Origin of the sequence: Kitasatospora sp. NPDC002227 (assembly GCF_040296285.1) — a bacterium.
Lineage (GTDB): Bacteria > Actinomycetota > Actinomycetes > Streptomycetales > Streptomycetaceae > Kitasatospora.
This window is the reverse complement of sequence record NZ_JBEOWY010000005.1, coordinates 1-54,956: the sequence shown is the minus strand read 5'-3', so window position 1 is coordinate 54,956 and position 54,956 is coordinate 1. Positions and strand designations below refer to the sequence as shown.

Below are 54,956 nucleotides of genomic sequence, written 5' to 3'. Positions count from 1 at the left end.
CGCAGCTGCCCGAGCTGCTGCGCCGCGCCGAACTGCGCGGCGTACGCGGCCGGCTGCTCTGCACCGGGGAGCGCGAGGACGTCCCCGAACTGCTCAGCGCGATGGACGTGCTGGCCGCCCCCTCCACCGAGGAGACCTTCGGCCTGACCGTCCTGGAGGCCCTGGCCGCCGGGCTCCCCGTACGGCACAGCGCCTGCCCGGCGCTGGACGAACTGCCGCCCGAGGCCGCCCCCGGCGCCCAGCGGGTCGACTCCGAGACGGCCGCCTACACGGCCGCCCTCTGCGAACTCTGGAGCCGCCGCAGCGTCCCCCTGCCCCAGCCCCCCGCCGTGGCCCACTACGACATCGCCCGGATCGCCGAGGGCCTCGCCGAGCTGTACGACCGTCTCGGCCCGGCCCTGCCCGCCGCGCGGCGCCGCGCCGTCCGGGTCTGAACCCATCTCATGTCCGCCCGCCGAATAGCCCGCAGCGAGCAGCACCGCGTCGGCTGCGGCCGAGTCTAGGAGTACCTGATGTCCGATCCGCGCCGCACCGTGCGCACCCTGACCCGACGCTGGTGGCCGGTGGCGCTCGCCGTGCCGCTCGGCGCCGTGGCCGGGGCGGGGTACGCCGCCGTGGCCCACCCGAGCTTCGCCGCCAACTCCTACGTGGTGGTCGTCCCGCAGAACCCGGGCGAGGCCTCCACCGCCGTCAACTTCGCCCAGGCGTACGGGCGGCTCGCCGGGCAGCCGCAGGTGCTCACGGCTGCCGCCGCCGAGACCGGGCACACGGTGGCCACCCTCGCCGGGCTGGTCAGCGGCACCACCTCGCCGGACGCCCCGGTGATCGACATCACCGGCACCGGCCGCCGCCCGGAGGACGCCGTCCGCAACGCCGACGCCGTCGCCCGCTCGCTGGTCGCCTTCGCCAACACCAGCAGCAAGGAGACGGGCGTGCGGCTCGTCCCGCTCGCCCCCGCCGCCGAGCCGGACGCTCCCACCACCCCCTCGGCCACCCTCGACACGGCGGTCGGGGCCGCCGCGGGTGTGCTGGTCGGCGCCCTGGTGATGATGACCCGCCGCCGCTCCGACACCCCCGCCGCCGAGTCGGACGCCCCCGCCCCGCCCCGCCCCCGTACCGAGGAGCCCACCCCCGAAGCGGCCCCGGTCGCCGAGGAGCCCAAGAAGCCCGAAGAAGCCGGGAGCCGACGATGACCACGGAAGAACACCGGCCCCAGCCCCCGGCGGAGCCCCGCAGCTCCGCCGCCGCTGTCGCCACCTCCCCGGCGGGGGTCCCGGCCCCGAGCCGGACGGGCCAGCCCGGCGGCTCCGCCGACGCTCCGCGCGGCGCCGGGGCCGTCTCCCCGGCCGGCACCAAGGCCGGCGTACCGGCCCCGGGCCGGGCCGCGGGTGCGGTCACGGACCCGGCTGGCACGGCCACCGGGGCCGTCGGCCCGGCGGCAGCCTCCGGCGACTCCGCCGCCGTACCTCCGGCCGGGTCCACCGTCGCCGCCCCCGGCTCAGCCGCCGGCTCGCCGGAAGGCACCGAGCGGTGGGCGGCCGAGGTGCTCCGGGCGGACGACGCGCTCGACACCCTCGCCCAGGAGTGGGACGGGCTGGCCGCGCGCTGTGCGACGGCCACCTCCTTCCAGGCCGCTGCCTGGCTGCGGTCCTGGTGGCGGCAGTACGGGCGGCCCGGCGGCCTGGTGGTGGTGACGGTGCGCCGGGACGGTCGGCTGGTCGGGGCGGCGGCGCTGCGGCGGCGTGGGCCGTTCGGCGGCCTGACCAACCTCGGGGCGGGGCTGGTGGACTTCACCGACGTGCTGCTGGACGACGGCTGCGCCGACCGCGCCGCCGCCGAGCTGGCCGCGGCGCTACCGCTGCACCGGCCCTGGCAGCACCTGGAGCTGCGCGAGGTCCACCCCGAGGCGGCCGTGCAGCGGGTGTTCGAGGCCTGGGGCGGCCACCGCCGCCGCTACGCCGACTCGCTCTGCCAGTACCTGCCGGCCGTCCCGATGGACGAGCTGCTCAAGCGGCTGCCCGGCAAGACCGCCCAGCGCAGCCGGGTCAAGCAGCGCAAGATCGCCGAGGCGGGGGTGCAGGTCGGCTCCGCCACCGCCGAGCAGGTGCCGGCGGCGGTCCGCGAGCTGCTCGACCTGCACTTCCTGCAGTGGCAGGAGCGCGGCGTCACACCCGAGCACCGCACCGAGCGCTTCGCCCAGCACCTGATCGAGTCCACCACCGGCCTGGTCGCCACCGGCCGCGCCGCCGTGCACCGCTACTACCTCGACGGCGAGCCGGTGGCCGTCAACCTGCTGCTGCTCTGCCCGTCCTTCGGCGGCCTGTACATGTACGGCGCGCACCCGAGACTGCGCGAGCGCCTGGACATCGCGGGCCTGCTGTTCGGCGTCGCGCTGGACGAAGTCCGCAGCCGCGACATCCCGGTGCTGAGCCTGCTGCGCGGCCAGGAGCCGTACAAGCAGCGCTGGCGCCCGGACCAGCTGCCCAACCAGCGCCTGGTGCTCGGCCCGGGCCGCTTCGCCCCGGCGGCGCTGCTGCGCGGCGGCCGGATCAAGGCCCGGCAGGCCGCGGCGCACGTGCTCCGCACCCGCCTGCCGCGCCTGAAGGAGGCGCTACTGGCCCGGCGCCGCAATTGACGGCAGAACGCCGACGGCGTTGGCCCCTGGCACGGCGGCTCCGGCCGCCCAGGGGCTCGCCGCGCCCTTCGAACCGGACATCAGCTGCTTGTAGACGGAGCTGGAGCGCGGATTGCGGTTGCACTGCCAGAAGCCGTGCGGGCAGTAGTCGGTGAGGGTCTGGTAGCTGGTGTCGTGGGTGCGCATCCACTCGACCATCCGCCGGACGAACTCCGGGTTGTCCCCGTTCCGGAACAGGCCCCATTCGGGGTACGAGACCGGCTTGCCGCGCTTGGCCGCGAACTCGACCTGGTCCTGCAGCCCGTACGGCTCGGAGACGTATTGGTCGAAGGTGCCGCCGGCCGGCTGGTCGTAGGTGTCCATCCCGATGATGTCGACCACGTCGTCCCCGGGGTAGCAGCGTGTCCAGGGGATGGCGTCCAGGCCCCGGTTGGGGTCGAAGTCGAAGCGGAAGTGCTGGCCGGGCACCGAGCGCATCACGCCGACGATCCGGCGCCAGTACGCCTTCCAGCCCGCCGGGTCGGGCTTGCAGCGGCTGGTGTAGGTGATGCCGTTCATCTCCCAGCCGAGGGTGAGGACGGTGTCCCCGCCGCCGAGGGCGACCAGCTTGCGGGCCAGCTTGAGGAAGTGCCGGTCGAACTCGCCCTGGTTGCCCCGGGCCAGCAGCCGGGCCACCTCGGCGTCCGGCACGTTCCCTTCGTTGGGCACCAGCATCGGCACCCCGAGCACGAGCTTGCGGTTCGGGTCGGCGAGGCGCCACTGCGACCACAGGCCGAGCACCACCGGGTCACCCTCGATGTCGTTCCAGCCGTTCCCGGCCAGGTAGGTGTGGCCGACCTGCATGTTGGCGCCGTTCAGCCACTGGGACATCCGCCGGATCTGGGGGATGTAGTTGTCCCAGCTGCCGACGAAGGCCCCGAACGGCGCCTCGTGCCGGGCCCGCTGCACGGACGGCCGGGGCGCGGCGCCTCGTGGCTGGACCGAATCCGCGGAGAGGGCGGCCCGCCGCTCGCCCTGGTCCACCGGCGTGCCGCCGGGCACGCTCGCGGTGGTGACCAGCAGCAGCAACGCGGCGGCGGCCAGGGTGAGCCGGGCCATGCGCATGGGACTTCTCCTCGGATATGGGACGTCACCATGAAGGTAACCCCACACACCGTCAGAAAAGCTGCATGTCACTCTAAAGAGGACACGTCGGACATATCTGCCACCGGATCAGCGGAAGGTGTCACACTGCGCCATGTCCCCCGAGCGGTACCCGGTGGTGAACCACTGCTGCCGCTGCGCCGCCGAGCCGTGCGTCCAGCTCTCCGGGTTCACCCGCCCGGTCGCCGCCTGCTGGATCCGGTCGTCGCCGACCGCGGCGGCCGCGTCCAGCCCCTCGGCGATGTCCGCGTCCGTCAACTTGGCGATCAGCGGCCGCCCGGTGGAGGGCTGCGGCGTCTTGACGGCGTTGTTGGCCCAGACGCCCGCGTAGCAGTCGGCCTGCAGCTCGAGCTTCACCGAGCCGCTGTTGGCCCCGGTACGGTCGTTGCCGACCTTCGCGGTCTGCCCGGTGAGCGCCTGGATGTGGTGGCCGTACTCGTGCGCGATCACGTACGCCTCGGCGAACGGCCCGCCCTTGGCCCCGAAGCGGCTGCTCAGCTCGGAGAAGAACCCGAGGTCCACGTACGCCTTGTGGTCGCCGGGGCAGTAGAACGGACCGACGGCCGAGCTGGCCGCACCGCAGGCGGTGGAGACCCGGCCGGTGAACAGCACGGTGTCGGCGGGGGAGTAGCGGACGCCGCGCCGGGGCAGCTCGCCGCTCCAGAAGGCCTGCACGCTGTTGACGTCGGCGACGATCCGGCAGTCCTGCCGCTTGTTGGCGTCCGCCCCGGTCTTGCAGGTCTGCTGCACCTGCCCGGCCGTGCTCGGCCCGGCCGAGGCGCCCCCGCCGCCGGAGAGCCCGAGCAGCTGCGGGTCGACCCCGAGCACCAGGGCGATCAGCAGACCGATCACTCCCACCCCGCCGCCGATGGCGATCTTCCCGCCCGGCAGGCCCCGCCGGTCCTCCACCTGGGACGTGTCCAGGTCCGCCTGGTCGTCGAACTGCATCGTGTTCCGCCTCTGTAACAGTCCAGCCCCCGTCGCAGTCGCAAGATAGCGGCCCGGGCGCGTCGGCCACCACCGGAACCCGCAGGTGGGCGTGGTCGGCCCGCCGCGGGGTGCCGCCCCACCCGTCCGGGTGGCGGGCCGTGTCCACCAGACGGACAGCTCGTTCGGGCGGTACGCTCCGGCCGTGTCCCGGAAGTCGCTGCGTGCCCTCACCCGTCGCTCCCTGCTGCCCGCGCTCGCCGTCGTGCTGGTGCTCGGAGCAGGCGCCGCCGCGCACGCGAACCGCCCGGTGCCGTTCGGCGACCGGGTCGCCGAGCCCGGGGCGGCGGGCGTCAGCCCGGTCGGCGCGCACTCGCTGGACACCGGCTCGCTCGAGCTCAAGGTGGGCCCCGGCCTGGAGGCGTACGACCGCAGCGGCACCCACCTGTGGTCCTACCGCCGGGAGGGCGCGACGGCCCTGCACCTGGCGATGGCCGGCGAGTCCGCGCTGGTGATCTGGGACGACGGCATGGTCACCTCGGTGCGGCCCAGCGACCACACCGTCCGCTGGCACCGGGCCGTGCCCGGGCTGAGCGAGTGGCTGCACGCCGAGGGCGAGACCGAGGCCGCCACCTGGTCGGACGAGCAGAAGCAGGAGGTCGCCGTCGAGCGGGCCGCCGCCGCACTGCAGACCGCGACCGAGGACGAGCCGTGGGTGGCCGTGGTCACCCCCGGGCTGACCATGGGCTTCCGCGACCGCGACGGTGACCTGCGGTTCAACTTCCGCCCGCTGAGCGGCTGCGTGTACGACCCGCTGCGGGCCGTGCACACCGAGAACGCCGTCCTGGTCCCGCGGAGCTGCACCGGCAGCACCGGCTCCGGCCGCCCGCTGCCCGGCCTCATCACCGCCTTCCGCCTCAGCCAGGCCACCCTCCAGGTCCCGGCCGGCCCCGAGGTCCGCCTCCAGCGCCTTGACACCCACCGCGTCACCATCGACGACGGCCCCGTCGTCGGCCGCCGCACCTTCGACACCCGCCAGGGCGCCAACCTCACCCCGTGCGGCGCCCCGGCCCAGCCCTTCGCAGCAGCCACCCCCGCCACCTGCTGAGCTCCGGAGCCTTCCCCCGGGCGGCACACCCAGGGGCGCGGGGAACTGCGCGACCGGCCACGAACCGACCTGTCGCCTACCGCCTCGCGCAGTTCCCCGCGCCCCTGTTCCGGTTGCTGTCACCTCGTACCGGTAAGGCCCGTCGGGCCTCCCGGTAGACTGGGCCGTATGGCTGTTCTCTCCGGGCATTAGCGCCGAGCGCCGCGCCCCTCACGACCCGCCGCCCGCTGACGTCCCAGGAGTTACCTCAGCCATGATTTCCGTCAATGCCCTCGAGCTGCGCGCCGGTGCCCGCGTCCTCATCGAGTCCGCCAGCTTCCGCGTCACCCCGGGCGACCGCATCGGCCTGGTCGGCCGCAACGGCGCGGGCAAGACCACCCTCACCAAGGTGCTCGCGGGTGAGGGCCTGCCCGCCGGCGGCACGGTGACCCGCTCCGGCGAGGTCGGCTACCTCCCGCAGGACCCGCGCACCGGTGACCTCGACGTGCTCGCGCGCGACCGCATCCTCTCCGCCCGCGGCCTGGACACCGTGCTGAAGAAGATGCGCGAGAACGAGCAGCGCATCGCCACCGGCACCGGGGCCACCCGTGACAAGGCGATGAAGAAGTACGCCAACCTGGAGACGGAGTTCCTCACCAAGGGCGGCTACGCGGCCGAGGCCGAGGCCGCCACCATCGCGGCCGCCCTCGGCCTGCCGGACCGCATCCTCGGCCAGGAGCTGCACACCCTCTCCGGTGGTCAGCGCCGCCGCGTCGAGCTGGCCCGGATCCTCTTCTCGGACGCCGACACCCTGCTGCTCGACGAGCCCACCAACCACCTCGACGCCGACTCCATCGCCTGGCTGCGGGACTTCCTGAAGACCTACAAGGGCGGCTTCATCGTCATCTCGCACGACGTCGAGCTGGTCGAGACGGTCGTCAACAAGGTCTTCTACCTGGACGCCAACCGCTCCGCGATCGACGTCTACAACATGGGCTGGAAGCAGTACCAGCAGCAGCGCGAGGACGACGAGAAGCGGCGCAAGCGCGAGCGGGCCAACGCCGAGAAGAAGGCCGCCACCCTCAACGCCCAGGCCGACAAGATGCGCGCCAAGGCGACCAAGACGGTGGCCGCGCAGAACATGGCCCGCCGCGCCGAGAAGCTGCTCTCCGGCCTGGACCAGGTCCGGGTCTCGGACAAGGTCGCCAAGCTCCGCTTCCCGGACCCGGCCCCCTGCGGCAAGACGCCGCTGATGGCCGAGGGCCTGTCGAAGTCGTACGGCTCGCTGGAGATCTTCACCGACGTGGGCCTGGCGATCGACAAGGGCTCCCGGGTCGTCATCCTGGGCCTCAACGGCGCGGGCAAGACCACCCTGCTGCGGATGCTCGCCGGGGTCGAGCAGCCGGACACCGGCGAGGTGATCCCCGGCCACGGCCTCAAGATCGGGTACTACGCCCAGGAGCACGAGACGCTCGACCCCGAGCGCACGGTGCTGGAGAACATGCGCTCGGCCGCGCCCGACACCGACCTGGTGCAGATCCGGAAGATCCTCGGCTCGTTCCTCTTCTCGGGCGACGACGTGGACAAGCCGGCCGGGGTGCTCTCCGGTGGTGAGAAGACCCGTCTCGCGCTCGCCTCGCTGGTGGTCTCCAGCGCCAACGTGCTGCTGCTGGACGAGCCCACCAACAACCTCGACCCGGCCAGCCGCGAGGAGATCCTGGGCGCGCTGCGCTCCTTCTCCGGCGCGGTCGTGCTGGTCACGCACGACGAGGGCGCGGTGGACGCGCTCCAGCCGGAGCGGATCATCCTGCTGCCGGACGGTATCGAGGACCTGTGGAGCCCGGCGTACCACGATCTGGTCTCGCTGGCCTGATCCGCCGATCGGTTGGACGCCGCCTCAGCCGTCCGTCGTAGAAAATCTCATCTCGCCGGGAGATCGGGAATCGGAGACTCCCGGATTCCGTTTTCGCCTGTCCAGCCCCGCCCCGTCCGCGAAATCGCGGCGGGGCGGTGCTGCTGATCAGCCCTTTCGTCCGGCGAGCCGTCGCGGCTCGGGGGCGCATCTCTTCGTGCGAGCGCCCTTGTGCGCCGTGAGCACCACCGGCAGACTGCGCTTTCCCGGTATCGACCTTGTCGAATGGGTGGCCAGGACGCTGGCTATGGGTGATCATGGGAATCTGACCGAGCAAGCTATGAGGAGGCACGGGTGGCCGAGACTCTGAAAAAGGGCAGCCGGGTGACCGGTGCCGCGCGTGAGAAGCTCGCGGCCGATCTGAAGAAGAAATACGACTCCGGCGCGAGCATCCGCGCCCTGGCGGAGGAGACCGGCCGCTCCTATGGCTTCGTGCACCGCATGCTGAGCGAGTCCGGAGTGATCCTCCGCGGCCGCGGCGGTGCCACGCGTGGCAAGAACAAGGCCACTGCGGGAGCTGGCGCCTGACGGGCCGTTACCCCGAGGCGCTTTCGACGGCGCGATACGGTGAGCCGCGGCAAGACGGGCGGCAATTCTGAACGAAGCCTTCGACGGGGACTTCTTCGGCGAAGACTTCAGTGGTGAAAAGCTCCAGACGATTCGGCGGCCGGGCAACCGGGCCGCCGATCGTCGTTTCGTCGTTTTGGATGATGCCGTGTGACACTCCATGACACTTTTAGTGTTGGTGTGTGCAGATGGCTGCACAAGTGGGTGTGGGAGCGGCTCTGTGCAGCGGCGGCCGGGTTTGTTACTCTCCAGTAGCTTCGCCTTTCCCGCCCGTCCGCCCGCTGGAGGTACCGCCCATGACCACCCTCGCCCTCGACGACCAGCAGCTCTGGGAGCAGGCCGGTGTCCGCCTGGAGCTCGACGGCGAGACGGCCGTCGTGACGCTCTGCCGCCCCGAGCGGCGCAACGCCCAGTCGCCCGCGATGTGGCGCGGGCTGGCCGCGATCGGCCGGGCGCTGCCGGGCACCGTACGGGTGGTCGTGCTGCGGGCCGAGGGTGTCTCCTTCTCGGCCGGCCTGGACCGTGCGATGTTCACCCCCGAGGGCATCCCCGGTGAGCCCAACTTCATCGCGCTGGCCCACGCGGACGACAAGGAGCTGGACGAGACCATCGCCTTCTACCAGGAGGCCTTCACCTGGTGGCGCCGTCCGGACCTGGTCAGCATCGCCGCCGTCCAGGGCCACGCCGTCGGGGCCGGCTTCCAGCTCGCCCTCGCCTGCGACCTGCGGGTGGTCGCCGAGGACGTGCAGTTCGCCATGAAGGAGACCTCGCTCGGCCTGGTCCCCGACCTCACCGGCACCAAGCCGCTCACCGACCTGGTCGGCTACGCCCGGGCGCTGGAGATCTGCGCCACCGGCCGCTGGGTCGGCGCCGAGGAGGCCGTCGCCTCCGGCCTGGCCAACGTCGCCGTCCCGGCCGCCGAGCTCGAGGGCACCGTCCGCGACCTGACCGCCGCCCTGCTGGCCGCCCCCCGCAACGCCGTCAACGAGACCAAGGCCCTGCTGCAGGGCGCCGCGGACCGCAGCTACGAGGAGCAGCGCACCGCCGAGCGGGCCGCCCAGGCCCGCCGCCTGCGCGACCTCGCCGGGATCGGCGACTGATCCTCCTCCTTCTCCTCCAGCAGGGGGTACGCGGCCCGGCCGCGTACCCCCTGCGGCGTCTGCCGCCCCCGTCATTTGCCTGGCCTATCGTGCGTAGTTCGTGGCGGAGTGTCACTGTTGGTCTGGTTTGCGATATAGCTGGACAGGACACCCCAGGAGACCGCCGTGCCTGACACCCCGACACCCGCCGACCTGCACAAGAACGACCCGCACCACCCCGCCGCCCCCGACCCCACGGCCGACCGGGGCCGCACCGCGCTCGCGGTCGGCGTGGTCGAGAAGATCGCCGGGATGGCCGCCCGCGAGGTCTCCGGCATCCACGCCCTCGGCTCGGGCCTGTCCCGCACCTTCGGCGCCATGCGGGACCGGGTACCCGGCGGCCGGTCGAGCGTGGGCCGGGGCATCAAGGCGGAGGTCGGCGAGAAGCAGACGGCGATCGACATCGCGCTGGTGGTCGAGTACGGGGTGGTGATCCCGAAGCTCGCGGCCGAGGTGCGGCAGAACATCATCACGGCGGTCGAGCGGATGACGGGCCTCGAGGTGGTCGAGGTGAACATCGCGGTCAACGACGTCCACCTGCCGGACGAGCCGGACCTGGACGAGGACGAGGAACCCAACCGAGGCCAGCGCCCACGGGTGCAGTAGGCCCGTCCCTAGGAGGAGAGCGGATGAATCTTGCCCTGACGGGCCTGCTGGTCGGCATGGCCCTGGGTTTCGCCGGATACTTCGGCGGGTTCGCCGCCTTCCTCCTGGTCGCGGTGCTGGGCGCCGCGGGCTTCGTGGTCGGGCGCCTGCTCGAGGGGGACATCGGGCTCGGCGAGCTCGGGGACTTGCTGCGCAGCCGCGACCGCCGCCGGTGAGGGCCGTCCTGCTGAGCCTGGCCCACACGCCGGCCGGCCACCCCCGCCGCAGCCCCGCCGACCGCGGGGCGCTGCGCTGCGCCGACCGTGTCCTGGCCCGGATCGCCACCCGCGCCGTCCGCGAGGCCCTCGCCCCCACCCCCGGCGCCCGCCCCACCCGGGTCACCGTCACCACCTCCCACCACGCCGCCCGCCTGACCGTCCACCTCACCCTCCCCTTCCCCGCCGACCTCCCCGCCCTCGCCGCCCTCGCCCGCACCGCCGCCACCACCCACGTCGAGACCTACACCGGCACCAAGGTCCGCCACGTCCACATCGTCGTAGACGCCTTCACCCCGACCGGCGGCCCGTCATGACCCCGGATCAGGCCGACGACCCGCCCCAGGACCCGCCTGCGCGGCCGCCCGTGCAGCCGGCCGACGGGAGTCTCTCCTCCACTCCTCCCGAGCCTGCCTCCGGGGGGCATCGGCCCAGGTCGGCGCGGACCGGGGTCACCGGCCTGGTGGTGCTCGCCGTGCTCGTGGTGGCGGCGGGGTTGCTGTGGGACGTGGTCGCGGTGCGGACGGGGCATCAGGCCCGGCGGTGGCGGGCTGAGGCCGCGCATCAGGTGGCCGTGCGGGAGCTGAGTGACACGTGGGTGCTGGTGGGGGCCGGGGCGGCGGTGGTGGTGGGGGCAGGGCTGGTGTGGCTGGCGTTCGCGGCGGGGTTGCGGCGGTGGCTGCCGCTGGGGGTGGGGGACGGGACCGCGGCGGTGGACCGGGCCGGGGTGGCCGCGGTGATCCGGGGGCGGGCGCACGAACTGCCGGAGGTCACGGCCGCCACGGTCAAGGTCCGTCAGGCCCGGACCACCGTCACCATCCGGGGTACGGCCGATCCGGCGGCCGTCCAGCGGGAGTTGCGCGAGGAGCTGGCCCAGGTGCCGCTCGCCCGCCCGCACCGGCTCGACGTCCGGACCCACCGAGCGGACCGCTGATGAGCCGAAGCACCCTCAACCGCACCGTACTCGCCACCACCGGCCTGCTCCTGGCCGTCGGCGGCGCCCTGGTCCTGTTCGGCGGCCTCGACCTCTACAGCCGCCTGCACCTGCACCCGCCCACCTGGTGGCCCCTCACCTCCCCCCACCAGCCGGTGGTCTCCACCACCTCCCGCACCCGCTGGGCCGACCGCTCCTGGTGGTGGCCGGCCGTGATCGCCGCGCTCTCCCTGACCGTCCTCGCGGCAGCCGCCTGGCTGGCCGGCCAACTGCGCCGAAGCGGGCCCGGTACCGTCCACCTCCCCGAACTGCGGGTCCGCAGCCGTGCCTTGGAGGACGTCATCGAGACCCGGACGATCGAGCTCCCCGAAGTCTCCCGAGTCCGCACCCGCCTGACCGGCACCCCGCACAGCCTGCGCCTGCACACCACCCTCCACCTCCACCCGGACGCCGCCCCGGCCCCCGCCCTCGCGGCCTACCGCGACGGCCCCCTGAGCGACGCCCGCACCACCCTGGGCCGCCCCGACCTCGAGTCCGTCATCCGGCTGCACCTGGCGGGAGCGCGCCGCCCGACGCACTCCCGCAGGCACCTGGACTGAGCTCACCACCCGTGCAGCGCCTCCCGCAGGGTGTCACCGGCGAGTTTGAGGGCGACGCTGTTCGCGGCGGTGTCCCGCAGGCTGTCCAGCATCATGAAGTCGTGGACGATACCGAGCACCCGTACGGCCGTCACCCGGACCCCGGCCTCGCGAAGGCGGGCGGCGTACGCCTCGCCCTCGTCCCGCAGGACGTCGGCCTCGTCGGTGATGACCAGGGTCGGCGGCATGGCCGCGAGGCGGTCGAGCGGGGCGCGCAGGGGTGAGGCGTGCGGGTCGGCGCGCTGGGCGGGGTCGGTCGTGTACTGGTCCCAGAACCACTTCATGCCGTCGAGGGTGAGGAAGTAGCCCTCGGCGAACTGGCGGTAGGAGGGGGTGTCGAAGTTGGCGTCGGTGACGGGGTAGAGCAGCACCTGGCACTTGAGCGCGAGCCCGCCGCGCTCGGTGTTCATCATGGCGAAGACGGTGGCCATGTTGCCGCCGACGGAGTCGCCGCAGACGGCGACCTGCGCGGGGTCGAGGTCCATCGCCGGGCCCTGCTGCCGCAGCCACTGGCCGACGGCGTGGTTCTGCTCGATCTGGACGGGGTACTTGGCCTCGGGCGCGCGGGTGTAGACCGGGAAGACCACGGCGGCGTTGGCCCGTACGGCCAGCTCGCGGACCAGGCGGTCGTGGGTGTTCTCGTCGCCGAACACCCAGCCGGCGCCGTGGATGTAGACGATCACCGGCAGTACGCCGGAGACGCCCTCGGGGCGCAGGATCCGGACCTTGAGGGTGCCCCACTCGCCGGCGTCCACCTCGGCCCACTGCTCGGCGACGGCGGGTTTGGCCACGCCGGGGTCGGCCTGGAGCCCGGCCAGGGCGTCCCGGCCCTCGGCGGGCGGGATCTCGTAGATCCGCGGGTGCGGGTCGGTGGCCCGGGCGAGCTCGGTGGCGGCGGGTTCGAGGACGGGGGCGGGCGGACGGGTCGGTGCGGCCATGGCGGGCCTCCTCGGTGAGCGGATCGTCGCGACCATCCTTGGCACGCCCGCGGGCCCGGCGCTCCGGCCGCGGGGCCGAACGGGTGGCCCCGCGCCGAGGGCCGGCCCCACGTCCTGGACCGCCTCGCGGGGCCGCTCACCGAGGCGCGGTGACGCCTCCCGTCAGTTGGCGGCGTCGGGCCGGCCGGCCGGGGGCGACCAGGCCACGGCGTGCAGGCTGCGGCCCGCCGTGGCCGGGGCCAGGGCGAGGAGGACGAGCAGGGCCGAGAGGGCCCCGGCGGTGGCCGGCGGGCCCAGCCGCTGGAGCAGGGCGCCGCCGAGCAGGCCGCCGACCGGGGCGCCGAGGGCGAAGGCGGCACTGGTCGCCGCCATGACCCGGCCCCGCACCGCGTCCGGTACCCGTTGGAAGACCAGCAGGTCGACCATCACGACCAGGGCCGGGACCCCGAGCATGTCCGCCGCCGAGACCAGGAACGCGCCCGTCGCCCCGATCGGCGCACCGAGCAGCACCAGTTCGGCGGCGAACAGCCAACTGACCGTCAGGATCAGCGCCCGGGGGCTCAGCCGGCGGTGCAGCGGCTTGGTCAGGGCCGTTCCCGCCAGGCCGCCGACGGCCGCGCCGGAGAGCGCGAGGCCGATCAGATGCGGCGAGACGCCCTGGGCCCGCAGTGAGACCAGCAGGATCAGCGGCACGGCGGCCGAGACGGTGGTGGTCGCGGTGACCAGCAGCAGGATCGTCCGGAAGGCCGGGTCACCCCGCAGGTACCGCACCCCGGCCCACAGCCCGCCCGCCGCCCGGGAGCGGGTGGCGGAGGCGGCGGAGCGGGCCTCGAAGGGGACGGCCAGCACCGACAGGGCCGAGAGCAGGAAGCCCGCGGCCGCGGCCCCGTACGGGAGGGCGCGGCCCAGGCCGAAGAGCAGGCCCGCGAGCGGCGGCCCGAGCAGCTCGGCGCCGTTCGCCCGCACCCCCTCCTGCGCGAGGGCCTGCCGCAGCTGCTCGGCGGGCACCACCGAGCGCAGCGCCAGCAGCCGGACGGGGCTGCTCACCGCCTGGCCGACGCCCAGCAGGGCGGAGACCACCAGCAGGTGCCAGAGCGTCAGCCGGTGCAGCGTCAGGGCCAGCGGCAGCGAGGCGAGGGCGAGCGCCCGCCCGGCCTCGGTGACGAGCAGCACCAGCCGCCGGTCGCCCCGGTCGGCGACCAGGCCGCCCGGGAGCAGGGTGAGCAGTGCCATGGTGGCCTGGACGGCGCCCGCGAGCCCGGCCAGCGCGGGGGAGCCGGTCATGGCCAGGATCACCAGCGGGTACGCCACTTCGGCGATCCGGACCGCCACCGCGCTGGCCGCGGCCCCCGCCCACAGGCCCTGGAACCGCAGGTTGCGCCGCAGCGGCCGATCGGGTGTCACGGCAGGGAGACCGGCAGTCGGCTGGGGTACCGGACGGTGGCGCAGCGGGTGCGCGGCACCGGCCCGGCGAGCTCGGGTGCGGGGCCCTCGAGCAGCACGCCCAGGATCGCCAGCAGGACGGTCTTGGCCAGTGCGGCGCCCGAGCAGACGTGCGGGCCCCAGCCGAAGGCGAGGTGTGCGTTGGGCCTGCGGTCCAGGACGATCAGGTCCGGCTCGGCGAACTGGGCCGGGTCGCGGTTGGCGGCCCCGAACAGGGTGACCACGGTGTCGCCCCGCTTGATCCGGGCGCCGCCCAGGACGAGGTCCTCCACCGCGAAGCGGCCGGTGCCCTGCACCGGGCCGTCGTAGCGCAGCAGCTCGTCCACCCCCGAGCCGCGCAGGCCGGGATCGCGCATCGCCTCGAAGGCGGCCGGGTGGCGGGCCAGCGCGAGCAGGACGTTCGCCGCCGCCGAGACGGTGGTGCTGAACCCGGCGAGGAACAGCGTGGTGAGCGTGTCGAGGACGACCTGCTCGGGCACCCCCAGGCCCTCCCCGGCCCGGAGCGCGCCCGTGACCAGGCCGTGCTGCCCGGCACGGGCCATCCACTCCCGGGCGAGGCCGCCGAACTCGGTGGCGGCCCGCATGGCCGGCTCGGCCTGGGCGGGGACCAGGCCGGCGTCCATCCCCTGCTCGATGGTCTTGACGAGCGGTACGAAGGTCTTGGCCGGGGGCGTGGTGATGCCGAGCAGGCGGCAGATCGCGGTGAGGACCACCGGTTCGGTGAGGTCCGCGACGTAGTCGAGCTCCGGGCCGCACTCGCGCAGCAGCGCCCGGGTCTGCGCGGCGGCGCCCGCGCCGATGCCGGCGGTGTCGAGCTCCCGGTGCGCGGTGGTGAGGACTTGGCGCAGCTCGCCGTGCTCGGGCGGGTCCATGGTCTGGAGGTAGGGGCTGCCGTGCTCGTGGCCGGCCCGGCGCGGGTCGCTGGCGAAGCGCTGCGGGTCGCGCAGCACCGACCAGCAGTCCTGGTGGGTCAGCACCACCCAGGAGTGCAGCCCTTCGTGCCACTGGACCGGTGCGGCCTCGCGCAGTCGCCGGTACACCGGGTAGGGGTCCTCGAGGACCTCGGGTGCGAGCGGGTCGTAGGGGGGCAAGCGTCCGCCTTCCGTCGGATGGAGGGACGCGGGAGCCGGGGCGTCCCAGGCTCCCGCGTCCGGTCAGCGATCACCGGCTCAACGGCCCGGCGGCGGCCATCCGTAGGTCATGACGGTCTCCCTTCGGCTCGATCCCCGTGCACACGCCGGGTGGCGGTGCGGGTACGAGAATGAGCGCGGGCCCTTACGCGACACCAACCGTTCGCTTACCCGCCGATGACACGGCAGGTCATGGACATGATCAATGATCAGAGTCCGCGCAGGGCCCCGCCGTCGACCGGGACCATCACACCGGTCAGGTAGGAGGCGGCCGGGGAGAGCAGGAAGGCCGCGACCTTGCCGAACTCCTCGGGGGTGCCGTAGCGGCCGAGCGGGATGTTCTCGCAGTTGCGCATCCGGGCGGCGGCCGCGTCCCCGCTCAGGGCGTCCAGCTCGCGGACCCGGTCGGTGTCGATCCGGGCCGGGAGCAGGCCGACCACCCGGATGCCGCGCGGGCCCAGCTCGTCGGCGAGCGACTTGGCGGCCATCGCGAGACCGGGCCGCAGGCCGTTGGAGATGCCGAGGCCGCCGATCGGCTCGCGGACGGAGCCGGAGAGCACGAAGCCGATCGCCCCGCCCTCGCCGAGCGCCTCGGCGGCCGCCCGGGCGATCCGCAGCGCCCCCAGGAAGACCGACTCGAAGGCGCCCCGCCAGGCTTCGTCCCCGGCGGCCGCGACCGGCCCGGGGGCCGGGCCGCCGACGCTGATCAGCACACCGTCCAGCCGGCCCCACCGCTCGCGCGCGGCGTCGATCAGCAGCGCGGCGCTGCCCGGGTCGGCGTTGTCGGCCACCACCCCGTGCACCAGCTCGGGCGCCCCGAGCTCGGCCACGGCGGCGGCCACCGACTCCTTGGTCCGTCCGCTCAGCACCACCCGGGCACCGTCTCGCACCAGCTCCCGCGCCGAGGCGAAGCCGAGGCCCCGCGTCGCGCCGGTCATCACGTACACCCTGTCCCGCAAGCCAAGATCCATGGCCCAACTCTATGCAGGGGGCCGGTGCGTGCTGCCTTCGACTGTCATCGAATCACTGGCCCGGCCCGCCTCCGGTGGCGCAGGATCGTCACGCACCAGCGGGAGAGCCACTCACAACGGGGGGAGCGGCTCTCCCCGCGACTGGGACGGTCCTGGCCGGACGGCGGTCGGCCGGGACCGTCCCAGTTGTGTGGCGCCCGGCGCGGCGGCCGCCCGTCGGTAATTCACCCGTCGGGCCCGCGCCGCCGCCGTCACCCGCTCACCGCGGCGAGGCTGCCTGGAGGAGCTCGCGCAGCTCGGTGAACAGCTCGGTGACGGCGGCGTCGACCGCGCGGGAGTGGGAGTCGTAGTTGAGGAAGCCGTGGATCAGCCCGGCGTACCGGTGCTTGCGGACCGGGACGCCGGCGGCGGCCAGGGCGTCGGCGTAGGCCAGGCCCTCGTCGCGCAGCGGGTCGAGTTCGCCGCAGCCGATGACGGCGGGGGCCAGGCCCCGGAGGTTCTCGGCGAGCAGGGGCGAGGCCGGGGCGCGGTCGGCGGCGGCGGGGGCGTCCGCGAGGTAGAGCCGCATGTCGTTCTCGACCTCGGCCGTGGTGAGCAGGTACCCGGTCGCGCACTCGGTGCGGGACGGGTAGTCGATGCCGCTGCGCAGGTCGGTGGTCGGGTAGGCGAGCAGTTGGGCGGCCAGCGGGCGGCCCTCGTCGCGGAAGGCCAGTGCCACCCCGGTGGCCAGATTGCCGCCCGCGCTGTCGCCCGCGACGGCCAGCGGGCCGTGGCTGCCGCCGAAGTCGGCGAGGTGGTCGGCGACGTGGTGGGCCACGGCGAGGCAGTCCTCGTACCCGAGGGGGAACGGGTGCTCCGGGGCGAGCCGGTAGTCGGGGCTGACCACCACGGCGGCCGCGTCCCGGCACAGGCGCCGGCAGATTCCGTCATGGGTGTCGAGGTCCCCGACGACGAAACCGCCGCCGTGGATGAACAGGACGGTCGGCACCCGCCCGCCGCGTGCCGACTCGAACGGCCGGTAGATCTGTACCGGTACCCCGGCCAGGCTCGTGTCCTGCACCGCTCCGACCGAGACCGGCGGGTCCGGGGCGACGGCCAGCGAGAGCATCCGGTTGCCGGCCCGCATCTCCTGGACGGTGGGCGCGGTGGCGGGCGGCGGCCCGTCCACCCCGAACTGCTCCAGCAACGCCGCAATCCGAGGGTCGAGCGGGCCGAGGGGCATCGGTGCCCCCTTCCGAATCCGGTGCCTTCGGCACGAGCGAGCAGACGTACCGCTCCACCGTAGGCCGGGCCCGCCGCTACGGCGCGGGCGTCAGCTCCGGCTCCTCGGCCTCGGCGGCAGCCTTCGCCGCTGCGGCCGCCCGGTCGCGGGCCTCGCGGCGGGCCATGATCACCAGGCCGACCGGGACCAGGGTGGTGAAGAGCCACCACTGGATGGCGTAGGCCATGTGGGGGCCGATGTCGGAGTGCTCCGGGTCGGGGAGGGCCTCGGGGGTGCTCGATCCCGAGGAGGGAGCCAGCTCCAGGTAGCCGCCGAGGAGGGTGGCGCCGGTGGCGGCGGCCTGGGCCTCGCTGTTGATCAGCTTGAACTGGCGGGGCGGCAGACCGCCCCGGTCCACGATGCCGGTGCTCGCGTGGGTCTCGTCCGCCCGCAGGCGGCCGGTGGCGGTGACGGTGCCGCCCGGCGGGGCCGGGACGGCGGGGTAGCTGGCGGCGTCGCCGGGGGAGTCGACCCAGCCGCGGTTGACCAGCACGGAGCCCTTGCCGTCGGCGAGCCTGAGCGGGGTGATGACGAAGAAGCCGATGCTGCTGCCGCCCGGCTCGGTCCGCTGCCGGATCACGAACTCGTGCGCCGCGTCGTACGTGCCGGTGGCCGTCACGGCCCGCCAGACCTGGTCACCGGGGATCGCCTTGCCGGGGGTGCTCAGCGAGTCGAACGCGACCGGGGCGTCCTTGAGGTTCTCCCCGATCAGGGCGTTGCGGGCGACACGGGCCTCGTGGCGGTGGTACTGCCAGAAGCCCAGCCGGATCATGGTGGGGATCAGCAGCAGGGCGACCAGGAAGATGGTCGCCCAGCGCCGGGAGAGCAGAAATCGGTACACAACCGCACGCTACGCCCACTTGTCCCGGTGCTCAGACACCGGGGTGCGCGGCGACCTCGCGCAGCAGCTGGAGGAAGGCGTCCTCCCCGACCACGGGGGTGCCGTACTCGCGGGCCTTGCGGGCCTTGCCGCTCCAGCTGTCCGGCTCGTTGGTGACGAGCAGGCTGGTGAGGCGGCTCACAGAGGTGGCGATGTGCAGGCCGGCCTCGATCGCGCGGTCCTCCAGCAGCTCCCGGTCGGTCGCGGTGTCCCCGGTGATGGCCACCCGCATGCCCTGGAGCAGCGGCGTGCCGTCCTGCCAGCGGCCCGGGTTCGGGTACGGGCAGGCGGGGCGCTTGCGTGCCGGGCGGTACGAGGAGGACCACCCGCGGGAGGCGGCGGCCGGGGAGGCGGTCTCGAGCTCGCTGATGTCGGTGACGGCCACGCAGGTGGTCAGCGGCAGCGGCACGCCGACCTGGCGGGCCAGCTGCAGGCTGGGGCGGAAGGCCTCGGCGAGCACCCGGGCGTCGTCCAGCGCGTTGTGCGCGTGGCGCTGCTGGACGCCGAAGTAGGCGGCCAGGGTGGCGAGCTTGCCGTTGGCCAGCGGCAGGCCCAGGTCGCGGGAGAGCACCATGGTGCACAGCCGCTGCTCGACCGGGGCGCGCAGCCCGGCGCGGGCGAACTCGCGGGAGATCATGTTCCAGTCGAAGAGCGCGTTGTGCGCGACCATCACCCGGCCGCGCAGCCGCTCGGAGAGCTCCCCGGCGATCTCGGGGAAGGTCGGGGCGCCCGCGAGCTGCGCGCTGGTCAGCCCGTGGATCCAGGTCGGGCCCGGGTCCCGCTCGGGGTTGACCAGGGTGTACCAGTGGTCGGTGACCTCGCCGTGCGCGTCCAGCTGGTAGACACCGGCGGAGATGACCCGGTCCGAGCGGCCGAGACCGGTGGTCTCGACGTCGACCACGGCGAAGCCCGGCTCCTGGTCGTCGGCCGGGCCGGAGCGCTGCGCCGGGAGGGCGGCGTCCCAGGGGGAGTCCCACAGGGAGTCGTCGCTCGGTGACTGGATCGCGTGCATGGTCAACCACTTTAAGGGCGAGCGCCCACACCCCCTGCCCCGCACGGGCCGCACAGTGGCGTACGCGACATTTCGACCGGATGTCCCATCGGCCGGAATAGAACCAGTTGTCCGACAGTAGTAGTACGAGGTTGATCGACTCACGAAGGAAGACCCTCATGCGCGCCACCGTGATCCACGGCCCGAACGACATCCGGATCGAGGAGGTCCCGGACCCTGTCATCCAGCGGCCGACCGACGCGGTGGTCCGCGTGGTCAACGCCTGCATCTGCGGCAGTGACCTGTGGGCCTACCGGGGCGTCGCGGCCCGCCAGGCCGGCCAGCGGATCGGCCACGAGTTCCTCGGCGTGGTCGAGCAGGTCGGCGCCGACGTGACCGGCTTCAAGCCGGGCGACTTCGTGGTCGCCCCCTTCGTCTGGTCGGACGGCACCTGCGACTACTGCAAGGACGGCCTGCAGACCTCCTGCCCGCACGGCGGCTTCTGGGGCGAGATCGGCTCCGACGGCGGCCAGGGCGAGGCCGTCCGGGTGCCGCACGCCGACGGCACGCTGGTCCAGCTGCCCAAGGAGGCCCAGTCGGACCAGGCGCTGCTGCCCAGCCTGCTCGCCCTCTCGGACGTGATGGCCACCGGCCACCACGCCGCCGTCTCCGCCGGGGTGCGCCCGGGCTCGACCGTCGCGGTGGTGGGCGACGGCGCCGTGGGCCTGTGCGGCGTACTGGCGGCGCACCGCCTGGGCGCTGGCCGGATCATCGCGCTGGGCCGCCACGAGGCCCGTACGGCGATCGCCCGCACGTTCGGCGCCACCGACGTGGTGGCCGAGCGCGGCGAGGCCGCGATCGAGGCCGTCCGCGAGCTGACCGGCGGCCAGGGCGCGCACGCCGTGCTGGAGGCCGTGGGCACCGAGGAGTCGATGCGCACCGCGATCTCGATCGCCCGCGACGGCGGCGCGGTGGGCTACGTGGGCGTGCCGCACGGCGGCAGCGCGGGCGTGGACATCTCGCAGATGTTCAACCGCAACGTCGCCCTGGTCGGCGGCGTGGCCCCGGCCCGGGCGTACATCCCGGAGCTGCTGGCCGACGTGCTCGCGGGCAGCATCGAGCCCGGCCTCGTGTTCGACCGCACCGTCGACCTGGACGGCGTGCCGGACGGCTACCGGGCCATGGACGACCGGTCGGCGCTGAAAGTCCGGATCTCGTTCTGATCCACCGTCTGATGTGACGTTCATTCAGCAGGGGCGGCACCCGGGAGGGGTGCCGCCCCTGTGGCGTATTTTGATCAGTTTTCGGCCAAGTCACATGACTGCGCCGGTCGGGTACTTTCTGTAACCCTCTGATCGCTTTACCATGCAGCGGCACCCTCTGCCTGTGACGTCCCTCACGTCAGGCACCCTTCTGCGCATCCCGAGGACGACAGGAGACCCCGAGTGGACACCCCGCCCGCTGCCGAGACGCTGCCGCCAGAGCTGCCCCCGGACGATGAACGAATCGAACAGACCGAGGAGTTCCGCGGTCTGCGCAGAGCCTTCCGAGGCTTCGCCTTCCCCGTCACCGCAGGCTTCGTCCTCTGGTACCTGCTGTACGCGCTGCTCTCCGTCTACGCGCCGTCCTTCATGGCCACCAAGCTCTTCGGCCACATCAACCTGGCGCTCGTGCTCGGCCTGCTCCAGTTCGCCAGCACCTTCGCCATCGCCGCCTGGTACGCGCGCTACGCCGACCGGCGGCTCGACCCGGCGGCCGCCGCGATCCGCGCGCAGTACGGCTCCACCAACCTCGTGGCTCCCCGGGAGGCCGGCGAATGACGAACACCCTGCAGCTGGCCAGTTCGGCGGCCGACCACCGCAGCCTGACCCTGGCCCTGTTCGGCGTCTTCGTGGTCGCCACCCTCGGTATCACCCTGTGGGCCGGGCGGCAGACCAAGGACGCCGCCGACTTCTACGCCGGCGGGCGCGGCTTCTCCGGCTTCCAGAACGGCCTGGCGCTCTCCGGCGACTACATGTCGGCCGCCTCCTTCCTCGGCATCGCGGGCGTGATCGCGCTGGCCGGGTACGACGGCTTCCTGTACTCGATCGGCTTCCTGGTCGCCTGGCTGGTCGCCCTGCTGCTGGTCGCCGAGCCGCTGCGCAACTCCGGCCGGTACACCATGGCCGACGTGCTGGCCTTCCGGATGCGCCAGCGGCCGGTGCGCACCGCCGCCGGGATCTCCACCATCGTGGTGTCGATCTTCTACCTCCTCGCCCAGATGGTCGGCGCCGGTTCGCTGGTCGCCCTGCTGCTCGGCGTCAGCGGGGACAGCGCCAAGCGCTGGACGGTGGTGGCGGTCGGCGCGCTGATGGTGGTCTACGTGGTGGTCGGCGGCATGAAGGGCACCACCTGGGTGCAGATCATCAAGGCCGGGCTGCTGATCATCGGCGCCGGGGTGATGACCGTCCTGGTGCTCGCCAAGTACCACTTCAACCTCTCCAGCCTGCTCGGCGCGGCCGCCGAGGCCAGCGGCAAGGGCTCGCACTTCCTGGAGCCGGGGCTGAAGTACGGCCTCACCGGCACCACCAAACTGGACTTCATCAGCCTCGCGCTCGCGCTGCTGCTCGGCACCGCCGGGCTGCCGCACATCCTGGTCCGCTTCTACACCGTGCCCACCGCCAAGGCGGCCCGGAAGTCGGTGTTCTGGGCGATCGGCATCATCGGCGTCTTCTACCTGATGACCCTGGCGCTCGGCTTCGGCGCCGCCGCGCTGGTCGGGCCCAAGACCATCAAGGCCTCCAACGTCGCGGGCAACACGGCCGCGCCGCTGCTCGCCGAGCACCTGGGCGGCGGGGCGGGCACCTCGGGCGGCGCGGCGCTGCTCGCGATCATCTCCGCGGTCGCGTTCGCCACCATCCTGGCCGTGGTCGCCGGGCTCACCCTGGCCTCCTCGTCCTCCTTCGCCCACGACCTCTACGCCAACGTGATCCGGCGCGGCAGGGCCACCGAGCGCGAGGAGGTCGGCGCCGCCAAGCTGGCGGCGGTGGCGATCGGCGCGGTCGCGATCGTGCTGAGCATCTTCGCCGACAAGCTCAACACCGCCGCCCTGGTGGCACTGGCCTTCGCGGTGGCGGCCTCGGCCAACCTGCCGACCATCCTGTACTCGCTGTTCTGGAAGCGCTTCAACACCACCGGCGCGGTCAGCTCCGTCTACGCGGGCCTGATCACCTCGGTCACGCTGGTCTTCTTCTCCCCGGTCGGCTCCGGCGCCAAGGACTCGCTCTTCCCGCACAGCGACTTCCACTGGTTCCCGCTCTCCAACCCCGGCCTGATCTCGATCCCGGTCGGCTTCCTGGCCGGTGTGATCGGCACCCTGCTCTCGCGCGAGCAGGCCGACCCGCAGAAGTACGCTGAATTGGAGGTCAGGTCGCTCACGGGCCTCGGCGCCCACTGATCGGACCGTACCGATCGGCGACCGGCACTGCGGCTAAGCTGGCCCGGCCCCCCCGACCCGTCGTACGGGCCGGGCCAGTTCCCTCCCGGAAGGAGGCCGCCGTGCTCCTCGACACCTACGGTCGTCAGGCTGTCGACCTCCGCGTCTCGCTGACCGACCGCTGCAACCTGCGCTGCACCTACTGCATGCCCGAGGAGGGCCTGCAGTGGCTCGGCAAGCCGGAGCTGCTCACGGACGAGGAGATCGTCCGCCTGGTCTCGCTGGCCGTCCGCGAGCTCGGGGTCACCGAGGTCCGCTTCACCGGCGGGGAGCCGATGCTGCGGCCGGGACTGGTTTCCATCGTCGAGGCCTGCGCCTCGCTGGAGCCCCGCCCCGAGCTGTCGCTGACCACCAACGGGGTGGGGCTGGCCCGGACCGCCTCGGCTCTGAAGGCGGCTGGCCTCGACCGGGTGAACGTCTCCCTCGACACCCTCGACGCCGACACCTTCTTCACCCTCACCCGCCGCCACCGCCACGACGACGTGCTGGCCGGCCTGGCCGCCGCCGAGGCCGCCGGGCTCACCCCGGTCAAGCTCAACGCCGTGCTGATGCGGGATGTGAACGATCACGAGGCGGCCGACCTGCTCGAGTGGTGCGTCGAGCGGGGCTACCAGCTGCGCTTCATCGAGCAGATGCCGCTGGACGCCCAGCACGGCTGGGACCGCTCACAGATGATCACCGCGGAGGAGATCCTGGAGCGGCTGAGCTCCCGGTTTGCTCTGACCCCCGAGCCTTCGGCCGCCCGTGGCGCCGCCCCCGCCGAACGCTGGCTGGTCGACGGCGGCCCGGCCACCGTGGGCGTGATCGCCTCCGTCACCCGCCCGTTCTGCCGTGCCTGCGACCGCACCCGCCTCACCGCTGACGGCCAGGTCCGCAACTGCCTCTTCGCGACAGGCGAGACCGACCTGCGCACCGCCCTGCGCTCCGGCGCCGACGACGCCGAACTGGCCGCGTTGTGGCGGGCCGCCATGTGGGGCAAGAAGGCCGGCGCCGGGATCGACAACCCCGAGTTCCACCAGCCCGACCGCCCGATGTCCGCCATCGGCGGCTGAAGCCACGTCAGCCGAGGCTGGCGGAGTAGGTGCCGTCGGCCCGGGGTGTGACGGAGATGCTCTGGTAGCCGTCGCCGCTGCAGGCGACGACGCCCTTGATCTCCGTACCGACCGGACGGCGACCGGGCAGAGCGTCGGCGTGGTCGGGCTCCTCAGCAACCGAGTGCTCCTCGGCCACATGCTTGCGGCGCATCACCCGCACGTCAGTCCGCCTGCTGCCGTCCCCGGCCAGGAACGCGGCCCGCTCCTGCACGCGGAGCCGTTGGCACTCCGAGCAGTTCTCGTCATCCTGGATCGGCTTGTCCAGCACTCCTGCGTCCACAGCCGCTGACCTCGCTCCCTCAGCTCGTGATTCAGCTCTTTTGAGGGTAAGAACCAGCTACCGTCGGGCTCCAGGAAGTTGCGACTACTTGCCTGAACTCACCCGAGTGCAGCTATCGCGGCGGTGATCAACTCCCGAGCCTTGGCTCCGTACACAGCCATGCTCTGCAACTCGGCGAAGGTGGTCAGGTACTCGATCACCTCGGTCGGGGCGGTCACGTTGACCGACGCTGTCACCAACTCCACCTGGACGCGGGCTTCGTCGTAGATCCGGAAGGACTCCACCGGCCACAGCTTCCGGCTGACGCTGAACGGGATCACGCCCAGGCTGACACGGGGAAGGGGGATCACTGCCAGAAGGTGCCCGAGTTGTCCTGCCATGGCCCCCGCGTCACCGAGCTGGTACCTGAGCACGGACTCTTCCAGTAGGAACAGGAAGCGGTGGTTGCCGCGCTGGATGATGTTCGCTCGGTCCATCTTGGCGCTGATCGCCTGCTCAAGGTCCTCCTCGGAACGGCTCGCACCAACCGCCGACCGCGTCATGATCGCCCGGACGTAGGCGGCCGTCTGAAGCACCCCAGGGACTACGTCCGAGGTGTAGAACCGGAACAGTCCGGTCTGTTCGTAAAGCTTGGCGTAGGAGTCCTGAAGGCTCTTCAGGCCGGCTGCCTTCAGCCGCCGCCACTCGACGTACATGGACTCGACCGCTCGGGACGCGGCGATCAAGTCGGGTACCTGGTCCTCCACGCCGCAGGCGGCACACCAAGCCCTGATGTCCGCCTCTGAGAGTGCGATCTTGGCGGCCTGGATGCGGGAGGTCTTGGCCGGGTGCCAGCCACAACGGTCCGACAGTTCCCGGCTGTTGAGCTGGGCGTCCTTGCGAAGGTCCTTGAGCCGATCGGCCAGCGCCTTGCGCGCAGCTTGAGCGCTCGACGAAGCAGGAGCCAACGACATGAGCAGGTGGTCCAGAGATCGTAGCGACGAAGTGTCAGACAGAGAATTTCTCGTGGGGGATGGCCCGAGCCCACACCGCCTCGAAGGCGGCGCTGCACAGCTTCGCCACTTCCGCCTCAGTCCGCAGTTCCTTGGGCGGTTCCGCCCAGTCGCCAGCACCGGTGAAGTGGTTGAACACCACGATCTTCCCGTCGAACAACCAGAAGTCGTTACCCGGCAAGGCGATGTCGGACGCCAGGCGCCGCGGCAGCCAGCGGATCAGCTCGCCGGAGGCAAGGTTGACGTTCGTCCCGCCGTGCTCGTACCGGATGTAGTCGGTCACCGGTTCCGACACGATCCGGGCCCGCCGGATGACTACACCGCGGTCTACGGTGGCCCTGATCATCTGTACCCAGTCTCGCCAGTAGTCCGAGTCTGGGTCGTTGTTCCGCTCGCCGGTGCGAAGCCAGCGAGCGAAGCCTGACGACTCGCCGCCGACGCCGTAGGCGTCCCGCATCTCCAGATGCACCGCTGAGTGGCTGGTGTTGGCCAGCGACTCCTCAAAGCTCGGAACCACCGGCAGCCCTGCGCTCTGCGACATCGCATGCCTTCCTGATGATCGGCACCATGTGTACCGGAATCCGCATGACCCACTCGTGAGCAGGAATGCCTGCCGGGTGGTCAGGGGCCCAGCTCTGACCACCCACCAGAGCAGCCAGGAGCTCGTCGGCCTTCTCCCCCTGGAAGATCAGATCCGCAGTCTCCTCCTCGACCCACACCGTCGGGGAGCCGTCCTTCTCGCTGGTGGGATCAATCCCGATGAACTCTAGGGCCACGGCTGTCTCCTATGTCGAGTCGGCTGCTGGTTCTTGCGCGGTCACCCACAAGGGCACCGGGCTCGTCGTTCTTGTCAGATGGGCTGGTACTCCGAGTGCGGCGTGGCCCTGTCCCAGACCGCCTCGAAGGCAGTCGCGCAGAGCTTCACCGTGTTTTGGTCGTCGGTCTGTTCCGGGGACGTCCACTCGCCGTCGCCGTCGAAATGATTCACGAGGAGCAGTTGGTCATCGAAGACCCAGAAATCGTTTCCCGGGAGGGCGAGGTCGGTAGCCCCCCTCCGGGGGAGCCAACGGACATCTTCACCAGCCGCCACGTTCAGGCCTTCGGTGACCTCGTACTCGAATTGCACATAGTCGCTGACCGGCTCCGAGACGATTCGGGCACGGCGGACAGAGACACCTCGGCTACGGGCTTCGGTCACAATCGCGAACCACTCCGGCCAGCGGGTGGCGGCGTCGAGCCGCTGGCCAGCCTTCCAGTCGATGAACGCTTGGTCGGAGCGCATATACCCGTCGCGCATCTCCAGGTGTACAGCGGTTCGCTGACAGTGCTTCAGCAGGTCGCCAAACCTGTTCGGGTCCAGTGACACAGCCGGCGAGTTGTTGACTGGGGACTCCGGATCCTTGCCGAGCTTGTGCAGTGCCATGGTTGGTCTCCTTCGCAGCGGAAGACGGGCGCTGCAACAGAGCTTGCATCACCGGCCGCCACGGCTCCATGAACTTGCGCGAACTTGCACGGCGACTACCCGAAGGCGGTGAGACCGCCGACGGTCTTCGCGGCGTGCAAGGCCGCCCTGACTCGGGCGGCACCTCGGCGAGCGGTTGCGTCGCTGCCGACCTCGGCCGGTCTGGGGGTGAGGCCCGCGCAGGGGGCGCAGATGCCTGGCCGGGGGACGGGGTCGTGACATCTGCCGCACTCGGCGTACCGGGGCGCTGCTGCCGCGGGCCGGGCGGGCGGCAACTTGCGTTCCAGGCGGGAGCGGAGGAGCGCCACGGCGGAGTGCAGCGGGCTGGGCAGGCCGGGGAGCAGGGCGTGGGCCAAGTCGGCCGGGGTGCTGCCGCGTTGCAGCCACTGGGTGACCAGGGGCGCGAGCGTCAGTGCCTCGGCCTGGCCGAGGTGTAGACGGGGCTCCGGGCGGAGTACCCGGAAGAGAGTGGCGACCGCCTCGCGGGTCCGCTCGTCCGGCGCGGTCGCCACGGCGGGGAGGGCGGGTTCTTGCTGCCGGTTCTTTGAAGGAGCGTCAGCGCGGCCGTCGGTCCGTTCACCGGGGCCCGGACGGGTCGCACTCGGCCGGGCGGCGAGCTGCGGGGTGTCGTAGACGTGGGTCTCGGTGTGGATGGTGCCGTCAGGCCGGCGGATCTTGTCGGCCCGGTAGTACCCGGCGGCGGTCAGCTCCTTGAGGGCCTTGCGGACGGCGCCGCGCCCCTGGGGGCTGGTGTCGGCCATGTGGCGACCGTCCTCGCGCCAGCCGTCGGGGCGGGAGAGGAGGTCCGCGAGGAGGCCGCGGGCAGTGTAGGACAGTTGCCGCTGTTGCAGCATCGTGTTGGGCAGCACGGTGAAGTGCCGCACCCATTCTGTACGATGGATGTGCATCGGGAGGTGTGCTCCTGTTGCCGGGCCCCGGGGTGTTGGTAGCACCGCCGGGGTCATCACTTTTCTGTTTGTTGCCGGGAACGTAGCACACAGGCCGACCGGGGAACGCCACGATCGGCACGTGGTCAGCAGTGCTCCCGAAGCGGTCGTCATCGCTCCCAAACGGCCTGGAAAAGCGCGGAGTTGGCGAAGTTCTCCTGTTCCGTCCATGTCAGCTGACGGTCACTCATATGATCAGCAGAGTGAAGAAGATTCTGTCGGCCACAGCCGCCGCACTGCTGCTCGCCCTCGCTGTCCCGGCCACTGCCGGTGCCGCCGAAGAGCCGACCCCGATCACTCGCTCCTGCCCTGGACCGAACCAGTACTACGGCGATCCCAACGACCCGACGAAGTTCTGGGAGTGCTCGAACGGCGTGGCCTACCGGTTCGACTGCCCGGCTGGGCTCCACTGGGACACCAAGCTTCTGACCTGCAACTATCCCGAGCAGGTGCCGTTCGGTCGCAGCACCACCAAGGCCGGCACCGCCCACCTGACCCTCCTCCCGCTGGGGCTGGCCAACCTCAACGCGCACTTCGAGCCCCCGGAGGGTATCGGCCCCTGGGCGGACGTCACCTTCACCGCAGCCGACGGCACGGTGCTGTGCACCGCCCAGGCCGACAGCCACGGCAACGCCTCCTGCGACGCCGACCCGTCCGTCCTCGGCCTGGTCGGCGACCTGTTGACCGGCTACATCGCGACCTACGCCGGTGAAGCTGCCGAGCCCTCCTCCGGCCACGGCACGATCGCGCTGCTCTGACCGCCGATCCCGGATCAGCCCGGTGGCCCGGCCGTGAGGGCGGTGCCGGTCCGGGTGCGCAGGTGCACGGCCGTGCGGCCCGTGCGCTGGGTCGTCACCAGCCCCGCGCCGCGCAGGGCGCCGAGGTGCTGGGAGACGGCGCCGGGGGTGACGCCGAGGCGGGCGGCGAGGTCGGGGGTGCTCAGCGGTTCGCCGAGTGCGGCGAGGAGTGCGGCTCGGGTGCGGCCCAGGAGGGCGGCGAGGCCGTCGGAGGTCGGGTGGGGCTGCTCCCAGAGCAGCCCCACGCCGGACGCCGGGTAGCGGATCGAGGCGGCGGTGCGCGGGGCGTAGTCGACGATCACGTCCGGCCAGCCGAAGACGGACGGCATCAGCGCCAGTCCGTGCCCGTCGGCCTCGACCGTCCACCGTGAAGCGGTCCGCCGCCGCCCCTGCACCACCAACTCGCCCTCCCGCCACACCACATCACCGTGCAGCTGGGCGAAGAGCGCCTCCACCCCGCCGTCCACCAGTGCCACCGCCCGCTTGCCCAGGTCGGCCTCCAGCACCGCCCGCATCCGCCCCCAGTGCGGGGCCACCAGCCGGGCGTGGCAGCGCTGCAGCGCATCGGCGATCCGGTCCACCAGCACCGCTGCCCCCGGCAGTTCACCGGCCCGAGCACCCAGCGCGGTGGCGCACTCCGCCGCGACGTACGCCGGATCCGTCGCCCGCAGGCCCGCCAACTCGGCTTCGAACGCGGGCAGGCGCTCGTCCGGCACCGGGAACAGGAACGACGGCAGGCAGCCCTCGAGCAGCGTCCGCAGCAACGGCAACTCCGGCTCCGCCGCCAGCACCTGCTGCGCCTCGCGCACCCACGGCCGGTGCACCTCGTGCCCGCCGACCCCGAGCGCCGCCCGCACCCCGAGCACCGTCTCGGCCAGCGGCGACACCGCGAGCCGCACCCGCGCCACCTCCGCCGCCGAGAGCCGGATCTCCACCGCCATGTCCTGCCCCTGATCGTTTAGCCGTGGCTGAACGATAGCCGGGCCCGGCCGCCGCGCCCCAGGCTGTCCGCCATGGAGTTCTTCACCGCGTACGACGGCACCGCGCTCGCCTTCCGCACCCTCGGTGACGGCCCGCCGCTGCTCTGCCTCCCCGGCGGCCCCGGCCGGGCGGCCGAGTACCTCGGCGACCTCGGCGGCCTCGCCGCCCACCGCACCCTGATCCTGCCCGACACGCGCGGCACCGGCAGTTCCGCCATGCCCGCCGACCTTTCCACCTGCCGGGTCGACCGCCTGGTAGCCGACGTCGAGGCGCTGCGCCGCCACCTCGGCCTGGACCGCGTCGACCTGCTCGGCCACTCCGCCGGCGGCAGCCTGGCCATGCTCTACGCCGCCGCTCACCCCGAGCAGTTGAGCAGCCTCATCCTGGTCACCCCGTCGTTCGCGGCCGTCGGACTGCCCTCCGACGGCGGCGTGGAGGCGGTCCTCGCCGCCAGGGCGGACGAGCCCTGGTACGAGGAGGCCGTGACGGCGTACCGGCAGGTGAAGGCTGCGACCAGTTTCGCCGAGGCCGCACCGCACCGATTCACCTTCGAGCCGCTGATGTACGGCCGCTGGGACGACGCCGCCCGCGCCCATGCCGCCGCCGACCCGGCGCAGCGTTCACTCCCGGTCAGCGAGCACTACTACCGGGACTACGCGCCCGACACCGAGGCACTCCGCCACCGCCTGGGCGCCCTGCCCTGCCCGGTGCTCCTCCTCGCGGGCGAACTGGACCTCTGGCCCACCACCAAGTCCGCAGCCGACGCCGCGTCACTCTTCCCGGACGTGGTGCTCGCCGTCCAGCCCGGCGCCGGCCACTACCCGTGGCTGGACGACCCGCAGGCGTTCGCGGCCACGGTCGAGAGCTTCCTGTCCGCGATCGGGTAGCGCGCCGGGGGTCAGAAGCCGGTGGTCTCCAGCGTGAGGCCGAACGGCTCCGGGAGGCGGATCGGCGTGCCGAAGGGGTGCGGGCCGTCGACGCTGGCGTAGCCGAGGTCGTGCGGCTCGGAGAAGAGGGTGCACTCCTTGCGCTGCCGGTCGGCGAGGAGATAGAGCGGGGCGCCGTACTGGGCGTAGCGCCTGCGCTTGGTCACGCGGTCGGTATCGCAGTTCGACTCGGAGGTGACCTCGACGATCAGCAGGGTCTGATCCGGCGTGAGGGCGGCTGCGCCGAGCGCGAGGGTCTCGGGGATGACGGCCAGGTCGGGCAGGTACCAGTTCGGCGAGCCGGGCAGGTCGAGGTTGCCCGAGCCGGTGAGGCAGTGGAGCTCGTCCACGCGCTGGTCGAGCTGGCGGCGGATACGGGCGGCGATCCGCTCGTGGTCCCAGCTCGGGGCGCCCAGGGTGATCCGGCCTTCGACGACCTCGGCGCGTGGGTGGTCGACGTGCTGCACCGCGTACTTGAGAGCCGCCTCGCCGTCCACGGTCACTCCGTGAAGTCGCTGAGGGCGACGGTTTCCTTGAGGAAGCCGCGGACGCTCAGGAACTGGCTGAGGTGCTCGCGGTGGTCGTCACAGGCGAGCCAGGTCTTGCGGCGGTCGGGGGTGTGGAGTTTCGGGTTGTTCCACACCAGGACCCAGGCGGCGGGGAGGCGGCAGCCCTTGCCCGAGCAGATCGGGGGGCCGTCGGGGCCGTCGGCGGTCGGGCCGAAGAGGGAGTTCATCAAGGGGCCGTCCTGGGGAGGCTGCGGGAAAGGAGCCTGCACGGAGGCGTGACGACGCCGGGCAGCCACGGGGGGAGCCGCCCGGCGTCGGTCTGTCGCTCCGACGGGGGATGCGGAGCGCGTACGCAGTATGTCACGGCTCGCACCCCCGTTGGCTAGGTCTTTCATGATTAATCTGAGGTTGTTTTGAGCTTTCCGGCGGGCAGGGGGTAGCAGAACGGGGCAAAACGGTCATCCGAGTTGAGCTTCCCTCAGCCGGAGCTTCAGTGTTCGGCCGGAGCGGCCGGGGCGCCGCCCCCTCCGCCGGTGCCGCCGGGGCCCAGCATCAGGGGCGTCTCGGGCGAGACCGCGAAGGTGCTCGGCAGGCCCGGGGCCCGCTCCCGTCCGGCGTTGGCGATCAGCACGGCGAAGTACGGCATCAGCACGGCGCAGACCAGCGCGCCGATCGCCGCGTACCGCTGGACGTCCCACAGCACCACCGCGCCCAGCACGCACACCGTGCGGATGAGCATCGAGATCACGTAGCGCCGCTGGCGCCCCCGTACGTCCTCGGAGAGTCCGGTGCGGGCTCCGGTGATCCGGAACACCTCGCCGTTCTTGCTGGCCATGTCCTACCGTCCTCGTCCCGTGGCCCGACTGCCTCTTCACGGTACGCCGCACGACAGCGGGCGCGTGGCTCGGGGTGCGGGCGGGGCGGGCGGGGCAAAAACTGTCAACCAGACGGGGAGCGGCGCCGAGGGTCGGCAGCGGTGGCCCCGAGGGAGTGGCGTATGTGGGCCATCATCTCGGCACTGGTCGAGGGACTGATCCTCGGCGGGATCGCGCGGCTGCTGATCCCCGGCAAGCAGGACGTGCCGCTCTGGCTGACCACGGTCCTGGGCATGGTCGGCGCGATCATCGGCAATCTGCTGGCCCACCTCTTCGGGGTGGCCCACACCCGGGGCATCGACTGGTGGCGGCACGTCTTCCAGCTCGCCGCCGCGATCGTGCTCATCGTCACCGTCGCCCCCGCCTGGGCCGCCCGCAAGAAGGTCTAGCGGGCCTCGGTGAGGTACGCCGCGGGCACCGCGTCGGTGAGCCAGACGCCGTTGGCGCTGAGGCGGAACTCGTGGCCGGCGGCGGCCAGGGCGGCGGCGTCGACCTCGAGGACGACCGGGCGGCCGTGGCGGGAGCCGACCCGGACGGCGGTCTCGATGTCGGCCGAGAGGTGGACGTCCTGGCGGCTCATCGGCCGCAGGCCCTCGGTGAAGATCGCGGGCAGCGAGCGGCCGGTGGTGCCGTGGTAGAGAACGGCCGGGGGAGTGGCGGCGGCGAGGCCGAGGTCCACGGCCACGGTGTGGCCCTGGCTGGCCCGGATGCTCAGGCCGTCCTCCGAATAGGCGAACCGCTTCTTGTTGTTGTTCGCGACGACGTGGTCCAGCTCCTCCCGGCGCAGCCCGAGGGCACGGAGCAGGGAGTCGACGGACACCCAGCCGGCCTCGTCCAGGGTGAGGCCGATGGAGCCCGGGTCGTGCCGGAGTACCTTGGCGAGTCGCTTGGAGACCTTGACGGTCCGTTTCTCGTCGAGCAAGTAGGGATTCCTTTCGAAGGGGGAGGGGCGCGAGGCGAAAGCCCCGCGCCCCTGGTCGGCTCAGGAAGCCTGGCTGACCGAACTCATGTTGAAGTCCGGCACCCGGACCGGCGGCATGGCCGCCCGGGTGAACCAGTCGCCCCACTCACGGGGCAGGGTCTGCTGGGTCTTGCCGACCTCGGTGATGCGGCTCAGCAGGTCGACCGGCGACTCGTTGAAGCGGAAGTTGTTGACCGCCCCGACGACCTCGCCGTTCTCGATCAGGTAGACGCCGTCCCGGGTGAGGCCGGTGACCAGCAGGGTGGCCGGGTCGACCTCGCGGATGTACCAGAGGCAGGTGAGCAGCAGGCCGCGCTCGGTGCGGGCGATCATCTCGTCCAGCGTGGGCGCGGCCGCCTGGTCGGCGGTCTCCAGAATCAGGTTGTCGATCGGCGGCCGCACCGGCAGCTCGGTCAGACCGGCGGTGTGGCGGGAGGTGAAGAGGGCGGTCAGCTCGCCGTCCCGGATCCAGTCGGTGGCGGCGATCGGCAGGCCGTTGTCGAAGACCGACATCTCGTCCGAGCTGTGGGTCAGCACGAACGGCGCCGCCTCCAGGCCCGGCTCGGCCGGGTCGGAGCGCAGGGTCAGCGGCAGCGGGCTGAGCTTCTCGCCCACCCGGGTGCCGCCGCCGGCCTTGGAGAAGACGGTCTGCCCCTCGGCGGCGTCCCGCGCGCTGGAGGACCAGGACTGGTAGACCAGCAGGTCGGCCACGGCCGAGGGCGGCAGCAGCGTCTCGTACCGGCCGGCCGGGAGGTCGATCTTGGTGGCGCCCCAGCCGAGGCGGCGGGTCAGCTCGGCGTGCAGGGCCGGGAGGTCCACGTCGGTGAAGTCCCGGGAGGCGGCGCCGATCCAGGCGGAGGCGGCGAGGTCGGCCGTCTTGGCGTTGACCTCGACGGTGCCGCTGGGCTGGTCGTGGCGCAGCCGCAGGCCGGTGGAGGTGCCCAGGTAGCTGCTGTCGATCTCGTGGTTGGCGAAGCCGTAGAGCAGTTGCCCGGCCTCCTTCGCACGGGCGAAGGCGGCGCCGAGCGCGGGGGCGAACTCGGCGAAGACCTCGATCGAGGTCACGGTCGGCGGCGCCGTGAAGTTGTCGGCGGTGGCGCCGGCCGGGATCAGCGGCTGGGCGTCCTCGGCGGGCCCGGCGGCGCGGGCGGCCTCCTCGGCGTCCCGGACGAGCGACTCCACCTCGGCCAGGGTGACGGCCTCGCGGGTGACCACGCCGGAGGAGGTGCCCTCGGGGCCGTCCACCGTGGCGATCACGGTGAGGCTGCGGCCCCGGGTGACGCCGTTGGTGGTGAGGGCGTTGCCCGCCCAGCGGAGGTTGGCGGTGGAGGACTCGGTGGCGATGGCCACGCAGCCGTCGGTCTGCGAGAGCGCGAGGGCGGCTTCGACGAGTTCGTGGGGCTGGACGCTCATCAGTTCCCCGCCTCCTGCTGGGTGTTGAGGACGTTGACGCCGCGGAAGAGCGCGGAGGGGCAGCCGTGCGAGACGGCCGCGGTCTGGCCGGGCTGGGCCTTGCCGCAGTTGAAGGCACCGCCGAGGACGTACGTCTCGGGCCCGCCGACGGCGCTCATCGAGCCCCAGAAGTCGGTGGTGGTGGCCTGGTAGGCGAAGTCCTTGACCTGGCCGGCCAGCTTGCCGTTCTTGATGGCGAAGGCGCGCTGGCCGGTGAACTGGAAGTTGTAGCGCTGCATGTCGATCGACCAGGAGCGGTCGCCGACGATGTACAGGCCCTTCTCCACGCCCTCGAACAGGCCCTCGGTGCTGGGGCCGCCCGCGACGGGCTGGAGCGACACGTTGGCCATCCGCTGCACCGGCACGTGGCCGGGCGAGTCGGCGAAGGCACAGCCGTTGGAGCGGCCCAGGCCCTGCAGCTTGGCCATCGCGCGGTCCAGCTGGTACCCGACCAGGGTGCCGTCCTTGACCAAGTCCCAGGACTGCGCGGCCACGCCCTCGTCGTCGAAGCCGACGGTGGACAGGCCGTGCTCGGCGGTGCGGTCACCGGTGACGTGCATCAGCTCGGAGCCGTACTTGAGCTTGCCCAGCTGGTCGAAGGTGGCGAAGGAGGTGCCCGCGTAGGCGGCCTCGTAGCCGAGCGCGCGGTCCAGCTCGGTGGCGTGGCCGATCGACTCGTGGATGGTCAGCCACAGGTTGGACGGGTCGATCACCAGGTCGTAGCGGCCGGCCTCGACGCTGGGGGCCTTCATCTTCTCGGCCAGCAGGGTGGGCAGCTCGGCGAGCTCGGCGTCCCAGTCCCAGCCCGTGCCGAGCAGGTACTCCCAGCCGCGGCCGACCGGCGGCGCGATGGTGCGCATCGAGTCGAACGCGCCGGTCTTCTCGTCCACCGAGGTGGCGTCCAGGTGCGGGTGCACCCGGACCCGCTGCTGGGTGGTGACGGTGCCCGAGGTGTCGGCGTAGAACTTGTTCTCCTGCACCGCGAGCAGCTGCGCCTGCACGTGGCTGACGCCGTCGGCGGCCAGCAGGCGGCTGCTCCACTCGGCGAGCAGCGCCGTCTTCTCCGCCGCGCTGACGTCGAAGGGGTTGATGTCGTACGCGGAGATCCAGGTGGCGTCCGCGTGCACGGGCTCCTCGGCCAGCTCGACCGGAGGCGCCCCGGCCGCCCGGCTGATCCCGCCGGAGAGGCGGGCCACGGCGACGGCCTGCTCGGCCACCAGCGCGGCCGAGGCGGGGTCGAGGTCGACCCCGGCGGCGAAGCCCCAGGCACCGTCGAGCAGCACGCGCACGGCGAAGCCGAGCTGCACGGTGTCGGAGCTGCCGGCCAGCCGTGCGTCGCGCAGCCGCAGCGAGGCGCTGCGCACCCGCTCCAGGCGGAAGTCGGCGTGGCTGGCGCCCAGCTTGCGGGCGGCGTCGAGGGCGGCGTCGGCGAGTGCGGTGAGCGGGTACGCGAGGAACAGCGGGTCGACGGCGCGGGCTGTCGGCGGCATCGGGCTCCCTGGGGAGTGAGAGGGTCAAGGCGGTCCGCTGGAATCATCGCAAACCGCGCAACCGATTAACCGCCCGACGACCCCTCAGCTACCTGCAATCTCCCACCGCGTCAGACCGCCTGCTCCCACCAGCGGTCGGGCTCGGCCGGGCTGTCCACGTCCACCCGTTCGCCCGGGCGCGGCACCGCGACCGGCACGGCCTGCGCCTTGGCCTCGGCGAGCAGCCGCTCGACCGGCTCGGCCCAGGGGTGCAGCCCGAGATTGAAGGTGCACCAGTGCACCGGCACCAGCAGCCCGGCCTGGAGGTCGCGGTGAGCACGCACGGCGTCCTCGGGGGTCATGTGGATGTCGGCCCAGGCCTGGTCGTACGCGCCGATCTGCACCAGCGCGGCGTCGAACGGGCCGTGCTGCTCGCCGATCGCGGCGTAGCCCTCGAAGTACCCCGAGTCCCCGGTGTAGTAGACCTTGCGGGTGGGCCCGGCGATCACCCAGGAGCCCCACAGGGTGGTGTTGCGAGTGGTGGCGCGGCCGGAGAAGTGGTGCGCCGAGGTGAGGGTGACGGTCAGTTCGCCCAGGGTGCAGGTCTCGTCCCAGTCCAGCTCGATGATCCGGTGCTCGGGCACGCCCCAGCGCCGCAGGTGCCCGCCGATGCCCAGCGGCACGGCGAACGGCGCGGACTGGGAGTCCGTCAGGCGGCGGACGGTCGCCATGTCCAGGTGGTCGTAGTGGTCGTGCGAGATCAGCACCACGTCGACCTGCGGCAGCTCCTCCAGCTTCACCGGCACCGGGTGCAGCCGCTTGGGGCCGAGCTGGGCGACGGGCGAGCAGCGGTCGCTCCAGACCGGATCGAGCAGCACCCGGCTGCCCTCGATCTCCACCAGCGCCGAGGCGTGCCCGTACCAGACCACCTCGACGCCCTCGGCGGCCGGCCCGGCGGGGGCGGGCCGCACGGTGGGGACGGGGTGGGTCGGGCGGCCCAGGTGCCGATCGTTGATCATCCGGGCCAGGGTCGGGCGGTCCAGGTGCGGGGCCGTGACGTTGCCGGCCAGCGCGGAGGGGGCGTTGTGGAAGACGCCGTCGCGGTACTGCGGCGAGTTGCGGATGCGGGCCGAGCGGCCGTCCGGGCGGCGGCCGAAGGCGGCGGGGAGGTCCCGCAGGGCCCAGGCGGCGGTGGCGGCGCCGGCCGTCAGGGCCGCCAGGGCCAGGCGGGTGCGCCGGTGTCCGGGTCGTTGCTCGCTCATCCGTCTCATCGCTCTCGTCGTCGTGCAGCTCGCCCCGTGCACCTGTCCTCGCACGGGCCGGGGCGCCGTCGCCCTGTGCGACACCGTCGCGCATCCGGGGCCCTGAGGGCAACGGCCTCGGCGGAGCGGATGTTCCCGGGGCGCCGACCCGTCGACGGCCCGTCGCCGAGCGTTTCGCCAGCGTGTCAGTCCGGGGGGGGCGATTGTCGGGATGCGACAGATCGCGCCAGCGGGACCTGTGGGAGCTGAACCCGTCGCAGGCTGGACCGGACCGATAGCGTCACACTGCGTACGCGCACGCCGCGTGCCGCTACGGCCTGGTCAGCACTGGACGTGTTCGACCGATCCGGCCGTCGTCAACCCAGGAGAGAGGTGGATCGTTGAGCCGCTCGGTTCTCGTCACCGGAGGTAACCGGGGCATCGGCCTCGCGATCGCCCTGGCCTTCGCCGAGGCGGGGGACAAGGTCGCCATCACCAGCCGCTCGGGCGAGGTGCCCGCCGAGCTGGCCAAGTACGACGTACTGGCCGTCCGCGCAGACATCAACGACACCGCGCAGGTGGACGCCGCCTTCACCGAGATCGAGGCCGCGCACGGCCCGGTCGAGGTGCTGGTCGCCAACGCCGGCATCACCAAGGACATGCTCCTGCTGCGGATGACCGAGGACGACTTCTCCTCCGTCATCGACACCAACCTCACCGGCGCCTTCCGCGTGGTCAAGCGGGCCTCCTCGAAGATGATGCGCGCCCGCAAGGGCCGGGTCGTGCTGATCTCCTCCGTGGTCGGCCTGCTGGGCTCCACCGGCCAGGCGAACTACGCCGCCTCCAAGGCCGGGCTGGTAGGTTTCGCCAGGTCGCTGGCGCGTGAGCTGGGGCAGCGCAACATCACGGTCAACGTGGTGGCGCCCGGCTTCGTGGCCACCGACATGACCGCGGTGCTCAGCGACGAGCGCCGCAAGGAGATCGTGTCGAGCGTGCCGCTCGGCCGTTACGCCGAACCCGCCGAGATCGCGTCCGTGGTGCGCTTCCTCTCGTCGGACGAGGCCGCATACATCACTGGTGCCGTCATTCCCGTGGACGGCGGATTGGGCATGGGTCACTGAGCATGAGCGGAATCCTCGAAGGCAAGCGCATCCTGGTCACGGGTGTGCTGCTTGAGTCCTCGATCGCCTTCCACACCGCCAAGCTCGCGCAGGAGCAGGGTGCGGAGATCGTGCTCACCGGCTTCGGCCGCCTGAGCCTGGTCGAGCGGATCGCCAAGCGACTGCCGTCCCCGCCCGTCGTCCTCGAGCTCGACGTCTCCAACACCGAGCACCTGGACACCCTGGCCGACCGCGTCCGCGAGCACCTGCCGACGCTGGACGGTGTCGTGCACTCGATCGGCTTCGCGCCGCAGGACGCCCTGGGCGGCAACTTCCTGAACACCCCGTGGGAGTCGGTCGCCACCGCGATGCACGTCTCCGCGTACTCGCTGAAGGCGCTCACCATGGCCTGCCTGCCGCTCATGCAGGACGGCGGCTCCGTGGTCGGCATGGACTTCGACGCGCAGGTCGCCTGGCCGAAGTACGACTGGATGGGCCCGGCCAAGGCCGCGCTGGAGGCCACCTCCCGCTACCTCGCCCGTGACCTGGGCGAGCGCAACATCCGCTGCAACCTGATCTCTGCGGGCCCGATCGGCTCGATGGCCGCGAAGTCCATCCCGGGCTTCGAGACCCTGGCCGAGACCTGGGACAAGCGCTCCCCGCTCAAGTGGGACCTCAGCGACCCGGAGCCGGCCGCCCGCGGTGTCGTCGCGCTGCTCTCCGACTGGTTCCCCAAGACCACCGGCGAGATCATCCACGTCGACGGCGGTCTCCACGCGATCGGCGCCTGACAACGCAGCCTGCGCGAAGCCGGAAGGAAGCGAGCCTGCGCCTTCCGGCACCCGGGTGAGTTGCACTATTCAGGGGCGCGGGGAACTGCGCGAGTTCGGAAGGTGACGGCCTGTCTCCCCCAGCCTTCGGCCGGGAGGTGCCCCCTTCCCGCCTCGCGCGGTTCCTCGCGCCCCTGATAGTGCAACTTCCCTACTCCTTGCAGGCGCCGATCGAGCGTCCCGCTTCGTAGGAGGCCGCGGCCGCGTCGCCGCCGCGGATGGCGTCCAGGATGCCGTCGTGGCCGACGTAGCGTTCGGCGATGAGTTCGGGGCCGACGTCGTGGCGCAGGTGCGCCCGGAGCACCTCGCCGAGGTCCGCGTAGACGGCCGAGATGACGTCGTTGTGAGCGGTGGCCACCACGGCCTGGTGGAAGGCGGCGTCGGCCTGGACGAAGGCCTCCGGATCGCCCGAGGCCCAGGCGGCCTCGCGGCGGGCCAGGGCGGTCTCCAGGAGCTCGAGGTCGCGCTCGGTGCGGCGGGCGGCGGCCAGGCCGGCCGCCGAGGTCTCGAGCATCGACCGCAGCTCGGCCACCTGCTCCTGGTCCGCGTCCGCGAAGCGCCGGTGCATCACCCCGGCCAGCTCGCTGGTGGCGAGCACGTACGTGCCCGAGCCCTGCCGGATGTCGAGCAGCCCGTTGTGGGCCAGTGCCCGGACGGCCTCCCGGACGGTGTTCCGGGCCACCCCCAGCTCCTCGACCAGCGCGGCCTCGGTGGGGATGCGCGAACCGACCGGCCACTCGCCCGAGGTGATCTGTGCCCGCAGCTGGGCGATCACCTGGTCTGACAGCGGTGTGCGGCGGGTGGTCGACAGCGCCATGGCTTCCTCTCCGTCAAAGTTCGGACAACGGTCAGGATAGCGGGGTGCGCCAATTCATCCCATGATTCTATGATGGGCGCTATGCCGACCACAGTCGAGAGCCCCACCGCCCCACGGACCACCCCTGCCACCAAGCCAGCCAAGGCCACCCGCCTCGGCTGGCTGCTCGCCTTCGCGATCGCGTTCGCCGCCCTCAACCTCCGCCCGGTGGTCACCAGCCTCGGCCCGCTGCTCGACAAGGTCCGCACCGACCTCGGTATGAGCGCCACCGTCGCGGGCCTGCTCACCGCCGTGCCGTCCCTGTGCTTCGCCGTCTTCGGCCTGGCCGCCCCCGCGCTGGCCCGCAGGCTCGGCCCGGTCGTCGTGGTCACCGCCGGAATGTTCGCGATCACATTCGGTGTGCTGGCCCGCTCCTTCGCGGGCGGCACCGCCGTCTTCCTGCTGCTCACCGCGCTCGCGCTGGCCGGGGTGGCGGTCTCCAACGTGCTCATCCCGGTGGTCATCAAGCGGTACTTCCCCGACCGGGTCGGCCCGATGATCGGCCTCTACTCGATGGCGCTCTCGGCCGGCACCGCCGTGGCCGCCGCCGTCACCGTGCCGCTCACCAGCGCCCTCGGCGACAGCTGGCGGCTCGGCCTCGGCGTCTGGGGCCTGCTGGCCGCCGGGGCCGTGGTGCTCTGGCTGGTCGTCGCCTTCCTGCGCCGCGAGCGCGGCGGGGCCACCGGCGCCCAGGCCGCCGCCAAGCTGCCGATCCTGCGCAGCCGCACCGCCTGGGCCCTCGCCCTCTTCCTCGGCCTCCAGGCCACCAGCGCGTACGCCACCATGGGCTGGCTGCCGCAGATCTACCAGGACGCGGGCGTCTCGGCCGGCACCTCCGGTGTGCTGCTCGCGTACGTGATGGCGATCGGCATCCCCGCCTCCTTCATCCTGCCGAACCTCGCGGCCCGCCGCGGCGACCAGCGGCTCTTCGTGGTCGTGCTCGGCCTGTGCGGCATCGCCGGGTACACCGGCCTCGCCCTGGCCGCCGACAGCGCCCCCTGGCTCTGGGCCACCCTGGTCGGTCTCTCGATGTGCGCCTTCCCGCTGGCCCTCACCATGATCGGCCTGCGCGCCCGCACCTCCGGCGGCGTCGCCCAGCTCTCCGCCTTCGCCCAGGGCCTCGGCTACCTGATCTCCATCCCCGGCCCGATCCTGATCGGCACCCTCTACCAGCACACCCACGCCTGGTATCTGCCGCTGGGCTTCCTCGCCCTCCTGCTCGTCCCCCAGATCCTCACCGGCTCCCGCGCCGCCCGCCCCCGCCACATCGAGGACGAGACGGGCATGACGCAGGCGTAGACCCCGCCCGGCCGCCCCTGCTGCCCTCGTCCGGTCGGCGCTCGTGAACGGACTCCGCGCGGGTCCGTGCCCCATATCCTGAGAGGCGACAGGAAGGAGCCGTTGATGAGCGTCGACGCGGTCATGCACACCGAGTTCCCCGCCGGGTACGTGGTCTTCTTCGGTGCCGACGGGAAGGTGGTCATGACCCCGCAGAGCGAAGAGCACTCCAGCACCATCAAGTCGATGCAGTACGACACGATCTTGTCGTTCGGGCGCCACGCAAAGACTGTCTCCGACGTCTACATCGACTTCCCGGCGGACGAGAACTCGGCCCCCGATCTCGCGATCCTGCGGGAGGACGCGCAGCGGCAGGGCAAGCGCTACAGCTTCGAGGACGTGCTGCTGATCGCCGAGGTGGTGTCGGTCTCCTCCGCGCGCAAGGACTACGACGACTGCACGGCGAAGTACGGCCGCTACGGCATCCCGGTCTACATCGTGGTGGACCCGTACGCCGGGGAGGTCGTCGTCCACACCCAGCCCACCGGAGCCGGCTACATCGCGGCCCATACGCACAAGTACGGCTCGGGCAAGCTGCCCGTCGAACTGGCCGATGGGCGCATCTACACCCTCGACCTGGACGAACTGCCCAGGCCTGAGGCAGACGCCCGCTGAAAACCCGTTGGCTCCCGGGCGGCCGCACCGGCAGAATGCGGCGGTCGTCCGGGGGAGGGTGTTTTTGGGCAGGGTGTTCACGTGCGCGGGCTGCGGGGCGGTGTTGACCGGCCCGCTGTCGCGGGTCGCGCTGCCGGTGCACGCACATCAGCGGTACGGCAACGAGAAGGCCGGTATTCCGGTCCTGCTGGCCGCCGGCACCTACGCGCTCGACCCCGAGTTGCCGGTGCGGCCCTGGGACGTGCCGACGGTCCGCGAGGCGCCGCCGGCTCCCCCCTGGGGAGTCGTGGTGATGGCGCCGGGGGACGTGCGGGGCGTGGAACTCCGGCCGGACTGGTCGTACGGTACCGGCTGTTGCGGCCTGGACGGCGGGGGCGGGCCGAATCTGGCCTGTCAGTCCTGCGGGCTGCCGGTGGCGACCAGGGTGGACGACTGCTCGGTCTGGCAGGTCGTCGAGCTCGCCGCTGAGGCCGTCCGCGCCGTCTTCGTCGAGCTGCCTGCCGACCGGCCCCGTCCCTGGGCCGAGGTGGTCCAGGAGACCGTCTCGCCGTCCGACCCCGGAGCGGGGGAGGCGACGTGGGCGGCGGCGACGGGTGTGGTCCTGGCCCACCTGTTCGCCGCGTCCGGTGGTGCTCCCGTGACCGTCCCGGACGGGCCACTCGGGCAGTACCTGCGCCCGTACCTCGACCGCTACCTTCCGCCCGGACTGCCGCCGAGGACGCTCGCCCCGGCGGGACCAGGGCTGCCCGAACCGGCCACCGATCTCGCCCTCGTCCCGGTGCACCCGCAGACCGGCGTGGTCTGGCAGCCACTCAGCCCGGCCGTTCCGGTTCCGGTGGCCGCCGGGGTGTGGGGTGAGCTGGTCCACCCCGGCGAACGGACCCGGCTGCCGGTCACCGGCGGCCTGCCCGGCGGGGTCGAGCGGGACGATCCGCTGTCCCCGCACGCCCCGTGGCGGCTGCGCCCGGACGGCAGCCTGCTCCGCAGCACGCTCGCCCGGCTGCCCGCGTTCCGCGAGCCCTGGCTCCGGGCGATCCACGACGCGGTGCCCCCGTACTGACCGGCCCAAGAGCTGGTCAAGAGCCGGGGCCCGGTTTCGGGGAGTGGTGTGCGGGGTGCGAGACTCACGGGCATGCCAGTACTTGAACCGAACCCCCAGGACGGCCAGAAGAAGCTGCTCCAGCTGCTCGGCGCCATCGCGGCCGTCGTGGTCGTCGTCGCGATCGTCGCCTCGGTGGCCGCCAGCCTCGGTTAGCCGCTCACCTGGGGCTCTGCACCGGCTCGCCGGGAGTCAGGCCCAGGTGTTCCTCGAGGCGGGTGCCCTCGATGTCGGGGTCCGGTACGTAGCGGGCGAACCAGTCGGGGTGGTACCAGATCCGGGCGCCGATGATCGCCATCACGGCGGGGACGACGGTGAGGCGGACCACGAAGGCGTCCAGGAAGACGCCGGTCGCGAAGCTGAAGCCGATCGCCTTGATGATCGGATCGCTGGTGAACATGAAGGCGACGAAGATCGAGAACATGATCAGCGCCGCCGCCGTGACCACCCGGGCCGAGCGGGCGGTGCCGTGCTCGACGGCGCCGCGGGCGTCGCCGTGGGCGGTGAAGTCCTCCTTGATCCGGGAGACCACGAAGACTTCGTAGTCGCTGGACAGCCCGAAGATGATCGCCAGCATGATCAGCGGCAGGAAGCTGATCGTCTCGGTCGGCGTGATGTTGAACAGGTGCCGCCCCCAGCCCCACTGGAACATCGCCACCTGCGCGCCGAACGCCGCGGCGACGGAGAGCAGGAAGCCGATGATCGACTTGATCGGCACCAGGATCGTCCGGAAGGCCAGCGTCAGCAGGAAGAAGGCCAGGCCGACCACTACCACCAGGAAGACCGGCAGCGCGTCGGAGAGCTTCTGCGAGACGTCGATGTTGGAGGCCGTGGTGCCGCCGATCAGCACCGGCGTGCCGACGGTGGCCTCGATGGCGGCCCGGTTGTCGCGCAGCCCGTGCACCAGCCCGGCCGTGGCCGGATCGTCCGGGCCGCTCCTGGGGATCACCTGCACGATCGCGACCTGCGGGTTCGCCGCGATCGGCACGGCGGCCGCGACGTCCGGCTGGCCGGTCAGCGCGGCGGCCAGGCCCTGGACGGCGGCGGGGGTGGCGCCGGTCTCCGTCACCACGAGCAGCGGGCCGTTGTAACCGGGCCCGAAGTGGTTGCTGATCAGGTCGTACGCGCGGCGCTGGGTCTTCGAGGTGGGCTGGGAGGCGCCGCTGGGCAGCCCGAGCTCCATCGAGAAGGCGGGCAGGGCGAGGACGACCAGCAGCCCGACGCCGACCACGGAGACCCAGATCCGGTACCGCACCACGAACCGGGCCCAGCGCGCCCCCAGGGTGTGCGGGGACTCGGCGGCCGAGGTCTTGGCCACCCGCTCGTGGTGCCCCGGGCGCAGCCGGGTGCTGACGAAGACGGTGATCCGGCGTCCCGCGAAGCCGAGCAGGGCCGGCAGCAGGGTGAGCGCGATCAGCAGCGCCATCGCCACCGCCCCGGCCCCGGCGAGGCCCATCACGGTCAGGAACGGGATACCGACCACGGCCATCCCGCACAGCGCGATGATCACGGTCAGCGCGGCGAAGACCACCGAGCCGCCCGCCGTGCCGACGGCCAGCGCGGCGGAGTCCTCCAGCGGCATGCCCTGCAGCACCTGGTTGCGGTGGCGGAAGAGGATGAACAGGCCGTAGTCGATGCCGCAGGACAGGCCCAGCATGATCGCCACCGTGGTGGAGGTGGAGGCGATGTTGGTGATGGCGGCCAGCGCCGTCACGGTCATCAGGGTGACGGCCACCCCGAGGATCGCGGTGAGGATCGGCAGCCCGGCGGCCACCAACGAGCCGAAGGTCACCAGGAGCACCAGGAAGGCCACGGCCAGGCCGATGACCTCCGGCAGCTCGGAGGGGGCCAGCCGCCAGCCCGGGAAGACGCTGCCGGAGTACTCGACCTGGTCACCGGCCTGCTGGGCGGGTACGACGGCGGCCTTCAGCGCGTCCAGCGAGGAGTCCTTCACGTCGGCCGGCTGGTCGGTCCACTGCACGGTGACCAGCGCCACCTGCCCGTCGGGGGAGATGCCCGCCGGGTACGGGTCGGCGGCGGAGGCCACCTGCGGGACGCCCCGCACCTGGGCCAGGGCCGCCTCGACCCCGGCCTTGGGCCCCGGATCGGTGATCTTCGCCTGGGCGGGGGCGGCGAGCACCAGCTGGGTCTGCCCGCCGGCCAGGGCCGGCATGGTGCGCTTCAGCAGGTCCGCCGTCCGCTGCGACTCGGTGCCGGGGATGGTGAACGTGTCGTTGGTCTTGCCGCCGCTCAGCGTGCCCAGCAGGACCGCCGCCACCACGACCACGAGCCAGAGCCCGAGCACGACCCGGCGGTGCCGGAAGGACCACCGGCCGAGCCGGAACAGGTACGTCGACACGAAGCTGCCTCCCAGCGCCCCACCGGACCGATGGCCGATGCTGGTTCGAGCATCCGGTGAGCGGGCGGGGCCCGCTCACTTCTGCGCCGCCATCGGTGGCCCTACTCCAGCAGGGCGCAGACGAAGTCCTCCTGGACGGCCCGCAGCCGCTCCAGCAGCGCGGGCCGGGTGGACTTGCTGATCTGCTCACTCACCGAGAAGGTCAGCGAGCGCTGCCCGTCAGCCGTCGCCACCGCGAGCTGGGTGTAGCCGGCGGTGTTGCCGGTGTGGCCGTACACCGTGCCGCAGCGGGTGGTGTAGCGGAACAGCGCCAGCCCGGCCGAGTTGACGCCCGGCCCGGCGGGCTCGGAGGCGCCGTCGACCCAGGCCGTCTGCTGCGTCCTGGTCGCCGGGCTCAGGAAGTCGTCGCTGCCGTACGCGCGGATGAAGGCGCTCAGATCGGCCGGCGTCGAGACGATCCCGCCGGAGGCCCAGGCGCCCGAGGCGCCGAAGAGGGTGGAGTAGTCCAGTGGCGGCTCCGGCGGCGCGAGGTCGTACCCGTGCAGGTACGGCTCCGGCAGCTGGTACCCCGAGGGCAGGGTGGTCTCCCGCAGGCCGAGCGGCCCGGTGACCAGCTCGGCCAGCAGTTCCTCGTACGGGCAGCCGGTGGCCGCCTGGGCCATCAGGGCGGCGGCGACGTTGTCGGAGTTGGAGTACTGGTACCGGCTGCCGGGGGCGAAGCCCAGCGGCTGCCCGGCGACGAAGCCCAGCAGGTCGGAGGGGGCGAAGACGTGGTGCGGGTCCGCCCGGAGCAGGGCGCGGAAGTCGTCGGAGCCGCTGTAGTCGGGCAGGCCGCTGGTGTGCTGGAGCAACTGGCGCAGGGTGACGGCGTGCCAGGCGGCCGGCAGGTCGGGCAGCCGCAGGCCCAGGGTGTCGTCCAGGGTCAGGACCCCCTCGTCCACCAGGCGCAGGGTGACGGCCCCGCTGAACGCCTTGGCGACGCTGGCGATCCGCATGTGGTCGGTGGGGCTCGGGCGGCGGTCGGTGCCCAGCTCGGCGGAGCCGGCCCGCAGCACCTCGGTGTGCTCGCCGCGGCGCAGCAGCGCGATCGCCCCGGGCGGCCCGCCCACCGCGTCGACCAGCTCCCGCAGCTCCTGCCGCAGGGTGGGGCGGGGGCTCGCCAGGGCGGGGGTGGGCAGCAGACAGGTCAGGGCGAGGGCGGCGGCGAGGGCCACCGCCGGGCGGCGGGGGACTGAGGGCACGGTGGGGCCTCCGGGGGAGCGTCGGGTGTGGACCAGACGTCACCGGCGGGCCGGCCGGGCAAACGCGGTCGGGCCCGGTGTGCCCCGGTCGGGCCAGGCCCGGCGGCACGCTGCGCAGTGGCTCCACTCCTGAGGGTGGTGGGGCTGCGGGTGCCGCGCCCGGGGCGGCGTTTTCTGGAAAGCTCTTGGGGTATGAGCGCCGACACACCGCGAAGGATCATCGTTCTCCGTCATGCCAAGGCGGACTGGCCCGACCAGGTCGCCGACCACGAGCGCCCGCTCGCCGACCGGGGCCGCCAGCAGGCGCCCGAGGCCGGCCAGTGGCTCGCCGACTCCGGGGCCAATCCCGACTACGTGCTCTGCTCCACCGCCCTGCGGACCAGGGAGACCTGGAAGCTCGCCGCCCACGAGCTGCCCAAGCGGACCCGCCGCACGGTCTACGAGGACCGGATCTACGAGGCCAGCCCCGGCGAGATCATCGCCGTCCTGCAGGAGACCCCCGAGGAGTACACCGACCTCATCCTGGTCGGCCACAACCCCGGCGTCATGGGCCTGACCCAGATCCTGGCCGGCGACGCGGGCGATCCGGACGCGCTCAAGCGGCTCAGCCTCGGCGGCTTCCCGACCGCGGCGATCGCGATGCTCAGCTTCACGGGCCCGTGGACCTCGGTGGAGCCCGCCGCGGCCCAGCTGGACGCCTTCCACACACCCCCCGAGTGAGTGGCTGACCATCAGGGGCGCGGGGAACTGCGCGAGTGCGGAAGGCACCGGCCTGCGGCCCACCGCTTCGCGCAGTTCCCCGCGCCCCTGGAAAACCTAGTCGGCGACGGCGTCGGCCGCCTCGACCTCCTCGCGGGTGATGCCCAGCAGGTACAGCACGGTGTCCAGGAACGGCACGTTGACCGCCGTGTCGGCGGCCTCCCGCACCACCGGCTTGGCGTTGAACGCGACGCCGAGGCCGGCGGCGTTGAGCATGTCGAGGTCGTTCGCCCCGTCACCGATGGCGACCGTCTGCTCCAGCGGCACCCGCGCCTGCTCGGCGAACCGCCGCAGCCAGCGGGCCTTGCCCGCCCGGTCCACGATCTCGCCCGTCACCCGGCCGGTGAACTTCCCGTCCACCACCTCCAGGGTGTTGGCGGCCGCGAAGTCCAGGCCCAGCCGCTCCACCAGATGGTCGGTGACCTGGGTGAAACCGCCCGAGACGATCGCCACCTGGAAGCCCAGCCGCTGCAGCGTACGGATCAGCGTCCGCGCCCCCGGCGTGAACCGGACCTGCGCCCGGACCTTCTCGGTGATCCCGGCGTCCAGACCGGCCAACAGGGCGACCCGGGCCCGCAGCGACTCGGCGAAGTCGAGTTCGCCCCGCATCGCCGCCGCCGTGATCTCCGCGACCTGCTCCTCGCAGCCCGCGTGCCCGGCGAAGAGCTCGATCACCTCGTCCTGGATGAGCGTGGAGTCCACGTCCATCACCACCAGGCGCTTGGCCCGCCGCTGCAGACCGGCCTGCACCACGGCGATGTCCACCCGCTGCGCCGTCGCCTCGGCGACCAGCGCCGGGCGCAGCTCCTCCGTCACGACACCCGAGACGGCCAGTTCGACCGCGACCACGGGGTACTTGGCGAGGCGGAAGATACGGTCGATGTTGCCGCCCATGTCGGTGATCCGGGCGGCCAGCGCCGAGACGGCGGCGGCGGTCAGCGGGTGACCGAGCACGGTGACGTGCGAACGGCCCTCGCGGCGCGGCCGGTTGTCGCCGATGCCGGAGATGATCTCGGCCTGGAGCTTCTGCTCCTCGGCCCAGCGGTGCACCGTCACCCGCAGGGCGCTCTCGGCCTCGGCCGAGCCGCCGGGCGGGGGAGTGACCAGGGCACACAGCGTTATCCGGCCACGGGTGACGAGCTGTTCGAGGTCGAGGACCTCGACGCCGAAGCCGGCGAGGGTGGCGAACAGGCCGGTGGTGATACCGGGGCGGTCCTTGCCGAACACCTTGACCAGCAGCGTGCGCTCGTCGTCAAAGGTCCGGGGCTGGTCGGCGGGGGCGGGCTCAGCGGCCGGAGGCGTAGCGTTCATGGTGCCCCCCACGCTACCGGGCCAGGTCAGGTCCCCCGCGCACCCGTCCGCCCCGTGGGACGCCGGCGGACCGTCTGTCAACAGCCTGCTTACCAGCTCGGTCACAACTCGCCACCGCGACTTTCTCCCGGCCGCGCCGTGCTGGGATGATGCCGGACAGTCGGAATGGATCAACCGGGGCACCCGGAGAGCGGGCGGGCGGACAGTGCCGCAACTGGTAGTGGACATCAACGGGCAGCGGCGGACCCTCGAGCCCGGCCGCACGTACACCATCGGCCGGGACCCGGCCTGCGATCTGCGGTTCGAGGACGCCCGGGTCTCCTGGCGGCACGCCACCATCGCGTACGAGGGCGGCGGCTGGCTGTACGCCGACCAGGGCTCGACCAACGGGACGTTCGGCCTGCAGGGCCGCACCAACCAGGTCTCGCTCTTCCCCGGCAGCGTGCTGCACCTGGGCAACGCCCAGGACGGCCCGCGCCTGGAGTTCTCCGCGCCGGTCACGGTGCCGGAGGACGCGGCGCCCGAGCAGGAGCCGTACTGGTTCGACGCCACGACCCGGCGGGCCCCGGCCTTCCCGGTGCAGGGCGGCGGCCCGACCCCGGCGGCCACCCCGGCGCCCGCGCCGGTCGCGCCGACCATGGTCCGGAACCTGTCCGCCGCCATGCGGGTGGTCCGGATCGGCCGCGCGCTGGACAACGACATCGCCCTCGCCGACCTCCAGGTCTCCCGGCACCACGCCGAGCTGCGCCAGCTGGCCGACGGCCGGTACGAGATCGTCGACCTCGGCAGCCACAACGGCATCTTCGTCAACGGCCAGCCGGTGCAGCGTCAGCTGCTCGGCCCCGAGGACCGGCTGACGATCGGCCACTCCACCTTCCAGCTGGTCGGCGACCAGCTGCAGGAGTTCGTCGACACCGGCGCCGTCACCTTCTCGGCCCGCCACCTCACCGTGGAGGTCGAGCACAAGGGCGGCAAGAAGGTGCTGCTCAACGACGTCAGCTTCACCGTGCCGGAGAAGTCCCTGGTCGCGGTGATCGGCCCGTCCGGCTCCGGCAAGTCCACCCTGCTCCGTGCCCTCACCGGCTACCGCCCGGCCGACCGGGGCGACGTGCTCTACGACGGGCGCAACCTCTACAAGCAGTTCGCCGAGCTGCGCTCGCGGATCGGCCTGGTGCCGCAGTCGGAGATCCTGCACAAGGAGCTCACCGTGCGCAGCGGCCTCAAGTACGCCGCCCGGCTGCGCTTCCCCGGCGACACCGAGCCGGCCGAGCGCGAGCGCCGGATCGACGAGGTGCTGCACGAGCTGCGCCTGGACAAGCGCGCCGAGAACCGGATCACCGCGCTCTCCGGCGGCCAGCAGAAGCGCGTCTCGGTCGCCCTCGAGCTGCTCACCAAGCCCTCGCTGATCTTCCTGGACGAGCCCACCTCGGGCCTGGACCCGGGCATGGACCGCGAGGTGATGCAGACCCTGCGCACGCTCGCCGACGACGGCCGCACCGTACTGGTGGTCACCCACTCGGTGGCCGAGCTGGCCCTGTGCGACCGGCTGCTCGTGATGGCCCCGGGCGGTTCGGTGGCGTACTTCGGGCCGCCGGACGAGGCGCTGCACTTCTTCGGCTACCAGAGCTGGGCCGACGTCTTCCAGGCCTTCGAGAACTACCCCGAGCACGACTGGGCCGGGCGCTACCGGGGCTCGGTGCACTACCAGCAGTACTCGGCGGACGTGGACTCCGAGGCCGCGCAGTCGCCCGCCATCGCGCGCGAGCACGGCCGGCCGCCCAAGCCGCAGAGCTGGGGCTCCCAGCTGTGGACGCTGATCCGCCGCTACCTGGCGGTGATCGGCTCCGACTGGGGCTTCATCGGGCTCTCGCTGCTGCTGCCGCTGGTGCTCGGCGGGGTCAGCACGCTGATCCCCGACAACTGCGGCCTCGCCCCCTGCGACAACGGGCGCAACGACATCGCCCGCATGATCCTGCTGGTGATCGCATTCGGCGCCTGCCTGTCCGGCTCGGCGAACTCGGTGCGAGAGCTGATCAAGGAACGGGCGATCTACGAGCGGGAACGGGCGACGGGTCTGTCGCGGTCGGCGTACCTGTGCTCGAAGGTCATCGTGCTCGGGGCGATCAGCTTCCTGCAGGGCGCGGTGATCTCGGCGATCAGCTTCGGCTTCCGTGACCTGCCGGCGCAGGGCCTGCTGTTCAAGCACGCCCCGGCGGTGGAGATGGCGATCGGCGTGATCCTGCTCAGCTTCACCTCGATGATGGTCGGCCTGGCCATCTCGGCGCTGGTGAAGACGGCGGAGAAGACCATGCCGCTGCTCGTGATGTTCGCGATCGTCCAGATGGTCTTCACCGGCGCGATCTTCCAGCTCTTCCAGAAGCCCGGCCTCGAGCAGTTCGCCTGGCTGATGCCGGCCCGCTGGGGCGTCGCCGCCACCGGCAACACCCTCGACCTCGCCCACACCGGCCCGGTCGTCGTGGCCCGCCCCCCGGCCAAGCCGCTGATCGACCCCCTCTGGGACCACACCGTGGGCCACCTCTTCATCAACTGGTTCGCCCTGCTGGCCCTCGCCACCGCCCTGGCCTTCCTGGTCGGCCGCCTCCAGCGCCGCCACGAGCCGGAGGTCATGCGCAGCCACTAAGTTGCACCACCAAGGGGCGCGGGGAACTGCGCGAAGCGGGAGGCCGCAGGCCGGTGCCTTCCGCAGCGCGCAGTTCCCCGTGCCCCTGGTGGTTGCCACCGGGCCTCCGCCCTAAGGCCTAGGGCTACTGCGGCCGGAGGCCGAGGTCAGGGGTGATCCTGACCGGTAGGTTGGCTGCATGCCGAGTGAACGACCGCCCCGGGACCTGAGCCTGAGCAGCATCGAGGCCGTCAGCGCCGCCGTGCTCGACATGAGCCGTCACCTGGAGGTGCGGGAGGTGCTGCGGCGGATCACCGCCTCCGCACGCAGCCTGCTGGGGGCGGAGTACGCGGCGCTCGGGGTGCCCGACGACCACGGCGGCTTCGCCCAGTTCGTGGTCGACGGCGTCACCGACGAGCAGTGGAAGGCCATCGGCCCGCTGCCCCGCCAGCACGGCGTCCTCGCCACCATGCTGCACGAGATGACCCCCACCCGGCTGTCCGACGTCCGCAAGGCCCCCGCCTTCGGCGGCTGGCCCGAGGCCCACCCCGAGATGCGGGACTTCCTCGGCATGCCGATCGTCGACGGGGAGGAGATCCTCGGCGCTGTTTTTCTTGCCAACAAGGAGGGCGGCTTCACCGCCGAGGACGAGGAACTGCTCCGCATCCTCGCCGCCCACGCCGCCCTCGCCCTCGGCAACGCCCGCCTCTACGAGCGCAGCCGCGAACTCACCCTGGCCGGAGAGCGGGCGAGGATCGCCCACGAGCTGCACGACGCCGTCTCGCAGAAGCTCTTCTCGCTGCGCCTGACCGCCAAGGCCGCCGCCAAACTGGTCGACCGCGACCCCGCCCGGGCCCGGGCCGAACTGGCCGAAGTGGCCCGCCTCGCCGCCGAGGCCGCCGACGAACTGCGCGCCGTGGTGGTCGAGCTGCGGCCCGCCGCGCTGGACGAGGACGGCCTGGTCGCCACCCTCGCCTCCCAGGCGCAGGTGCTCGACCGGGCCCACAGCGCCACCGTGGACTTCACCACCCGGGGCGTCCGCACCCTCCCGCCCGCCCAGGAGGCTGCCGTGCTGCGGGTCGCCCAGGAGGCGCTGCACAACGCCCTGCGGCACTCCGGCGCGGGCCGGGTCGAGGTCAGCCTGACCGGTACGCCCAGCCGGGGCGCCGTGCTGCGGATCGCCGACGACGGCCGGGGCTTCGACCCCGACGGCGTCCGGCGGGCCGGGCGGCACCTCGGGCTGGTCTCCATGCGGGACCGCGCGGCGGCCGTCGGCGGCCGCCTCACGCTGGAATCGGCCCCGGGCAAGGGGACCGTCGTCGAACTGGAGGTCCCCGGTGCCTGACACCACGTCACCGATCCGCGTCCTGCTGGTGGACGACCACCAGGTCGTCCGGCGAGGCCTGCGGACCTTCCTGGAGGTCCAGGACGACATCGAGGTGGTCGGTGAGGCCGCCGACGGCGCCGAGGGCATCGAGAAGACCCAGGAGCTGCTGCCCGACGTCGTGCTGATGGACCTGAAGATGCCCGGCACGGACGGGCTGGAGGCCCTCAAGCAGCTCAAGGCCCTCGGCAGCCGGGCCCGCATCCTGATCGTCACCAGCTTCACCGAGCACCGCACGATGGTCCCCGCCCTGCGGGCCGGCGCCGCCGGCTACGTCTACAAGGACGTCGACCCGGAGGCCCTGGCCGGCGCCATCCGCTCCGTCCACGCCGGCCACGTGCTGCTGCAGCCCGAGCTCGCCGAGGCCCTGCTCTCCGACGACGCCCCCCGCACCCCAGCCGGCCGCGGCGGCACCCTCACCGAACGCGAACGCGAAGTCCTCGGCCACATCGCCGACGGCCGCTCCAATCGCGAGATCGCCCGCAGCCTCCACCTCTCCGAGAAGACGGTGAAGACCCACGTCAGCAACATCCTGATGAAGCTCGACCTCGCCGACCGCACCCAGGCCGCCCTCTGGGCCGTCAGGAACGCCCAGGCCTGATACCCCGTCACCGCCACGTCCGCCGGGGCGGGCGGGTTCGGCCAGGGGGGGAGCTGAGGCCCCGCCGGCCTGGAGCTGGCCGGCGGGGCCCGAGGGCTACTTCGGGCAGGTGTCCTGGGTCACCTTGCCGCCTCGGGCCTGGCCGACGCTGGCCGGGTCCATGGTCAGGCAGAGGCCGGTCCACTGGTTGGCGAAGCGGTAGGCGGAGCTGCCCTGGAGCTGGGTGGGGAGGACGTTCCACATCTGGTTGCCGGAGAACTGGCGGGTCTCGCAGGGCCACCAGAGGAGCTGGGTGCCGGCCGGCGGGGTCACGCCGTTGTTGTACGGGACGGTGAGGCACTTCCCGTTGCCGGACTTGATCCAGTAGTAGCCCTTGCCGTCGAAGTAGGCCGACGGGTTGGTGGCGGTCCAGCGCTGGCCGGTGGGGACGGGCTTCTGACAGGCGCGGTCGACGACCACGCCGCCGGTACCGGTGCTGTCGAGCGCGGAGCCGGTGCTCATGCACTGGCCGTACCGCAGGTTGACGTAGCTCCCGTCGGAGTTGGCCTGCCAGACGGCCGGGCCGACCGCGTGGGCGGCGGGGTTGCGGGAGATGATCTGGGCGATGGGGGACCAGCCGGGGTAGTCCATCATGACGAGGCCGAGGTGGGCGCCCGCGTCGCCGCCGCTGCCGAGGTAGTCCGAGAGGTACTGGTTGACGCCCGGGCGCACGCCGCTGCTGGTCGTGGCGCCGCCCGCGACCCCGGCGGGGCCGAGCACGTCGAACTGACCCCAGCTGTTGGCGTTGCTGTAGGTGATGAACAGGCTGCCGGTGGAGTCGGCGGCGGCGAGGTCCAGGTTGGCCTTGACCAGCGGCCACTTCTGGTTGGGGTCGCCCGTCTGGTAGTGGTCCTCGGTGTGGTCGCCGTACCCGTTGATGCCGAGGCCGTAGCCACCGCCGTGGGGGTCCTCGAAGGCCAGCAGGACGATCTTGCCGCGGACCTGCCCGAGCTGCGGCACGGTCGTCGTACCCGTCACCGACGGGGCGTAGAACAGCCCGGGGTACTGGCTCAGGTACTGCCGGAAGATCTGCTGGCGGTCCGCGTCGGTGGTGGTCGACGGGACGTCCGTGCAGCCGGTCACCGCCGCACCGGTGCACTCGGAGTGCAGCCGCATCAGGACGGTCTCGCTCGGGTGTGCGGCGAGGAACGCCTGGGTCTTGTCGAGGACGTCGTCGAAAACCGCGTGCTGGTAGACCGCGCCGTGGTGGATGTCGAACTTGCCGTTCATCGCCTGGACCCGGATGTCGACCGCCCGGATGCCGGCCTGGTACTGGGCGGTCAGGGTCTGCCCGCTGTCGCCGAAGTCCTGCTGGGCCTGAGTGGTGTCGCCGCCGGGAATGGCGTCGTGGATGGCCAGGCTCTCGTGCGTCCCGGGGATCGACATGCCCGCGAGCCAGGTCTGGTCCGGCACCCGGGACATCCAGTCGGGCTGCGAACTCGACTGGAGGGTCTCGAAGGCGTCCGAGGGCTGCGGTCCGGCGGAGAAGGGCGGGGTCACGGCGCCGGCCGGGGCGGTCGGCAGCAGCGGAACGAGGGCGGTGGTGGCGAGCAGGAGTGTGGCGCGGAGGGCGCCGCTCGCCCGGGTACGCCGGGCTCGGGAGGGTCGGGGCACGGTGAGGGGCACCGGTGTCTCCGTTCGTGGTGAGGGACGGGTACGTCCGGGGATGGGGCAGGGCAGGCCGAAGAGGTGGAAAATGACCAATGCATGACAGATGAACGGCTGGGCATGCCCACCGTGACGTCATGAGGTGAGCGGTCGCGTACCGAGGGACGAGGGGCTCAACGCCTACCTTGGGTTCTAGTGGTCGTCGCAACACCCCAGCTCAAGGGGTGCGATGGACTTCGAGATCCGTGAGGACCGGACACCGCAGGGTCCTCGGAAGCT

At 72.5% G+C, this 54,956-nt stretch carries 57 protein-coding genes (1 of these 57 running past the window's edge); 29 read left to right on the top strand and 28 right to left on the bottom strand.

Going from position 1 to position 54,956, the window contains the following annotated elements; all coding sequences use genetic code 11:
- The 3 genes from ABT095_RS06325 to ABT095_RS06315 all read left to right on the top strand — a co-directional run.
- On the top strand, positions 1–434 hold the end of the coding sequence (locus ABT095_RS06325; protein WP_350528123.1) for a glycosyltransferase. 727 nt of this gene lie to the left of the window's left edge; 434 of the gene's 1,161 nt are visible here — the last part of the coding sequence; the start codon falls outside the window, past its left edge; its stop codon occupies positions 432–434.
- A gap of 78 nt (positions 435–512) precedes the next feature.
- Complete coding sequence (locus ABT095_RS06320; protein WP_350528122.1) at positions 513–1,193, top strand: YveK family protein; 681 nt, start codon at positions 513–515, stop codon at positions 1,191–1,193.
- Positions 1,190–2,635 carry a GNAT family N-acetyltransferase gene (locus ABT095_RS06315; RefSeq protein ID WP_350528121.1) on the top strand — a complete coding sequence of 482 codons (1,446 nt, stop codon included), beginning with the start codon at positions 1,190–1,192 and terminating at the stop codon, positions 2,633–2,635. The genes ABT095_RS06320 and ABT095_RS06315 overlap by 4 nt, the downstream gene beginning before the upstream one ends.
- On the opposite strand, the gene ABT095_RS06310 is transcribed toward ABT095_RS06315, so the two are convergent.
- Together ABT095_RS06310 and ypfJ are read right to left on the bottom strand one after the other, a co-directional pair.
- Positions 2,612–3,739: a glycoside hydrolase family 26 protein gene (locus ABT095_RS06310; RefSeq protein ID WP_350528120.1), complete on the bottom strand. Its 1,128-nt coding sequence runs from the start codon at positions 3,737–3,739 to the stop codon at positions 2,612–2,614. The genes ABT095_RS06315 and ABT095_RS06310 overlap by 24 nt on opposite strands.
- A 108-nt stretch (positions 3,740–3,847) precedes the next feature.
- Positions 3,848–4,726 carry a KPN_02809 family neutral zinc metallopeptidase gene (gene ypfJ, locus ABT095_RS06305; RefSeq protein WP_350528119.1) on the bottom strand — a complete coding sequence of 293 codons (879 nt, stop codon included), beginning with the start codon at positions 4,724–4,726 and terminating at the stop codon, positions 3,848–3,850.
- 184 nt (positions 4,727–4,910) lie between these two features.
- Between ypfJ and ABT095_RS06300 the strand changes: the two genes are divergently transcribed.
- The 9 genes from ABT095_RS06300 to ABT095_RS06260 all read left to right on the top strand — a co-directional run bounded on the left by ABT095_RS06300 (position 4,911) and on the right by ABT095_RS06260 (position 11,803).
- Positions 4,911–5,813: a hypothetical protein gene (locus tag ABT095_RS06300; RefSeq protein ID WP_350528118.1), complete on the top strand. Its 903-nt coding sequence runs from the start codon at positions 4,911–4,913 to the stop codon at positions 5,811–5,813.
- A 253-nt stretch (positions 5,814–6,066) separates the two neighbouring features.
- A complete protein-coding gene (locus tag ABT095_RS06295; RefSeq protein WP_350528117.1) occupies positions 6,067–7,665 on the top strand; it encodes an ABC-F family ATP-binding cassette domain-containing protein in 1,599 nt (532 codons plus the stop codon).
- A gap of 333 nt (positions 7,666–7,998) precedes the next feature.
- Positions 7,999–8,232 carry a helix-turn-helix domain-containing protein gene (locus ABT095_RS06290; RefSeq protein ID WP_350528116.1) on the top strand — a complete coding sequence of 78 codons (234 nt, stop codon included), beginning with the start codon at positions 7,999–8,001 and terminating at the stop codon, positions 8,230–8,232.
- Between the two features lie 335 nt (positions 8,233–8,567).
- Positions 8,568–9,371: an enoyl-CoA hydratase/isomerase family protein gene (locus tag ABT095_RS06285; RefSeq protein WP_350528115.1), complete on the top strand. Its 804-nt coding sequence runs from the start codon at positions 8,568–8,570 to the stop codon at positions 9,369–9,371.
- Positions 9,372–9,563: 192 nt separating this feature from the next.
- Complete coding sequence (locus ABT095_RS06280; RefSeq protein WP_350528276.1) at positions 9,564–10,016, top strand: Asp23/Gls24 family envelope stress response protein; 453 nt, start codon at positions 9,564–9,566, stop codon at positions 10,014–10,016.
- Between the two features lie 23 nt (positions 10,017–10,039).
- Positions 10,040–10,231 (top strand): hypothetical protein, encoded by a 192-nt coding sequence (locus tag ABT095_RS06275; RefSeq protein ID WP_104818835.1) that lies wholly within the window; start codon positions 10,040–10,042, stop codon positions 10,229–10,231.
- Complete coding sequence (locus ABT095_RS06270) at positions 10,228–10,587, top strand: hypothetical protein (RefSeq protein WP_350528114.1); 360 nt, start codon at positions 10,228–10,230, stop codon at positions 10,585–10,587. The genes ABT095_RS06275 and ABT095_RS06270 overlap by 4 nt, the downstream gene beginning before the upstream one ends.
- Positions 10,584–11,204, top strand: coding sequence for a DUF6286 domain-containing protein (locus ABT095_RS06265; RefSeq protein WP_350528113.1), 621 nt, complete (start codon positions 10,584–10,586; stop codon positions 11,202–11,204). The genes ABT095_RS06270 and ABT095_RS06265 overlap by 4 nt, the downstream gene beginning before the upstream one ends.
- Positions 11,204–11,803 (top strand): alkaline shock response membrane anchor protein AmaP, encoded by a 600-nt coding sequence (locus ABT095_RS06260; protein WP_350528112.1) that lies wholly within the window; start codon positions 11,204–11,206, stop codon positions 11,801–11,803. Before ABT095_RS06265 ends, ABT095_RS06260 begins: the two co-directional genes overlap by 1 nt.
- 2 nt (positions 11,804–11,805) lie before the next feature.
- Here the strand turns inward: ABT095_RS06260 and ABT095_RS06255 are convergent, their stop codons facing one another.
- From ABT095_RS06255 to ABT095_RS06225, 7 genes are all read right to left on the bottom strand, one after another.
- A complete protein-coding gene (locus ABT095_RS06255; RefSeq protein ID WP_350528111.1) occupies positions 11,806–12,780 on the bottom strand; it encodes an alpha/beta hydrolase in 975 nt (324 codons plus the stop codon).
- A gap of 162 nt (positions 12,781–12,942) precedes the next feature.
- Positions 12,943–14,184: an MFS transporter gene (locus ABT095_RS06250; RefSeq protein ID WP_350528110.1), complete on the bottom strand. Its 1,242-nt coding sequence runs from the start codon at positions 14,182–14,184 to the stop codon at positions 12,943–12,945.
- Complete coding sequence (locus tag ABT095_RS06245) at positions 14,181–15,314, bottom strand: cytochrome P450 (RefSeq protein ID WP_350528109.1); 1,134 nt, start codon at positions 15,312–15,314, stop codon at positions 14,181–14,183. Before ABT095_RS06245 ends, ABT095_RS06250 begins: the two co-directional genes overlap by 4 nt.
- A 248-nt stretch (positions 15,315–15,562) precedes the next feature.
- Positions 15,563–16,324 (bottom strand): SDR family oxidoreductase, encoded by a 762-nt coding sequence (locus tag ABT095_RS06240; protein ID WP_350528108.1) that lies wholly within the window; start codon positions 16,322–16,324, stop codon positions 15,563–15,565.
- 259 nt (positions 16,325–16,583) lie between these two features.
- Entirely contained in the window at positions 16,584–17,546 is a 963-nt protein-coding gene (locus tag ABT095_RS06235; RefSeq protein WP_350528107.1) for an alpha/beta hydrolase, read from the bottom strand.
- A gap of 76 nt (positions 17,547–17,622) precedes the next feature.
- On the bottom strand, positions 17,623–18,426 hold the full coding sequence (locus ABT095_RS06230) for an SURF1 family cytochrome oxidase biogenesis protein (protein ID WP_350528106.1): 804 nt from the start codon (positions 18,424–18,426) through the stop codon (positions 17,623–17,625).
- 31 nt (positions 18,427–18,457) lie between these two features.
- Positions 18,458–19,477 (bottom strand): DEDDh family exonuclease, encoded by a 1,020-nt coding sequence (locus ABT095_RS06225; RefSeq protein WP_350528105.1) that lies wholly within the window; start codon positions 19,475–19,477, stop codon positions 18,458–18,460.
- 158 nt (positions 19,478–19,635) lie between these two features.
- Between ABT095_RS06225 and ABT095_RS06220 the strand changes: the two genes are divergently transcribed.
- From ABT095_RS06220 to moaA, 4 genes are all read left to right on the top strand, one after another.
- Positions 19,636–20,679 (top strand): zinc-dependent alcohol dehydrogenase family protein, encoded by a 1,044-nt coding sequence (locus tag ABT095_RS06220; RefSeq protein WP_350528104.1) that lies wholly within the window; start codon positions 19,636–19,638, stop codon positions 20,677–20,679.
- Between the two features lie 222 nt (positions 20,680–20,901).
- Positions 20,902–21,276, top strand: coding sequence for a DUF485 domain-containing protein (locus ABT095_RS06215; protein WP_350528103.1), 375 nt, complete (start codon positions 20,902–20,904; stop codon positions 21,274–21,276).
- A complete protein-coding gene (locus ABT095_RS06210) occupies positions 21,273–22,892 on the top strand; it encodes a monocarboxylic acid transporter (RefSeq protein WP_350528102.1) in 1,620 nt (539 codons plus the stop codon). The genes ABT095_RS06215 and ABT095_RS06210 overlap by 4 nt, the downstream gene beginning before the upstream one ends.
- A 101-nt stretch (positions 22,893–22,993) precedes the next feature.
- Positions 22,994–23,983: a GTP 3',8-cyclase MoaA gene (moaA, locus tag ABT095_RS06205; RefSeq protein ID WP_350528101.1), complete on the top strand. Its 990-nt coding sequence runs from the start codon at positions 22,994–22,996 to the stop codon at positions 23,981–23,983.
- Positions 23,984–23,990: 7 nt separating this feature from the next.
- Here the strand turns inward: moaA and ABT095_RS06200 are convergent, their stop codons facing one another.
- The 6 genes from ABT095_RS06200 to ABT095_RS06175 form a co-directional block, all read right to left on the bottom strand.
- Positions 23,991–24,305, bottom strand: coding sequence for a hypothetical protein (locus ABT095_RS06200; protein ID WP_350528100.1), 315 nt, complete (start codon positions 24,303–24,305; stop codon positions 23,991–23,993).
- Between the two features lie 98 nt (positions 24,306–24,403).
- The gene (locus ABT095_RS06195; RefSeq protein ID WP_350528099.1) at positions 24,404–25,258 is read right to left on the bottom strand and encodes a helix-turn-helix domain-containing protein; all 855 of its coding nucleotides are present in this window, start codon (positions 25,256–25,258) and stop codon (positions 24,404–24,406) included.
- A 34-nt stretch (positions 25,259–25,292) separates the two neighbouring features.
- Positions 25,293–25,838, bottom strand: coding sequence for a DUF6879 family protein (locus tag ABT095_RS06190; RefSeq protein ID WP_350528098.1), 546 nt, complete (start codon positions 25,836–25,838; stop codon positions 25,293–25,295).
- Positions 25,798–26,073 (bottom strand): hypothetical protein, encoded by a 276-nt coding sequence (locus ABT095_RS06185; RefSeq protein ID WP_350528097.1) that lies wholly within the window; start codon positions 26,071–26,073, stop codon positions 25,798–25,800. The genes ABT095_RS06190 and ABT095_RS06185 overlap by 41 nt, the downstream gene beginning before the upstream one ends.
- 74 nt (positions 26,074–26,147) lie before the next feature.
- Positions 26,148–26,720, bottom strand: coding sequence for a DUF6879 family protein (locus ABT095_RS06180; protein WP_350528096.1), 573 nt, complete (start codon positions 26,718–26,720; stop codon positions 26,148–26,150).
- A gap of 95 nt (positions 26,721–26,815) precedes the next feature.
- Positions 26,816–27,667, bottom strand: coding sequence for a hypothetical protein (locus ABT095_RS06175; RefSeq protein ID WP_350528095.1), 852 nt, complete (start codon positions 27,665–27,667; stop codon positions 26,816–26,818).
- A 242-nt stretch (positions 27,668–27,909) separates the two neighbouring features.
- Between ABT095_RS06175 and ABT095_RS06170 the strand changes: the two genes are divergently transcribed.
- Complete coding sequence (locus ABT095_RS06170) at positions 27,910–28,464, top strand: carbohydrate-binding module family 14 protein (RefSeq protein WP_350528094.1); 555 nt, start codon at positions 27,910–27,912, stop codon at positions 28,462–28,464.
- A 14-nt stretch (positions 28,465–28,478) separates the two neighbouring features.
- Here ABT095_RS06170 and ABT095_RS06165 read toward each other — a convergent pair whose 3' ends face one another.
- Positions 28,479–29,444, bottom strand: coding sequence for a DUF5937 family protein (locus ABT095_RS06165; RefSeq protein ID WP_350528093.1), 966 nt, complete (start codon positions 29,442–29,444; stop codon positions 28,479–28,481).
- A 72-nt stretch (positions 29,445–29,516) separates the two neighbouring features.
- Between ABT095_RS06165 and ABT095_RS06160 the strand changes: the two genes are divergently transcribed.
- A complete protein-coding gene (locus ABT095_RS06160; RefSeq protein ID WP_350528092.1) occupies positions 29,517–30,371 on the top strand; it encodes an alpha/beta fold hydrolase in 855 nt (284 codons plus the stop codon).
- 11 nt (positions 30,372–30,382) lie between these two features.
- Here the strand turns inward: ABT095_RS06160 and ABT095_RS06155 are convergent, their stop codons facing one another.
- From ABT095_RS06155 to ABT095_RS06145, 3 genes are all read right to left on the bottom strand, one after another.
- A complete protein-coding gene (locus ABT095_RS06155; protein ID WP_350528091.1) occupies positions 30,383–30,907 on the bottom strand; it encodes a Uma2 family endonuclease in 525 nt (174 codons plus the stop codon).
- 2 nt (positions 30,908–30,909) lie between these two features.
- On the bottom strand, positions 30,910–31,146 hold the full coding sequence (locus ABT095_RS06150; protein WP_350528090.1) for a hypothetical protein: 237 nt from the start codon (positions 31,144–31,146) through the stop codon (positions 30,910–30,912).
- Between the two features lie 263 nt (positions 31,147–31,409).
- Positions 31,410–31,754: a DUF3099 domain-containing protein gene (locus tag ABT095_RS06145; protein ID WP_350528089.1), complete on the bottom strand. Its 345-nt coding sequence runs from the start codon at positions 31,752–31,754 to the stop codon at positions 31,410–31,412.
- Between the two features lie 162 nt (positions 31,755–31,916).
- On the opposite strand from ABT095_RS06145, the gene ABT095_RS06140 reads away from it, so the two are divergent.
- Positions 31,917–32,183, top strand: coding sequence for a GlsB/YeaQ/YmgE family stress response membrane protein (locus ABT095_RS06140; protein ID WP_350528088.1), 267 nt, complete (start codon positions 31,917–31,919; stop codon positions 32,181–32,183).
- Here ABT095_RS06140 and ABT095_RS06135 read toward each other — a convergent pair.
- From ABT095_RS06135 to ABT095_RS06120, 4 genes are all read right to left on the bottom strand, one after another.
- On the bottom strand, positions 32,180–32,716 hold the full coding sequence (locus ABT095_RS06135) for an RNA 2'-phosphotransferase (protein WP_350528087.1): 537 nt from the start codon (positions 32,714–32,716) through the stop codon (positions 32,180–32,182). The genes ABT095_RS06140 and ABT095_RS06135 overlap by 4 nt on opposite strands.
- 60 nt (positions 32,717–32,776) lie before the next feature.
- Entirely contained in the window at positions 32,777–34,168 is a 1,392-nt protein-coding gene (locus tag ABT095_RS06130) for a metallopeptidase TldD-related protein (RefSeq protein WP_350528086.1), read from the bottom strand.
- A complete protein-coding gene (locus ABT095_RS06125) occupies positions 34,168–35,697 on the bottom strand; it encodes a TldD/PmbA family protein (protein WP_350528085.1) in 1,530 nt (509 codons plus the stop codon). Before ABT095_RS06125 ends, ABT095_RS06130 begins: the two co-directional genes overlap by 1 nt.
- A 110-nt stretch (positions 35,698–35,807) precedes the next feature.
- A complete protein-coding gene (locus ABT095_RS06120) occupies positions 35,808–36,938 on the bottom strand; it encodes an MBL fold metallo-hydrolase (RefSeq protein WP_350528084.1) in 1,131 nt (376 codons plus the stop codon).
- A gap of 380 nt (positions 36,939–37,318) precedes the next feature.
- Between ABT095_RS06120 and fabG the strand changes: the two genes are divergently transcribed.
- Together fabG and fabI are read left to right on the top strand one after the other, a co-directional pair.
- Positions 37,319–38,038 (top strand): 3-oxoacyl-[acyl-carrier-protein] reductase, encoded by a 720-nt coding sequence (fabG, locus tag ABT095_RS06115; protein WP_350528083.1) that lies wholly within the window; start codon positions 37,319–37,321, stop codon positions 38,036–38,038.
- Between the two features lie 2 nt (positions 38,039–38,040).
- Positions 38,041–38,808 carry an enoyl-ACP reductase FabI gene (gene fabI, locus ABT095_RS06110; protein WP_350528082.1) on the top strand — a complete coding sequence of 256 codons (768 nt, stop codon included), beginning with the start codon at positions 38,041–38,043 and terminating at the stop codon, positions 38,806–38,808.
- Between the two features lie 190 nt (positions 38,809–38,998).
- Here the strand turns inward: fabI and ABT095_RS06105 are convergent, their stop codons facing one another.
- On the bottom strand, positions 38,999–39,664 hold the full coding sequence (locus ABT095_RS06105; RefSeq protein ID WP_350528081.1) for a FadR/GntR family transcriptional regulator: 666 nt from the start codon (positions 39,662–39,664) through the stop codon (positions 38,999–39,001).
- Positions 39,665–39,736: 72 nt separating this feature from the next.
- Here ABT095_RS06105 and ABT095_RS06100 point away from each other — a divergent pair, with 72 nt between their 5' ends.
- The 4 genes from ABT095_RS06100 to ABT095_RS06085 all read left to right on the top strand — a co-directional run bounded on the left by ABT095_RS06100 (position 39,737) and on the right by ABT095_RS06085 (position 42,911).
- A complete protein-coding gene (locus ABT095_RS06100) occupies positions 39,737–41,002 on the top strand; it encodes a CynX/NimT family MFS transporter (protein ID WP_502884826.1) in 1,266 nt (421 codons plus the stop codon).
- A gap of 105 nt (positions 41,003–41,107) precedes the next feature.
- A complete protein-coding gene (locus ABT095_RS06095; RefSeq protein ID WP_350528079.1) occupies positions 41,108–41,656 on the top strand; it encodes a Uma2 family endonuclease in 549 nt (182 codons plus the stop codon).
- 100 nt (positions 41,657–41,756) lie between these two features.
- Positions 41,757–42,716 carry a hypothetical protein gene (locus ABT095_RS06090; RefSeq protein ID WP_350528275.1) on the top strand — a complete coding sequence of 320 codons (960 nt, stop codon included), beginning with the start codon at positions 41,757–41,759 and terminating at the stop codon, positions 42,714–42,716.
- Between the two features lie 72 nt (positions 42,717–42,788).
- Positions 42,789–42,911: an SGM_5486 family transporter-associated protein gene (locus ABT095_RS06085; protein WP_350528078.1), complete on the top strand. Its 123-nt coding sequence runs from the start codon at positions 42,789–42,791 to the stop codon at positions 42,909–42,911.
- A gap of 4 nt (positions 42,912–42,915) precedes the next feature.
- On the opposite strand, the gene ABT095_RS06080 is transcribed toward ABT095_RS06085, so the two are convergent.
- Both ABT095_RS06080 and ABT095_RS06075 read right to left on the bottom strand, forming a co-directional pair.
- Complete coding sequence (locus tag ABT095_RS06080; RefSeq protein WP_350528077.1) at positions 42,916–45,114, bottom strand: MMPL family transporter; 2,199 nt, start codon at positions 45,112–45,114, stop codon at positions 42,916–42,918.
- A 101-nt stretch (positions 45,115–45,215) separates the two neighbouring features.
- Positions 45,216–46,355, bottom strand: a complete 1,140-nt coding sequence (locus tag ABT095_RS06075; protein ID WP_350528076.1) for a serine hydrolase domain-containing protein — start codon at positions 46,353–46,355, stop codon at positions 45,216–45,218.
- Positions 46,356–46,547: 192 nt separating this feature from the next.
- Here ABT095_RS06075 and ABT095_RS06070 point away from each other — a divergent pair, with 192 nt between their 5' ends.
- Entirely contained in the window at positions 46,548–47,075 is a 528-nt protein-coding gene (locus ABT095_RS06070; protein WP_350528075.1) for a SixA phosphatase family protein, read from the top strand.
- A gap of 96 nt (positions 47,076–47,171) precedes the next feature.
- Here the strand turns inward: ABT095_RS06070 and serB are convergent, their stop codons facing one another.
- Positions 47,172–48,425, bottom strand: coding sequence for a phosphoserine phosphatase SerB (gene serB, locus ABT095_RS06065; protein ID WP_350528074.1), 1,254 nt, complete (start codon positions 48,423–48,425; stop codon positions 47,172–47,174).
- 205 nt (positions 48,426–48,630) lie between these two features.
- Between serB and ABT095_RS06060 the strand changes: the two genes are divergently transcribed.
- The 3 genes from ABT095_RS06060 to ABT095_RS06050 all read left to right on the top strand — a co-directional run bounded on the left by ABT095_RS06060 (position 48,631) and on the right by ABT095_RS06050 (position 53,030).
- Positions 48,631–51,066 (top strand): FHA domain-containing protein, encoded by a 2,436-nt coding sequence (locus ABT095_RS06060; protein WP_350528073.1) that lies wholly within the window; start codon positions 48,631–48,633, stop codon positions 51,064–51,066.
- Between the two features lie 178 nt (positions 51,067–51,244).
- Positions 51,245–52,390 carry a GAF domain-containing sensor histidine kinase gene (locus ABT095_RS06055; RefSeq protein ID WP_350528072.1) on the top strand — a complete coding sequence of 382 codons (1,146 nt, stop codon included), beginning with the start codon at positions 51,245–51,247 and terminating at the stop codon, positions 52,388–52,390.
- On the top strand, positions 52,383–53,030 hold the full coding sequence (locus ABT095_RS06050; RefSeq protein WP_350528071.1) for a response regulator: 648 nt from the start codon (positions 52,383–52,385) through the stop codon (positions 53,028–53,030). Before ABT095_RS06055 ends, ABT095_RS06050 begins: the two co-directional genes overlap by 8 nt.
- A 96-nt stretch (positions 53,031–53,126) precedes the next feature.
- Here the strand turns inward: ABT095_RS06050 and ABT095_RS06045 are convergent, their stop codons facing one another.
- The gene (locus ABT095_RS06045) at positions 53,127–54,695 is read right to left on the bottom strand and encodes a phosphatidylinositol-specific phospholipase C domain-containing protein (RefSeq protein WP_350528070.1); all 1,569 of its coding nucleotides are present in this window, start codon (positions 54,693–54,695) and stop codon (positions 53,127–53,129) included.
- Positions 54,696–54,956: the final 261 nt, after the last annotated feature.

Bases quoted from the DNA above. Each gene is read 5' to 3' on its own strand.
- ABT095_RS06320 (WP_350528122.1), top strand. From the start codon at position 513: ATGTCCGATCCGCGCCGCACCGTGCGCACCCTGACCCGACGCTGGTGG.
- ABT095_RS06315 (WP_350528121.1), top strand. From the start codon at position 1,190: ATGACCACGGAAGAACACCGGCCCCAGCCCCCGGCGGAGCCCCGCAGC.
- ABT095_RS06310 (WP_350528120.1), bottom strand. From the start codon at position 3,739: ATGCGCATGGCCCGGCTCACCCTGGCCGCCGCCGCGTTGCTGCTGCTG.
- ypfJ (WP_350528119.1), bottom strand. From the start codon at position 4,726: ATGCAGTTCGACGACCAGGCGGACCTGGACACGTCCCAGGTGGAGGAC.
- ABT095_RS06295 (WP_350528117.1), top strand. From the start codon at position 6,067: ATGATTTCCGTCAATGCCCTCGAGCTGCGCGCCGGTGCCCGCGTCCTC.
- ABT095_RS06285 (WP_350528115.1), top strand. From the start codon at position 8,568: ATGACCACCCTCGCCCTCGACGACCAGCAGCTCTGGGAGCAGGCCGGT.
- ABT095_RS06275 (WP_104818835.1), top strand. From the start codon at position 10,040: ATGAATCTTGCCCTGACGGGCCTGCTGGTCGGCATGGCCCTGGGTTTC.
- ABT095_RS06265 (WP_350528113.1), top strand. From the start codon at position 10,584: ATGACCCCGGATCAGGCCGACGACCCGCCCCAGGACCCGCCTGCGCGG.
- ABT095_RS06260 (WP_350528112.1), top strand. From the start codon at position 11,204: ATGAGCCGAAGCACCCTCAACCGCACCGTACTCGCCACCACCGGCCTG.
- ABT095_RS06255 (WP_350528111.1), bottom strand. From the start codon at position 12,780: ATGGCCGCACCGACCCGTCCGCCCGCCCCCGTCCTCGAACCCGCCGCC.
- ABT095_RS06240 (WP_350528108.1), bottom strand. From the start codon at position 16,324: ATGGATCTTGGCTTGCGGGACAGGGTGTACGTGATGACCGGCGCGACG.
- ABT095_RS06235 (WP_350528107.1), bottom strand. From the start codon at position 17,546: ATGCCCCTCGGCCCGCTCGACCCTCGGATTGCGGCGTTGCTGGAGCAG.
- ABT095_RS06225 (WP_350528105.1), bottom strand. From the start codon at position 19,477: ATGCACGCGATCCAGTCACCGAGCGACGACTCCCTGTGGGACTCCCCC.
- ABT095_RS06220 (WP_350528104.1), top strand. From the start codon at position 19,636: ATGCGCGCCACCGTGATCCACGGCCCGAACGACATCCGGATCGAGGAG.
- ABT095_RS06210 (WP_350528102.1), top strand. From the start codon at position 21,273: ATGACGAACACCCTGCAGCTGGCCAGTTCGGCGGCCGACCACCGCAGC.
- ABT095_RS06195 (WP_350528099.1), bottom strand. From the start codon at position 25,258: ATGTCGTTGGCTCCTGCTTCGTCGAGCGCTCAAGCTGCGCGCAAGGCG.
- ABT095_RS06190 (WP_350528098.1), bottom strand. From the start codon at position 25,838: ATGTCGCAGAGCGCAGGGCTGCCGGTGGTTCCGAGCTTTGAGGAGTCG.
- ABT095_RS06180 (WP_350528096.1), bottom strand. From the start codon at position 26,720: ATGGCACTGCACAAGCTCGGCAAGGATCCGGAGTCCCCAGTCAACAAC.
- ABT095_RS06175 (WP_350528095.1), bottom strand. From the start codon at position 27,667: ATGCACATCCATCGTACAGAATGGGTGCGGCACTTCACCGTGCTGCCC.
- ABT095_RS06165 (WP_350528093.1), bottom strand. From the start codon at position 29,444: ATGGCGGTGGAGATCCGGCTCTCGGCGGCGGAGGTGGCGCGGGTGCGG.
- ABT095_RS06160 (WP_350528092.1), top strand. From the start codon at position 29,517: ATGGAGTTCTTCACCGCGTACGACGGCACCGCGCTCGCCTTCCGCACC.
- ABT095_RS06150 (WP_350528090.1), bottom strand. From the start codon at position 31,146: ATGAACTCCCTCTTCGGCCCGACCGCCGACGGCCCCGACGGCCCCCCG.
- ABT095_RS06145 (WP_350528089.1), bottom strand. From the start codon at position 31,754: ATGGCCAGCAAGAACGGCGAGGTGTTCCGGATCACCGGAGCCCGCACC.
- ABT095_RS06140 (WP_350528088.1), top strand. From the start codon at position 31,917: ATGTGGGCCATCATCTCGGCACTGGTCGAGGGACTGATCCTCGGCGGG.
- ABT095_RS06130 (WP_350528086.1), bottom strand. From the start codon at position 34,168: ATGAGCGTCCAGCCCCACGAACTCGTCGAAGCCGCCCTCGCGCTCTCG.
- ABT095_RS06125 (WP_350528085.1), bottom strand. From the start codon at position 35,697: ATGCCGCCGACAGCCCGCGCCGTCGACCCGCTGTTCCTCGCGTACCCG.
- ABT095_RS06120 (WP_350528084.1), bottom strand. From the start codon at position 36,938: ATGAGCGAGCAACGACCCGGACACCGGCGCACCCGCCTGGCCCTGGCG.
- fabI (WP_350528082.1), top strand. From the start codon at position 38,041: ATGAGCGGAATCCTCGAAGGCAAGCGCATCCTGGTCACGGGTGTGCTG.
- ABT095_RS06105 (WP_350528081.1), bottom strand. From the start codon at position 39,664: ATGGCGCTGTCGACCACCCGCCGCACACCGCTGTCAGACCAGGTGATC.
- ABT095_RS06100 (WP_502884826.1), top strand. From the start codon at position 39,737: ATGGGCGCTATGCCGACCACAGTCGAGAGCCCCACCGCCCCACGGACC.
- ABT095_RS06095 (WP_350528079.1), top strand. From the start codon at position 41,108: ATGAGCGTCGACGCGGTCATGCACACCGAGTTCCCCGCCGGGTACGTG.
- ABT095_RS06085 (WP_350528078.1), top strand. From the start codon at position 42,789: ATGCCAGTACTTGAACCGAACCCCCAGGACGGCCAGAAGAAGCTGCTC.
- ABT095_RS06070 (WP_350528075.1), top strand. From the start codon at position 46,548: ATGAGCGCCGACACACCGCGAAGGATCATCGTTCTCCGTCATGCCAAG.
- serB (WP_350528074.1), bottom strand. From the start codon at position 48,425: ATGAACGCTACGCCTCCGGCCGCTGAGCCCGCCCCCGCCGACCAGCCC.
- ABT095_RS06055 (WP_350528072.1), top strand. From the start codon at position 51,245: ATGCCGAGTGAACGACCGCCCCGGGACCTGAGCCTGAGCAGCATCGAG.